This window comes from Curtobacterium sp. MCLR17_044, assembly GCF_003234435.1.
Classification (GTDB): domain Bacteria; phylum Actinomycetota; class Actinomycetes; order Actinomycetales; family Microbacteriaceae; genus Curtobacterium; species Curtobacterium flaccumfaciens.
Window position 1 is genome coordinate 56,787 of sequence record NZ_QKTC01000002.1, and the last position, 55,183, is coordinate 111,969.

General features: G+C 73.0%; 58 protein-coding genes and 5 tRNA genes (2 of these 63 only partly in view). 34 read left to right on the forward strand and 29 right to left on the reverse strand.

All coding sequences use genetic code 11. The features are described 5' to 3' along the window. Positions 1-483, reverse strand: the 5' portion of a protein-coding gene (gene ybaK / locus DEJ04_RS01895) for a Cys-tRNA(Pro) deacylase (protein ID WP_071244681.1). The gene continues 3 nt to the left of window position 1, outside the view; 483 of the gene's 486 nt are visible here — the first part of the coding sequence; it begins with the start codon at positions 481-483; the stop codon falls past the left edge of the window. A 66-nt stretch (positions 484-549) separates the two neighbouring features. Between ybaK and DEJ04_RS01900 the strand changes: the two genes are divergently transcribed. Continuing rightward, positions 550-843 carry a hypothetical protein gene (locus DEJ04_RS01900; protein WP_110863747.1) on the forward strand — a complete coding sequence of 98 codons (294 nt, stop codon included), beginning with the start codon at positions 550-552 and terminating at the stop codon, positions 841-843. Between the two features lie 61 nt (positions 844-904). After that, entirely contained in the window at positions 905-1,642 is a 738-nt protein-coding gene (locus DEJ04_RS01905) for a membrane protein insertase YidC (RefSeq protein ID WP_111046009.1), read from the forward strand. Here DEJ04_RS01905 and DEJ04_RS01910 read toward each other — a convergent pair. Beyond that, positions 1,639-1,854: a hypothetical protein gene (locus DEJ04_RS01910; RefSeq protein ID WP_027465592.1), complete on the reverse strand. Its 216-nt coding sequence runs from the start codon at positions 1,852-1,854 to the stop codon at positions 1,639-1,641. The genes DEJ04_RS01905 and DEJ04_RS01910 overlap by 4 nt on opposite strands. A 405-nt stretch (positions 1,855-2,259) precedes the next feature. On the opposite strand from DEJ04_RS01910, the gene DEJ04_RS01915 reads away from it, so the two are divergent. Together DEJ04_RS01915 and DEJ04_RS01920 are read left to right on the forward strand one after the other, a co-directional pair. Beyond that, entirely contained in the window at positions 2,260-2,865 is a 606-nt protein-coding gene (locus DEJ04_RS01915) for a hypothetical protein (RefSeq protein ID WP_146248620.1), read from the forward strand. A gap of 229 nt (positions 2,866-3,094) precedes the next feature. Beyond that, the gene (locus DEJ04_RS01920) at positions 3,095-4,456 is read left to right on the forward strand and encodes an MFS transporter (protein WP_071403853.1); all 1,362 of its coding nucleotides are present in this window, start codon (positions 3,095-3,097) and stop codon (positions 4,454-4,456) included. A 478-nt stretch (positions 4,457-4,934) separates the two neighbouring features. Here the strand turns inward: DEJ04_RS01920 and DEJ04_RS01925 are convergent, their stop codons facing one another. Next, positions 4,935-7,028, reverse strand: coding sequence for a collagen binding domain-containing protein (locus DEJ04_RS01925; protein ID WP_111046015.1), 2,094 nt, complete (start codon positions 7,026-7,028; stop codon positions 4,935-4,937). 207 nt (positions 7,029-7,235) lie between these two features. Beyond that, positions 7,236-7,700: an NUDIX domain-containing protein gene (locus DEJ04_RS01930; protein WP_111046018.1), complete on the reverse strand. Its 465-nt coding sequence runs from the start codon at positions 7,698-7,700 to the stop codon at positions 7,236-7,238. Between the two features lie 176 nt (positions 7,701-7,876). Here DEJ04_RS01930 and DEJ04_RS01935 point away from each other — a divergent pair, with 176 nt between their 5' ends. Further along, complete coding sequence (locus tag DEJ04_RS01935; RefSeq protein WP_111046021.1) at positions 7,877-8,746, forward strand: universal stress protein; 870 nt, start codon at positions 7,877-7,879, stop codon at positions 8,744-8,746. Here DEJ04_RS01935 and DEJ04_RS01940 read toward each other — a convergent pair. From DEJ04_RS01940 to DEJ04_RS01950, 3 genes are all read right to left on the reverse strand, one after another. Then, a complete protein-coding gene (locus tag DEJ04_RS01940) occupies positions 8,703-9,740 on the reverse strand; it encodes an SGNH/GDSL hydrolase family protein (protein WP_111046024.1) in 1,038 nt (345 codons plus the stop codon). The genes DEJ04_RS01935 and DEJ04_RS01940 overlap by 44 nt on opposite strands. Positions 9,741-9,845: 105 nt before the next feature. Then, positions 9,846-10,202, reverse strand: a complete 357-nt coding sequence (locus tag DEJ04_RS01945) for a PRC-barrel domain-containing protein (protein ID WP_027465587.1) — start codon at positions 10,200-10,202, stop codon at positions 9,846-9,848. A gap of 50 nt (positions 10,203-10,252) precedes the next feature. Then, on the reverse strand, positions 10,253-11,236 hold the full coding sequence (locus DEJ04_RS01950) for a glycosyltransferase family 9 protein (protein WP_111046026.1): 984 nt from the start codon (positions 11,234-11,236) through the stop codon (positions 10,253-10,255). A 100-nt stretch (positions 11,237-11,336) separates the two neighbouring features. Between DEJ04_RS01950 and DEJ04_RS01955 the strand changes: the two genes are divergently transcribed. From DEJ04_RS01955 to DEJ04_RS01985, 7 genes are all read left to right on the forward strand, one after another. Beyond that, positions 11,337-11,894, forward strand: a complete 558-nt coding sequence (locus DEJ04_RS01955; protein WP_111039325.1) for an HAD-IIIA family hydrolase — start codon at positions 11,337-11,339, stop codon at positions 11,892-11,894. Next, a complete protein-coding gene (locus DEJ04_RS01960) occupies positions 11,891-12,970 on the forward strand; it encodes a glycosyltransferase family 9 protein (protein WP_111046029.1) in 1,080 nt (359 codons plus the stop codon). Before DEJ04_RS01955 ends, DEJ04_RS01960 begins: the two co-directional genes overlap by 4 nt. Positions 12,971-13,056: 86 nt before the next feature. Further along, positions 13,057-14,058: a glycosyltransferase gene (locus DEJ04_RS01965; protein WP_111046032.1), complete on the forward strand. Its 1,002-nt coding sequence runs from the start codon at positions 13,057-13,059 to the stop codon at positions 14,056-14,058. Further along, entirely contained in the window at positions 14,055-15,383 is a 1,329-nt protein-coding gene (locus tag DEJ04_RS01970; protein ID WP_111046034.1) for a glycosyltransferase, read from the forward strand. Before DEJ04_RS01965 ends, DEJ04_RS01970 begins: the two co-directional genes overlap by 4 nt. Further along, the gene (locus tag DEJ04_RS01975) at positions 15,380-16,003 is read left to right on the forward strand and encodes an SIS domain-containing protein (RefSeq protein ID WP_111046036.1); all 624 of its coding nucleotides are present in this window, start codon (positions 15,380-15,382) and stop codon (positions 16,001-16,003) included. Before DEJ04_RS01970 ends, DEJ04_RS01975 begins: the two co-directional genes overlap by 4 nt. Then, positions 16,000-17,433 (forward strand): PfkB family carbohydrate kinase, encoded by a 1,434-nt coding sequence (locus DEJ04_RS01980; protein WP_258371281.1) that lies wholly within the window; start codon positions 16,000-16,002, stop codon positions 17,431-17,433. The genes DEJ04_RS01975 and DEJ04_RS01980 overlap by 4 nt, the downstream gene beginning before the upstream one ends. 62 nt (positions 17,434-17,495) lie before the next feature. After that, a complete protein-coding gene (locus DEJ04_RS01985; protein WP_027465581.1) occupies positions 17,496-18,200 on the forward strand; it encodes an SDR family oxidoreductase in 705 nt (234 codons plus the stop codon). 557 nt (positions 18,201-18,757) lie between these two features. Here DEJ04_RS01985 and DEJ04_RS01990 read toward each other — a convergent pair. Further along, the gene (locus DEJ04_RS01990; protein ID WP_111046038.1) at positions 18,758-19,846 is read right to left on the reverse strand and encodes a glycosyltransferase family 9 protein; all 1,089 of its coding nucleotides are present in this window, start codon (positions 19,844-19,846) and stop codon (positions 18,758-18,760) included. A gap of 134 nt (positions 19,847-19,980) precedes the next feature. Here DEJ04_RS01990 and DEJ04_RS01995 point away from each other — a divergent pair, with 134 nt between their 5' ends. From DEJ04_RS01995 to DEJ04_RS02020, 6 genes are all read left to right on the forward strand, one after another. After that, the gene (locus DEJ04_RS01995; protein WP_111046040.1) at positions 19,981-21,507 is read left to right on the forward strand and encodes an aldehyde dehydrogenase; all 1,527 of its coding nucleotides are present in this window, start codon (positions 19,981-19,983) and stop codon (positions 21,505-21,507) included. After that, entirely contained in the window at positions 21,504-22,997 is a 1,494-nt protein-coding gene (gene rfaE2 / locus DEJ04_RS02000) for a D-glycero-beta-D-manno-heptose 1-phosphate adenylyltransferase (RefSeq protein WP_111046042.1), read from the forward strand. Before DEJ04_RS01995 ends, rfaE2 begins: the two co-directional genes overlap by 4 nt. Next, on the forward strand, positions 22,994-23,878 hold the full coding sequence (locus DEJ04_RS02005; protein ID WP_111046044.1) for a glycosyltransferase family 2 protein: 885 nt from the start codon (positions 22,994-22,996) through the stop codon (positions 23,876-23,878). The genes rfaE2 and DEJ04_RS02005 overlap by 4 nt, the downstream gene beginning before the upstream one ends. A 93-nt stretch (positions 23,879-23,971) precedes the next feature. After that, the gene (locus DEJ04_RS02010; RefSeq protein ID WP_111046163.1) at positions 23,972-24,691 is read left to right on the forward strand and encodes a DedA family protein; all 720 of its coding nucleotides are present in this window, start codon (positions 23,972-23,974) and stop codon (positions 24,689-24,691) included. Then, positions 24,688-25,935: a sensor histidine kinase gene (locus DEJ04_RS02015; RefSeq protein WP_181437701.1), complete on the forward strand. Its 1,248-nt coding sequence runs from the start codon at positions 24,688-24,690 to the stop codon at positions 25,933-25,935. Before DEJ04_RS02010 ends, DEJ04_RS02015 begins: the two co-directional genes overlap by 4 nt. Continuing rightward, complete coding sequence (locus DEJ04_RS02020; RefSeq protein WP_111046050.1) at positions 25,932-26,594, forward strand: response regulator transcription factor; 663 nt, start codon at positions 25,932-25,934, stop codon at positions 26,592-26,594. The genes DEJ04_RS02015 and DEJ04_RS02020 overlap by 4 nt, the downstream gene beginning before the upstream one ends. An 86-nt stretch (positions 26,595-26,680) precedes the next feature. On the opposite strand, the gene DEJ04_RS02025 is transcribed toward DEJ04_RS02020, so the two are convergent. The 8 genes from DEJ04_RS02025 to DEJ04_RS02060 are packed head-to-tail and all read right to left on the reverse strand — an operon-like array spanning position 26,681 to position 35,753. After that, entirely contained in the window at positions 26,681-27,184 is a 504-nt protein-coding gene (locus tag DEJ04_RS02025) for a Dps family protein (protein WP_111046053.1), read from the reverse strand. A gap of 52 nt (positions 27,185-27,236) precedes the next feature. Next, positions 27,237-27,659, reverse strand: coding sequence for an SIP domain-containing protein (locus DEJ04_RS02030; RefSeq protein ID WP_071244660.1), 423 nt, complete (start codon positions 27,657-27,659; stop codon positions 27,237-27,239). A gap of 29 nt (positions 27,660-27,688) precedes the next feature. Next, entirely contained in the window at positions 27,689-28,369 is a 681-nt protein-coding gene (locus tag DEJ04_RS02035) for a TetR/AcrR family transcriptional regulator (RefSeq protein WP_111030070.1), read from the reverse strand. Beyond that, complete coding sequence (locus tag DEJ04_RS02040; RefSeq protein ID WP_111046056.1) at positions 28,366-30,462, reverse strand: CocE/NonD family hydrolase; 2,097 nt, start codon at positions 30,460-30,462, stop codon at positions 28,366-28,368. Before DEJ04_RS02040 ends, DEJ04_RS02035 begins: the two co-directional genes overlap by 4 nt. Continuing rightward, the gene (locus tag DEJ04_RS02045; protein WP_111046058.1) at positions 30,459-32,246 is read right to left on the reverse strand and encodes an ABC transporter ATP-binding protein; all 1,788 of its coding nucleotides are present in this window, start codon (positions 32,244-32,246) and stop codon (positions 30,459-30,461) included. The genes DEJ04_RS02040 and DEJ04_RS02045 overlap by 4 nt, the downstream gene beginning before the upstream one ends. After that, positions 32,243-33,130: an ABC transporter permease gene (locus DEJ04_RS02050; RefSeq protein ID WP_071244656.1), complete on the reverse strand. Its 888-nt coding sequence runs from the start codon at positions 33,128-33,130 to the stop codon at positions 32,243-32,245. The genes DEJ04_RS02045 and DEJ04_RS02050 overlap by 4 nt, the downstream gene beginning before the upstream one ends. Next, on the reverse strand, positions 33,127-34,155 hold the full coding sequence (locus DEJ04_RS02055) for an ABC transporter permease (RefSeq protein WP_111022881.1): 1,029 nt from the start codon (positions 34,153-34,155) through the stop codon (positions 33,127-33,129). Before DEJ04_RS02055 ends, DEJ04_RS02050 begins: the two co-directional genes overlap by 4 nt. Then, a complete protein-coding gene (locus DEJ04_RS02060) occupies positions 34,152-35,753 on the reverse strand; it encodes an ABC transporter substrate-binding protein (RefSeq protein ID WP_111046060.1) in 1,602 nt (533 codons plus the stop codon). Before DEJ04_RS02060 ends, DEJ04_RS02055 begins: the two co-directional genes overlap by 4 nt. A gap of 235 nt (positions 35,754-35,988) precedes the next feature. Here DEJ04_RS02060 and DEJ04_RS02065 point away from each other — a divergent pair, with 235 nt between their 5' ends. Genes DEJ04_RS02065 through DEJ04_RS02075 form a run of 3 tightly spaced genes read left to right on the forward strand, consistent with a single transcriptional unit; the run spans position 35,989 to position 37,639 of the window. Beyond that, complete coding sequence (locus DEJ04_RS02065; protein ID WP_111046062.1) at positions 35,989-36,582, forward strand: molybdopterin-dependent oxidoreductase; 594 nt, start codon at positions 35,989-35,991, stop codon at positions 36,580-36,582. Further along, positions 36,579-37,370, forward strand: coding sequence for a ferredoxin reductase (locus DEJ04_RS02070; RefSeq protein ID WP_111046064.1), 792 nt, complete (start codon positions 36,579-36,581; stop codon positions 37,368-37,370). Before DEJ04_RS02065 ends, DEJ04_RS02070 begins: the two co-directional genes overlap by 4 nt. Then, on the forward strand, positions 37,370-37,639 hold the full coding sequence (locus tag DEJ04_RS02075) for a DUF6510 family protein (RefSeq protein ID WP_111046066.1): 270 nt from the start codon (positions 37,370-37,372) through the stop codon (positions 37,637-37,639). Before DEJ04_RS02070 ends, DEJ04_RS02075 begins: the two co-directional genes overlap by 1 nt. Positions 37,640-37,923: 284 nt before the next feature. Here DEJ04_RS02075 and DEJ04_RS02080 read toward each other — a convergent pair. Continuing rightward, positions 37,924-37,995: transfer RNA gene (locus DEJ04_RS02080), tRNA-Gly, on the reverse strand. Between the two features lie 133 nt (positions 37,996-38,128). Here DEJ04_RS02080 and DEJ04_RS02085 point away from each other — a divergent pair. Then, entirely contained in the window at positions 38,129-38,335 is a 207-nt protein-coding gene (locus DEJ04_RS02085) for a hypothetical protein (protein ID WP_027465565.1), read from the forward strand. 20 nt (positions 38,336-38,355) lie between these two features. Here DEJ04_RS02085 and DEJ04_RS02090 read toward each other — a convergent pair whose 3' ends face one another. Together DEJ04_RS02090 and DEJ04_RS02095 are read right to left on the reverse strand one after the other, a co-directional pair. Then, complete coding sequence (locus DEJ04_RS02090; protein ID WP_111046068.1) at positions 38,356-39,738, reverse strand: hypothetical protein; 1,383 nt, start codon at positions 39,736-39,738, stop codon at positions 38,356-38,358. Beyond that, positions 39,735-40,148, reverse strand: a complete 414-nt coding sequence (locus DEJ04_RS02095; RefSeq protein ID WP_111046070.1) for a MerR family transcriptional regulator — start codon at positions 40,146-40,148, stop codon at positions 39,735-39,737. Before DEJ04_RS02095 ends, DEJ04_RS02090 begins: the two co-directional genes overlap by 4 nt. Before the next feature lie 56 nt (positions 40,149-40,204). Here DEJ04_RS02095 and DEJ04_RS02100 point away from each other — a divergent pair, with 56 nt between their 5' ends. Beyond that, positions 40,205-41,086, forward strand: a complete 882-nt coding sequence (locus tag DEJ04_RS02100) for an alpha/beta fold hydrolase (protein ID WP_111046072.1) — start codon at positions 40,205-40,207, stop codon at positions 41,084-41,086. 15 nt (positions 41,087-41,101) lie between these two features. On the opposite strand, the gene DEJ04_RS02105 is transcribed toward DEJ04_RS02100, so the two are convergent. Then, positions 41,102-41,392 carry a hypothetical protein gene (locus tag DEJ04_RS02105; protein ID WP_111022873.1) on the reverse strand — a complete coding sequence of 97 codons (291 nt, stop codon included), beginning with the start codon at positions 41,390-41,392 and terminating at the stop codon, positions 41,102-41,104. Beyond that, a complete protein-coding gene (locus DEJ04_RS18795; RefSeq protein WP_111046074.1) occupies positions 41,392-41,985 on the reverse strand; it encodes an HdeD family acid-resistance protein in 594 nt (197 codons plus the stop codon). Before DEJ04_RS18795 ends, DEJ04_RS02105 begins: the two co-directional genes overlap by 1 nt. A gap of 255 nt (positions 41,986-42,240) precedes the next feature. Here DEJ04_RS18795 and DEJ04_RS02115 point away from each other — a divergent pair, with 255 nt between their 5' ends. From DEJ04_RS02115 to DEJ04_RS02145, 7 genes are all read left to right on the forward strand, one after another. Next, entirely contained in the window at positions 42,241-42,993 is a 753-nt protein-coding gene (locus DEJ04_RS02115) for an HpcH/HpaI aldolase/citrate lyase family protein (RefSeq protein ID WP_181437702.1), read from the forward strand. A gap of 159 nt (positions 42,994-43,152) precedes the next feature. Continuing rightward, positions 43,153-44,808: a catalase gene (locus DEJ04_RS02120; RefSeq protein WP_111046078.1), complete on the forward strand. Its 1,656-nt coding sequence runs from the start codon at positions 43,153-43,155 to the stop codon at positions 44,806-44,808. Between the two features lie 303 nt (positions 44,809-45,111). Beyond that, a complete protein-coding gene (locus DEJ04_RS02125) occupies positions 45,112-45,564 on the forward strand; it encodes a hypothetical protein (RefSeq protein ID WP_146248621.1) in 453 nt (150 codons plus the stop codon). Next, complete coding sequence (locus DEJ04_RS02130; RefSeq protein WP_111031770.1) at positions 45,561-46,736, forward strand: zinc-dependent alcohol dehydrogenase; 1,176 nt, start codon at positions 45,561-45,563, stop codon at positions 46,734-46,736. Before DEJ04_RS02125 ends, DEJ04_RS02130 begins: the two co-directional genes overlap by 4 nt. A gap of 51 nt (positions 46,737-46,787) precedes the next feature. Next, a complete protein-coding gene (locus DEJ04_RS02135) occupies positions 46,788-47,426 on the forward strand; it encodes a DUF1345 domain-containing protein (protein ID WP_111039569.1) in 639 nt (212 codons plus the stop codon). A gap of 35 nt (positions 47,427-47,461) precedes the next feature. Further along, positions 47,462-47,764 (forward strand): DUF4190 domain-containing protein, encoded by a 303-nt coding sequence (locus tag DEJ04_RS02140; RefSeq protein ID WP_111039568.1) that lies wholly within the window; start codon positions 47,462-47,464, stop codon positions 47,762-47,764. Between the two features lie 30 nt (positions 47,765-47,794). Further along, positions 47,795-48,163 carry a GNAT family N-acetyltransferase gene (locus tag DEJ04_RS02145; RefSeq protein ID WP_111046082.1) on the forward strand — a complete coding sequence of 123 codons (369 nt, stop codon included), beginning with the start codon at positions 47,795-47,797 and terminating at the stop codon, positions 48,161-48,163. Positions 48,164-48,166: 3 nt separating this feature from the next. Here the strand turns inward: DEJ04_RS02145 and DEJ04_RS02150 are convergent, their stop codons facing one another. From DEJ04_RS02150 to DEJ04_RS18315, 3 genes are all read right to left on the reverse strand, one after another. Next, on the reverse strand, positions 48,167-49,219 hold the full coding sequence (locus DEJ04_RS02150; protein WP_111046084.1) for a BLUF domain-containing protein: 1,053 nt from the start codon (positions 49,217-49,219) through the stop codon (positions 48,167-48,169). Between the two features lie 246 nt (positions 49,220-49,465). After that, positions 49,466-49,960 carry a hypothetical protein gene (locus tag DEJ04_RS02155; RefSeq protein WP_111046086.1) on the reverse strand — a complete coding sequence of 165 codons (495 nt, stop codon included), beginning with the start codon at positions 49,958-49,960 and terminating at the stop codon, positions 49,466-49,468. Positions 49,961-50,036: 76 nt separating this feature from the next. Continuing rightward, positions 50,037-50,183: a hypothetical protein gene (locus tag DEJ04_RS18315; protein ID WP_181437703.1), complete on the reverse strand. Its 147-nt coding sequence runs from the start codon at positions 50,181-50,183 to the stop codon at positions 50,037-50,039. A gap of 224 nt (positions 50,184-50,407) precedes the next feature. Here DEJ04_RS18315 and DEJ04_RS02160 point away from each other — a divergent pair, with 224 nt between their 5' ends. After that, positions 50,408-50,803, forward strand: coding sequence for a hypothetical protein (locus tag DEJ04_RS02160; protein ID WP_146248622.1), 396 nt, complete (start codon positions 50,408-50,410; stop codon positions 50,801-50,803). A gap of 24 nt (positions 50,804-50,827) precedes the next feature. Here the strand turns inward: DEJ04_RS02160 and DEJ04_RS02165 are convergent, their stop codons facing one another. The 5 genes from DEJ04_RS02165 to DEJ04_RS02185 form a co-directional block, all read right to left on the reverse strand. Then, positions 50,828-52,012 (reverse strand): MFS transporter, encoded by a 1,185-nt coding sequence (locus DEJ04_RS02165; protein ID WP_181437704.1) that lies wholly within the window; start codon positions 52,010-52,012, stop codon positions 50,828-50,830. Positions 52,013-52,151: 139 nt separating this feature from the next. Continuing rightward, positions 52,152-52,532 (reverse strand): hypothetical protein, encoded by a 381-nt coding sequence (locus DEJ04_RS02170; RefSeq protein WP_146246884.1) that lies wholly within the window; start codon positions 52,530-52,532, stop codon positions 52,152-52,154. 123 nt (positions 52,533-52,655) lie between these two features. Further along, a tRNA-Val gene (locus DEJ04_RS02175) sits at positions 52,656-52,730 on the reverse strand. Positions 52,731-52,777: 47 nt separating this feature from the next. Continuing rightward, positions 52,778-52,851 (reverse strand) — tRNA-Cys (locus DEJ04_RS02180). 82 nt (positions 52,852-52,933) lie between these two features. After that, a tRNA-Gly gene (locus DEJ04_RS02185) sits at positions 52,934-53,005 on the reverse strand. A gap of 215 nt (positions 53,006-53,220) precedes the next feature. Between DEJ04_RS02185 and DEJ04_RS02190 the strand changes: the two genes are divergently transcribed. From DEJ04_RS02190 to DEJ04_RS02200, 3 genes are all read left to right on the forward strand, one after another. Then, a tRNA-Val gene (locus DEJ04_RS02190) sits at positions 53,221-53,293 on the forward strand. A 113-nt stretch (positions 53,294-53,406) separates the two neighbouring features. Beyond that, positions 53,407-54,972 (forward strand): DUF3375 family protein, encoded by a 1,566-nt coding sequence (locus DEJ04_RS02195; RefSeq protein WP_111046092.1) that lies wholly within the window; start codon positions 53,407-53,409, stop codon positions 54,970-54,972. Then, a protein-coding gene (locus DEJ04_RS02200; RefSeq protein ID WP_111046094.1) for a DUF4194 domain-containing protein crosses the window boundary here: on the forward strand, positions 54,969-55,183 show its beginning. 574 nt of this gene lie beyond the right edge of the window; 215 of the gene's 789 nt are visible here — the first part of the coding sequence; the start codon lies at positions 54,969-54,971; its stop codon lies beyond the right edge, outside the window. The genes DEJ04_RS02195 and DEJ04_RS02200 overlap by 4 nt, the downstream gene beginning before the upstream one ends.

Here is a 55,183-nt window from a genome sequence, read left to right on the forward strand (position 1 = left end):
GGTCCGCGCGATGGGTGCGGCGACCGCCTCGGTGATCCGCGCGAGGTCCGTCGGTGCCACCTCGACGTCGAAGCCGCGACGTCCGCCGGACACGAAGATGCTCGCGTACGACAGCGCCGACTCGTCGAGGACGGTGCGGAGCCGGGTCTTCTGGCCGACCGGGCTGATGCCGCCGACCACGTAGCCCGTGCGCTTCTCAGCGAGGGCGGGATCGGCCAGCGTCGCCTTCTTGCCCCCGACGGCTGCGGCGATCGCCTTGAGGTCGAGCCGGTTCGCCACCGGCACGATCGCGACGGCGAGGGTGCCGTCGACGGAGACGACGAGGGTCTTGAAGACCTGCTCCTCGCGCAGCCCGAGGGCGGCGGCGGCCTCTTCTCCGAAGTTGGTGGCGCTCTCGTGGTGCTCGTACACGTGCGGCGTGTACGGGACCCCGGCCGCCTCGAGCGCGACGGTCGCTGGGGTGCTCGGCGAACCTGCGGTCATGCCGTGATCCTCCCCCGCTGCACCTTCCGGTCCTCGACGGCACGCGGGCGTTACGCTGAACGGACCATGACCGCCGTCCTGCTGCTGCTCCGCGCCACCGCCGCGCTGGTGCTCGGCGACCCGGCCGCCGGGGTGCTGCCCCTGCTGGCCGTCGCGGCACTCGGACTGACCGCGGTCGCCGTGACCGTCGTCGTCGCCCGGCTGCTCGTCGCGGTGCTCGCGGCCGTCCTCGGGGTCGGATCGGCATCCGTGTCGGACCGGTCGGCGGTACCCGACCTGGTCACCCGGATCGGGTGGAGCCACCCCGACGCCGACGGCCACGTCCGCTCACGGGCACCGGGGGTCGCGACCCCGGCCTGACCACCGACCGGTGGCCGGGCCGCTCGCGCACCCCGCTGACCCACCACCGATCGGAACCGTCATGGACCTGTCCACCCTGCCCCTCGTCGGCCCGCTGCTGCACGGCGGCGCGGACCTCGTCACCGCCCTCACCGCGGCGCTCTCCCCCGTCGCCGGCTCGTTCGCCGCGGCGATCGCCGTCGTGCTCCTCACCCTGGCCGTCCGCCTGGTGCTCGTCCCGCTGTCCGTGCTGCAGGTGCGGGCCGAGCGGGACCGCCGGCGCCTCGCACCCCAGCTCGCGGCGCTGCGGAAGCGGTACGGCCGCGACACCCAGCGCCTGCAGCGGGCGATGCAGCAGCTGTACACCGACGAGAAGGTCTCGCCGCTGGCCGGCTGCCTGCCCGTCCTGGCGCAGGCACCCGTCGTGTCGCTCGTCTACGCCCTGTTCACGCACGCCTCGATCGGCGGCACCACGAACGCCCTGCTGGAGGCGACGCTCGTCGGGGTCCCGCTCGGCCAGTCGCTCGTCGTCACCCTGACGTCGCCGCTGTGGGTGCACGCCTGGGTGGTGCTGGTCCTGCTGGCGGTGCTCGCGGTCGTCGTCGAGCTCAGCCGCCGGTCGAACGCGCACTGGAACCCGGTGCCGGCACCGGAGCCGGGCGTCCCCGGCGCCGCCGCGACCGCCGCCGTGGGTCGGTACATGCCGTTCGTCACGGTCGTGTTCGCGGCGATCGCACCGCTCGCCGCCGCGCTCTACGTCGTGACGAGTGCGGCCTGGACCTACGGCGAACGCGCCGTGCTGCGACGGGTGGTCCGCTAGCCGCCCTGGCCCTCCTGCTGCGGTCCCTGGTCGACCGGGTCGTACTCGGTGCCGCGGCCCTGCTCCTCGTCGGCGGTCGGCACGTGGCGTTCCGTGCCGGCACCGCCGGGGCTGGTCGCGACGTAGTCGGCCTCGCCGGACTGGGTGTCGTGGCTCAGCGGCTCGAGGGTCTCGGCGTCGGCGTCGTGCTGCGGCATGGGGTCGGTGCTCATGCACCACGCCTACTCCCTCGTTCTGGGTGCGCGCGCACGGCTCGGCGGTGCCACGATGGACCTGTCCACGCGACCGGCAGAGCGGGAGTGCGCATGGCCCACGACGACGTGGCAGCGGAACGGGCACGGCTCGAGGCCGTCGCCTGGGGAGCAGGATCGAGCCCGGCGGACGCGGCGCGCGCCCGGATCGCACTGCAGGACCTGGAACGCGGACGACGACCCCGCGTGCGTGCGGTCGCGACGGCGCGGGATCTCCTGCCGGGAGGCCCGGGTCCGGTCCGGACGTCCGTCCCGTCCGTGACGCGGTCGGGTCCAGGGCCCGCGCCGGTGCCCGTGTCTTCGACCGCTGACGCGGCGGTCGTGTCCTCGCCCGCCAGTTCGTCGGCAGTGCCTGCCGGAGCCGACGTGTCGGAGGCGACCGACGGCGGTGGGGGCGACCACGTCGACGACGCGCGGGGCGAGGGCGGGGACGAGCCGGGCCTCCAGGCAGTGCCGACCGAGCGATCGCGGTGGGGGCGGTGGCTGTGGACGGAGCGACCACGCGCCTGGATCGCGGGCGGCGCGGCCGCGGCGGTGGGCGTCGCGTTCGCCGCCGGGACGCTCGTCGGGACCGCGCAGCCCGACGTCGCCGCGGCGCCGAGTGTCACGCCGACGGCGGGGACGGTGACGCTCGAACAGCTGCTCGACGTCCCGCAGACGTACGCCGACCAGCTGCCGGGGCCGGTCGCTGCGCCGGTGAGCCTGCACACGACGCGACTGGTCTTCACGAACCGGGCGCTCGACGGCGGGACCGCCGAGACCCCCTGGAACGTCTGGGCCGGCATCGGGACCGACCGGTCGACGATCTGTCTCGTGGCGACGGCGGACCGCATCGAGTCGTCGACGGCGTGCTTCCCGCGGCAGGCGGCGCTGCACGGATCGGTGTCCATGTCGGCGCAGTCCAGGAGCGGCACGTTGACGATCGAGCTGCGCGGCGGCGGGGTCCAGGGCCGGGTGACGAACGAGTACTGAGCGGTGACGATGTAGCTGAGTGTTTCGTTGGAGCGCTCCGATGTATTTGCTGGATGCCCTCGCGAGAGTCGTTCCATCGTGCAACACTGGATGAGCGCACTCGTCGTGGAGTCGTACCCACATCATCCACATCCGCCAGCGAGCGCGCCCCGCAGACCCTCCCGGTCACCGCCGTCAGAACGATCGGCATCGTCGCGCGCTCCACCGTGCCTCGGAGGAGGTCAGCAGCGTGTCCACCAACACCACCACCTCGGCCGTGTCGACCCACACGCGGCCGATCACCGTCACCAGCCAGTCGATCGTCGGCATCGCCGTGCTCGGACTGGCGACGTTCTTCGCCATCACCACCGAGCTCATGCCCGTCGGGCTGCTCGGCACGATGAGCGCCGACCTCGGCGTGACCGAGGCCACCATGGGCATCGTCATCACCGTGTACGCCGCGGCCGTCGCGCTCCTCGCGCTGCCGCTCACCGCGTTCACCGCGAAGCTGCCCCGCAAGACCGTGCTCGTCGCCACGCTCGTCGGCTACACCGTGTCGAACCTGATGGTCGCGCTCGCACCGTCGTTCGCCGTGGTCTGCGCCGGACGCGTCGTCGGCGGCATCGCGCACGCACTGTTCTTCTCGGTCGCCTCGGCGTACGCCACCCGGATCGTGCCACCGCGGCTGGCCGGGCGCGCGATCGCGTTCGTGTACTCGGGCAGCTCGCTCGGGTTCGTGCTCGGTGTGCCCGTCGCGACCTGGGTCGCGCAGCACATCGGCTGGCGCCAGGCCGTGTTCTCCGTCGGTGTCGCCGCAGCGGCACTCGCGGTCGTCGCCCTGCTGTTCCTGCCCGCCGTCCGCGGTGCCTCGTCGCCGCACATCGGGTCGCCGAAGGCCTGGGCGCGCACCGGACTGCTGTCCGTCGTGATCGCCGACATGCTCCTGTTCGGCGGGCACTACGTCGTCTACACCTACATCGGGCCGTACGCGATCGACGCCGGGCTCGACGCCGGCATGGTCAGCGGGGCGCTGCTCGTGCTCGGTGGCACCGGTGTGGTCGGGCTCTGGCTCGCCGGCATGTTCGTCGACCGTGCGCCCCGGCAGACGCTGATCGCCTCGGTCGCCGTGATGGTCGTGGCCTTCGCGACGATGCCGTTCGTGCACGGCTCCCTGATCGGGACGATGGTCGTCGCGGGCATCTGGATGGCCGCGAACGGCACGACCGGCACGCTCTTCATGGCCGCGGCGATCCGTGCCGGTGGCGTCTCCCCCGACATCGCCGGCGCGCTGGTCAACGGCGCGTCGAACATCGGCATCGCCGGTGGTGCGGCGTTCGGCGGGCAGGCCCTCGGGATCGTCGGGCTGCAGTACCTGCCGTTCGCCGGTGCCGCGGTGCTGGTCGGCGCGCTCGGGGTCGTCGTGCTGGCGCGCCGTGGGTTCCCGGTGCACTCGCACGCGCAGGAGCACCTGTCGACCTCGTCCATCGAGGCCATCACGTCGTCGCTCGCGGTCGTCACCACGTCCGTGCCGGTCGTCGGGCGGGCGATCCAGACGGTCACGGGGTCGATCGGCGTCGTCACGGGTTCGGTGCGGCGGCCGCGGACGCGCTAGGGGCGGGCGCGGGGCGGGGCCGCGGGGGCTTGGCCCCGAGTGGTCACGACATGCCGTTGGTGGGGCGTCGGGGTCGCTCGAACTGTCGTCTGGCGGGTCGGCGGGCGACGGTTTCTGACCCCTCGGCAGACGCGGGCGGCGTGTTGTGCGACCGCGGCGGGGACGTTCGGCCCGGGCCCCGAGTGGTCACGACATGCCGGTGGTGGGGCGTCGGTGTCGCACGAACTGTCGTCTGACGGGTCGGCGGGCGACGGTTCGTGGCCCCTCGGCGACGCGTGCGACGTGTCGTGCGGCTGCGGGGACGCGCGCGGTGCCCGGGCCCCGAGTGGTCACGACATGCCGGTGGTGGGGCGTCGAGGTCGCACGAACGGTCGTCTGGCGGGTCGGCGGGCGACGGTTCGTGGCCCCTCGGCGGACGCGGGCTGCGTGTTGTGCGACCGTGGCCGCCGCCGCCGCCGCCACCGCGGCCGCAGCGCGGTCAGTCCTGCAGGTGGTCCGTGCGGCGGCGGTTGCGCACCGCGCGGTAGGTCAGCAGCGCCGCACCGAGCAGCACGAGCACCCCGGCGGCGATGAGACCCGGGCCGAGGTCCGCGCCCGTGTACGCCAACGGTCCACCGTCCCCCGCGTCGCCCTGGCCCGAGACCGGCGCGGAGCCAGAACCCGAGCCAGAGCCCGAGCCGGCAGCGGGGCCGGTCGGAGCCGCCGAAGGAGAGCCACTCGGCGACGGTGACGGCGACGGCGCGGGAGCCGGACCCGCCGCAGCCCGCACCACGAACGCCAGCGGCGTCGCGGCCCCAGACTCCGGGGTGACGACGGTCGCAGTCTCGGCCCCCTCGACGTCGACCGAGACGACGTACTCGGTCGTGGGCTCCAAGCCGGTCAGGTCGAACGCACCGTCGTCGTCCGTGACGACCGACACGGGATCGCCGGACTGTGGGTCCGTCGGAGTCGCGACGACCTCGACGTCCGGAACGGGTTCGCCGTTCGTGTCGACGACCGTGCCGGGCTGGTCGGTCGTGACCTCGGCGGCTGCGGCGGCGGAGGCGAACGGCAGGTCGGACGCAGCACGCTCGCCGGCGACGGCTGTCACACCGGTGTTCGAGGTCGCCCCGGTCGCCCCCGGCTCCGGTCGTTCGGTCCGGACGGTGTACGTGCCCGCCGCAGTGGCGAAGACGTAGCGACCGTCGGCATCGGTCACCGTCGATGCGACCACGGCGCCGGTGCCGTCGACGAGCTCGACCACTGCGCCGGCGGGCACGGGTGCACCGTCGAGCGAGACCACACCCGCGACCGTCGCGACGACGGCGGCCGGGGCGTCGATCTCGTCGGGGACCGCGGGTGCCGCGTCGACGTCGCCGGTCGTGATGGTCACGGGCGGCTCGTCGGCGACGGACACGTCGAGGTCGGTGTCTGCTGGCAGGTCCGAGCCGGTGTAGACGCCGTCGCTGTTCGTCGTGGTGTCGACGAGGACGTCCCCGGAGTCCGGGTCGGTGATGACGACCTCGAGGTTCGAGACCGGTCGGCCGTCCTCGTCGACCACGGTGCCGATGACCGACACGGTGTCCTCCGGCGACGTGAACGCGAAGTCGGCCTGCTGGTCCACGCCGCCCGGTGAGCCTGCCTGGGCGAGGGAGACCCTCGTGGGCTGGTCAGGACCCTCGGCGCCGTCCGGCGGGGTGATCTCGACGCGGTAGTTCGCGATGACCGGCAGCTGCGGGAACGCGTAGGTGCCGTCGGGGTTGGTCGTCGTCGTGTAGACGGTGCCGCGCGGAGCGGTGACGCGGACGATCGCCCCGGGGATGGGTGCTCCGTCGAGGGTCGCTGTGCCGGTGATCGCGGCGGTGCGGTTGGCGAACCAGGTCTGGTACACCGGGAACCCGCTGCGCTGCTGGTACGTGATCGTCAGGCTGGTGAGCGACACGGTCGGCGTGAACCAGGCCGTGGCACCGGCGGTGTCGACCGCACCGGTGTTGCCCGTCAGGGTCCGGGTGGCCGGGTCCCAGGTGGGCTGGTCCTGCCCGGTCGTGCCGTCGGGGTCGGCGGTGCACGACGGCCCTCCGGCGACGGCGGCCGAGCACGAGTTGTAGGAGCTCACGTAGCCGAGCTGCTCCGCGGTCGCGGCGCCACCCCCGGAGACGGTGGCCGAGATGGTCGCCCGGTCCGCGTCGACGTCGCCGAGCACGAACGACCAGCTCTGGGCACCCGGCGTCGGCTCGGCGAACGTGTAGGTGGTCGTCGAGGCGCCGGTCGTGGGCGAGTCGACGTTCGGCCGCTGGTTCATGTAGGTCTTGCCGCGGCTCGTCCCGTAGACCGCGCCCGACGGGGTCGACGCCGACTGCCAGGTCGATGCCCCGCTGACGACGGTCGACTGCCGGGAGTCCGACGTGAAGGTCGTCTCGGGGAACCCGGCGAGCGTCATCGTGCCGGTGTAGGCCCGGCTCGCTCCGCTGAGGGTGAAGGTCCCCCAGTTGCCGACCGGCTCCGCCGACGCACTCGTCGCGCCGCCGATCGCGAGTCCTGCTCCGAGTGCCAGGGCCGTCAGCCCAGCCGTGACCGCGCGCCAGCGCCGCATGTGTACTCCCCTGCTGTGGCGCCGGTGAACCCGACACCCCCTCAGACTATCCAGCGGGCGCGGCTCGTGTCCGGGGCACGACACGAGCAAGAAGGTCCCGCCGAGTGGTCACGACCTGCCGCGTGCCGGTCGCCGGGTGGCCGAGAAGTGTCGGCTGGAGGGCCGCCGGACGACAGTTCGTGACCCCTCGCCAAACCGAGCGGCGCGTCAGGAACCGCGCGCCACCAGGGCGTCGAGCGCAGCGACCTGCCCGGCCACCACCAGCTCCCGCGCCTCGTCGAGGCCGACCCACCGTGCGTCGTCCACCTCGGGCACCTCCACGAACCGCCCCGACCCACGCGGGAGCTCGAGCCGCACGGTGTTGCTCCGCACGGTGTCGACCGAGAACTCCGACGCCCGTGCCGCGAAGACCCGCACGCGCTTGCCCGACGCCTGCCGGAACTCCCCCAGGTCGGTCAGGTCGGCCGCGGTCACCGGTGCGGGCGCGCCGATCTCCTCGGCGAACTCGCGCAGCGCGGTGCCGAGCGGCTCCTCGCCCGCCTCGACCAGCCCCTTCGGGATCGACCAGCCACGCGGCCGGTTCCGCCAGAACGGACCGCCCATGTGCGCGAGGAAGACCTCGGGCCCGGACGGACCGGTCCGGTGCAGCAACAGTCCGGCACTCACGACCACGCCCCGAGACTACGCAGACCCTGTCGGGAGGCCCGGATCACCACACACGCGCCGCGCACCAGCCGACGTGCCCGGTTCCACCGCCGGTTCCCCACGTCCGCGCCGGGAGTACCGTGTGGCGCACGGAGCGCCGTGTGACGCCCCCGGAGGACCTGCGATGGAGGAGGCCGATCGGGATGGACGAACGATGGACGACGGTGACGCTGGCCGCGGACGCCGCCATGCCGCACGACGAGGCGCTGCGGTGGATCGCCGCCCGCGCGGACAGCGGGATCGAGCGGATCCGGATCATCGGTGCCGACCCGGCGATCGAGGGCCCCGGACCGGTGGCCGACCGCCTGGCCGAGGCCGCGCGCGCCGCCCTGCCCGGAGCCACCGTCGAGGTGCACCGGCACGCGGGGCCGTTCGCCACCGCCCTGGTCGAGGAGTCCGACGGCGGCGATCTGCTGGTGATCGGGACCTTCCGGAGCAGACGGGGTTCGACCGCCGGCGGCGACCCGGCGCGGGTCGCGGTCCGTGCGGCCGTGCCGACCGTGATCGTCCCCGAGGGCCCGCACCCGATCGACGGCGACGTGGTGCTGGCCGTCGAGGAACCCATCGACGAACGGGCCGTCTCGATCGCCGTGGCCGAGGCCGTCCGGCTGCACCGACGACTGACGCTGCTCCGGGCGTGGGAGATGCCCGTGCTGACCCGGACCGGGCTCACCGACTTCGCCGAGGATCCCCTGCGGTGGCGCGCCCGGAACGCCGAACTGCTGCAGCGGGTCACCGAGGACCTGACCGCGCGGTTCCCGGCGGTGCGGATCCGGCCGCTGCTCGTGGAGAGACACCCGGGGCACGCCATCGCATCGCGCACCCGGCGGGCGTCGCTCGTGGTGCTCGGACGGGGGCACGTGCGGGTGCTGTCCGGCGCACTGCTCCACGACGTCGTCCGTGAGACGGCGGCTCCGGTGTGCGTCGTCCCTCCGGCGGCGCACACGGACAGCGCGGGGTCCGGAGGGGTCAGCCGGCGAGTTCCCGGATCGCGTCGGCCATCTGGTCGGTGAGGTACGCGACACCGCGGCCGTTCGGGTGCAGGGCGCCGGCCTTGAGGTCGATGCGTCGCAGGTCGCTCGAGCCGGTCAGGCTGACGCCGGCGACGTAGCGCTCGTCCGCCGGGGCGCAGGCCGAGTGGGCCTCGGTGCGTTCGAGGACGTCGACGAACCGCACCCCGGCGGCGTCGGCGGCGGATGCGGACACGGCGTCGAGCTCCTCCTGCACACCGTGGAGGTACGCCACGTCGTCGTCGGTGAACGGGAAGGTGTCCGAGGGGAACGACCCCGCGAGCGTGCCGAGGTCGAGCGCCGAGCGGAAGCAGCCCTTCGCCGGGGTGTGCTCGGCGTCCGGGAAGATCGCCGGGTACCCGAGGAACACGACGACGGCGTTCGGCGCGGCCCGTTGCACCGCTGCGAGGGTGTCGGCGATCCCGAGCGCGACCCGCGACTGGATCTTCACGCTGAGCTGGTCCTCACCGTCCTGCACGAGCGTGCTCTCGCACGACGGCGCGTCACGTCCGGAGAACACCGGGCCGTCGGCCGAGATCGCCAGGCACGACGCGGCGGTGCCGAACAGGTCCGCGTCGTTGCCACCGATGGTCAGGGTCACGAGCCGGGTGCGCGACGACAGCGACTCGATCTGCGGGGGGACGCCCGTGAACTGGTGTCCGGTCGTGACGTCCTCGCTGGTGGCGCCCGCACACGTGACGTCGGTCAGGTCGAGGCCGAACCGCGCCGCGAGCCGGTGCGGGTAGTCACGGGCCGACTGCACGCACGCGCTCGTGGGCAGCCGGGTCCGGTCGCCGAGGCCGTAGCCGGCGGAGTACGAGTCACCGAGGGCGACGTACTCGCTGCCGGGCGGGAGGTCGGCGAGCGATTCGGTGGGGTCGTCCGGCACCGGGTAGGGCTGCGGGACGGGCCACATCGGCGCGGCCGACGCGGGTTCCACCGGCCCCGGTGCCGCGACCCCGGCCACCACCAGCCCGACGACGGCGACCGCCGCCAAGGCGGCGAGCAGCGTCGTACGGGCGGTGCGGAGCAGTTGCGGCCTCCGGGCGGGTGCGGCGGATCGGTCGGTCGGGTGGGGTCGGTCGGGTGGGGCGGGACGGGCTCAGCGGCGTCCGAGTCGGCGTTCGCCACCGCTGCCGGTGCGGTACTCCAGCCCGTAGTGCTGGAACAGCTCGGGCTCGGTCGCTGCGTCGAGCTCGCCGTCGGTCGAGATCGACGGGGCGTCCTTGACGAGCTTCTTCGGGAACGTCACGCGCAGGTGCTTCGGGGCGACGGTGGCGCCGAACAGCGGGACGAAGACGAGCTTCTGGAACCCGACCATGCCGGTGGTCAGGGCACCGAACGCCGGCTCGGACGTGGCGGTGTCGTAGTAGATGCTCTCGAGCGTGCCGACCTTGTCGTCGGCCTCGTCGACGACGGGCAGACCGATCCAGTCACGGATGTTCGCGGCTTCGAACACGAAGGACTCCCTCCGAGCATCCGGCAGGTCCGGGTGGCTCTCGGTCGACGCTACCGCCCGGCCGCCTGAGCGGTCACCCGGAGCCGGTCCACCGCGCCGAGCACGTCGTCCGCGGTCACGGCCAGGATCGCCGGATCCGGGTTCTCGGCGAAGACGTCGCCGCGACGGACCGAGGCGTCGGTGAGCACGATGTGCGGACCGGTCGACGGCGGGCCCCACGCCTCGGGCGGGGCCGGGCCGAACAGCACGACCGACGGCACCCCGTACGCGGTCGCCAGGTGCGCAGCGCCGGTGTCCACCGTGACGACGAGCCGCGCCGCGGCGATCACCGCGGCGAAGGCCTGCAGGTCCAGGGTGCCGGCCAGGACCGCCTCCGGCGCCAGGCCGGCCGCGTCGGCGACGGCGCGGGCGCGCACGACGTCGTCCGAGCCTCCTGTCAGGACCACGTCGGCACCGCGCGCCCGGAGCCCGCGCACCACGTCGGCGAAGCGGTCCGTCGGCCAGTGCCGCGCACCGTGGAAGGCACCCACGTGCACGACGGCCGCGTCGGCGACCACCGGCGGCTCGGCGGGGCGGTCGATGTGCACCTCGGTGGCGTCCGCCTGGATGCCGTGCCACGTGAGCAGGTCCGCCCAGCGGTCGCGCTCGTGCACGTCGTCCGGCCACTCCGGGCCCTCGTAGTCGTGGGTCGGATCGGCGTGCCCGATGACCCGGCGCGGGGCGAGCGCGGCGACGAGGTCCGAGGACTCCGGGCCGGCGCCGTGCAGGTTGACGGCGATGTCGACGGCACCGTGCGGCACCGCGATCGGGTGGTCGAGACCGTGCTGGGCCAGGTGGACGTCCACCGCCGGCACGAGTTCGACGACCGGCGCCAGCCACGCCGTGGTGGCCAGGGTGATGCGGTGGTCGGGGAACGCGCGGCGGAGCGCGTGCAGTGCGGGGACGGCGACGAGCAGGTCGCCGAGCTTGATGGCACGGAGGACGAGCAGTTCCGGGCGTCCGTCGGGGTCGGGCAGCTTCTCGAGGGCGGTCACCGCCGCGACGGTAGACCCGACACGCTGACGGTCCTGCCGGGACCGCGCTCCGCGGCTCTTCCTGGGGCGGTCCCCGGCCGTGGACCGGTAGTCACAGAGCATGGCCCTCGCACCGGACCGCGTCATCCGCGGCCTGCTCCTCGACCGCGACGACACCCTGGTGGTGGACGTCCCGTACAACGCCGACCCGCACCTGGTCGTCCCCGTCCCCGGCGCCCGCCGCGCCGTCGACCGGGCTCGTGCCGCCGGGTTGCAGCTCGGCGTCGTCACGAACCAGTCGGTGATCGCGAAGGGCATGGCCACGCGCGAACAGGTCGACGCCACCAACGCCCGGGTCGACGAGCTCGTCGGCCCGTTCGACGTGTGGTGCGTCTGCCCGCACGACGCCGGCGACGACTGCGCCTGCCGGAAGCCCCGGCCCGGGATGGTCCTCGACGCCGCCGAGCGGCTCGGCATCCCGCCGGAGTCGATCGTCGTCGTCGGTGACATCGGCGCCGACGTCCAGGCCGCGCGGAACGCCGGCGCGCAGGGGATCCTCGTGCCCACCCCGCGCACCCGCCGTCAGGAGATCGACGAGGCCGACACCGTCGCCGCGGACCTGGACGAGGCCGTCACCCTGGTGCTCGAGCACGTCGGCAGCGTGGCGGACCGGGCGTGAACGCCGGTCGGCGCGTCCTCGTCGCCCGACTCGACTCCTTCGGCGACGTCCTGGTCGCCGGCCCCGCGGTCCGCGCGGTCGCCGCCGGTGCCGCGCACGTGACGATGCTGTGCGGACCGCAGGGGGCGCCGGCCGCCGACCTGCTGCCCGGCATCGACCGGGTGCGGGTGTGGGCCGCACCGTGGGTCACCGAGACCGCACGCCCGATCGACGACGCCCTGCTCGCCGAGTTCCGCGCGCTGGTCGCCGAGGAACAGCCCGACGAGGCCGTCGTCCTGACGTCCTTCCACCAGTCGCCCCTGCCCCTCGCCCTGCTCCTGCGCCTGGCCGGGGTCCCCCGGGTCTCCGGGGCCTCGGTCGACCACCCCGGGTCACTGCTCGACGTGCGGCTGCGCCCCGGCGAGGACCTGCCCGAGGACCTCCCCGAGCCCGAGCGCGCGCTGCGGATCGCCGAGGCGGCCGGGTTCCGGCTGCCGCCGGACGACGACGGGAGGCTCGCGGTGCGCCACGACGCCGTCCCGCCCCCGCCCGTGGCCGGCCTCGACCGCTACGTGGTCGTCCACCCCGGAGCCAGCGTCCCGGCACGGTCGTGGCCGGAGTCCCACCACCGTGCGCTCGTCGCCGCCTACGCCGAGCGCGGCGTCCCCGTCGTCGTCACCGGTTCCCCCGGCGAACGCGCACTGACCGCCGCCGTGGCGGGCGACACCGGCATCGACCTCGGCGGCCGCACCAGCCCCGCCGAACTCGCGGCCGTCCTCGCCGGCGCCGAGGTCGTCGTCGTCGGGAACACCGGTCCGGCCCACCTCGCCGCGGCCGTCGGGGCGCCCATCGTGAGTCTGTTCTCGCCGGTCGTCCCCGCCGTGAAGTGGGCGCCGTACGCCCCGCTCGTCGAACTGCTCGGCGACCAGGCCGCACCGTGCCGGCTCAGCCGCGCTCGCGAGTGCCCGGTCCCCGGCCACCCGTGCCTGTCCGGAGTGCGCATCGTGGACGTCCTGGAGGCCCACGAGCGGCTCCTCGACCGCGTTTCGCGGACTGATCGGAGAAGTCTGCGGGGCGGCCCAGAAGGCGCTGCGTAGCGTGCGCCACTGCTTCTCCTGCTCCTTCTCCTGCTGCTCCGGCGGCGGTGGGAGCGACCCCATCGACACCGACCGGAAGGCCCTGCATGCGGATCCTCGTGTGGCACGTGCACGGCGGCTGGATGGACGCCTTCGTCCGCGGCCAGCACGAGTACCTCATCCCGACCACCCCGGCGCACGACGCCTGGGGACTCGGCCGCGGCGGCCGCGCCTGGCCGGACTCCGCGATCGAGATCGACCCGGCCGACATCGCCGAGGCCGAGGTCGACGTGGTCGTCCTGCAGCGCACCGAGGAGCTCGAGGAAGCCCGTCGTCTGCTCGGTGGCCGTGACGTCCCGATCGTCTTCGTGGAGCACAACGCCCCCCGGGTCGACGTGCCGAACAGCCTGCACCCGATGCGTGACCGCGACGACCTGACGATCGCGCACGTGACGCACTGGAACGCCCTGATGTGGGACTGCGGCACCACCCGGACCACCGTCGTCGAGCACGGCGTCGTCGACCCCGGCCCGCTGTACACCGGTGCGCTCCAGCGCCTCGGTGTCGTCATCAACGAACCCGTCCGGCGCAACCGTGTCGTCGGCACCGACCTGCTCCCCCGCTTCGCCGAGGTCGCCCCGGTCGACGTCTGGGGCATCGGCACCGAACGGCTGCCGGAGCTCGGCTTCGGCGACCGCGTGGTCGCGCAGGGCGATGTCGAGGCCGACCCCATGCACGCGGCGCTGGCCGAACGGCGGGCCTACGTGCACCCGAACCGCTGGACCTCGCTCGGCCTGTCGCTCATCGAGTCGATGCACATGGCCATGCCGGTCCTGGTGCTCGCGACGACGGACGCGGCCCGCACGGTCCCGGGTGAGGCCGGGGCGATCGCGACCGACGTCGAGGAGCTGGTGCGGGCCTCCAGGCTGCTGCTGGAGGACCCGGACGAGGCGCGCCGACGGGGGCTCGTGGCGCGTGAGGCCGTGCTCGCACGGCACGCGCTCGGTCGGTTCCTGGCCGACTGGGACGACCTGCTCGACGACGCCGTCGCGCGCGGTGCGCGACGGAACCGTGCGGCGGGAGCCGCGCTCGAAGGGAGCCTGCGATGAAGATCGCCATGGTGTCCGAGCACGCGAGCCCGCTCGCCGTGCTCGGCGGGGTCGACGCCGGTGGGCAGAACGTCCACGTCGCCGAACTGTCCGGTGCACTGGCCGACCGCGGCCACCACGTGACCGTCTACACGCGGCGCGACGACGCGTCGCAGCCCGTCCGCGTGCCCCTGCGCCCCGGCGTGGACGTCGTGCACGTCGACGCCGGTCCCGCGCGTGCCGTGCCGAAGGACGAGCTGTTCCCGTTCATGGGGACGTTCGCGTCGGTGCTCGCCGCCGAGTGGTTCCTCGACCGTCCCGACGTGGTGCACGCGCACTTCTGGATGTCGGGCCACGCCGCCCTCGACGCGGTGACGCAGGTGCAGGCCCGGACCGGTGGGGTGCGGATCCCGGTGGTGCAGACCTTCCACGCCCTGGGTGTCGTGAAGCGCCGGCACCAGGGTGCCGCGGACACCAGCCCGGCCGAGCGCGAGTGGGTCGAACCCGCCGTCGGCCGGAGCGTCGACCAGGTCGTCGCGACGTGCTCGGACGAGGCGTTCGAGCTCAAGGCCCTCGGCGTCCCGCTGCACCGCATCTCCGTGGTGCCGTGCGGCGTCGACGTGTCGCTCTTCCGTCCGGACGGCCCCGTCGAGCAGCGCGACCGTCCGCTCCGGGTGCTCACCGCCTCACGACTCGTGCAGCGGAAGGGCGTCGGCACGACCATCGCCGCTCTCGCAGCACTGGTCGAACAGGGCCGTGACGTCGAGCTCGTCGTCGTCGGCGGTGCCGGTGTCGCCGGTGCCGACCTGGTGGACGACCCCGAGTACCAGCGCCTCGACGCACTCGCCCGGTCGCTCGGCGTGCGCGACCACGTGACGTTCCGCGGGCAGCTCGGGCAGCACGACATGCCCGCCGTCTACCGCAGCGCCGACGTCGTCGTCTGCGCTCCCTGGTACGAGCCGTTCGGCATCGTGCCGCTCGAGGCGATGGCCTGCGGCCGCCCGGTGGTCGCGTCGAGCGTCGGCGGGCTCATCGACACCGTCGTCGAGGACGCCACCGGCCTGCACGTGCCGCCGCGCGACGAGACCGCGGTGGCCGAGGCCGTCGGCGCACTGCTCGACGACCCGGAGCGCCGCGAGGCGTACGGCCGTGCCGGTCGACAGCGCGCCGAGTCCCGCTACACCTGGCAGAAGGTCGCGGCCGACAGCGAACGCGTCTACGAGCGCCTGCTCGCCGGCGCGACCTCGTCCGCCAGCACCACCGGGCCCGCCGCCGGCCGCTCGCGCACCACCCACGCCGGCCGGGTCACCCGCGCCGCGCAGTCGACGGAGAGGACCGCACGATGACCATCGACCAGCAGACCGGGATCGAGGACCGCGCCGTCACGGACAGCGCCCGCGTCGTCGTCGACCACGTCGCGGCGTCGGTCCCCGTGATCGCCTCCCTCGTCGACCACCGGGACCACATCGCCGAGTGGGCGGACGACATCGCCGGGCGGCTCGTCGCCGGACGTCGGCTGCTCGCCGCGGGCAACGGCGGCTCGGCCGCCGAGGCGCAGCACCTGACGTCCGAGCTCACCGGCCGCTTCGAGGGCGACCGACCGGCGTACTCGGCCATCTCGCTGCACGCCGAGACCTCCGCCGTGACCGCCATCGGGAACGACTACGGCTACGACCAGGTGTTCGCGCGGCAGGTGTCGGCGCACGCCCGGGCCGGCGACGTCCTCGTGCTGCTGTCGACGAGTGGCAAGAGCCCCAACCTGCTGCGTGCCGCCGAGGCCGCACGTGCCGTGGGTGCCCGCTCCCTCGCGCTGACCGGGTCCGGACCGAACCCGCTCGCCGACCTGGTCGACGACGCGATCTGCCTCGAGGGGCCGTCCGCCAACGTGCAGGAGGCGCAGCTCGTGCTGGTGCACGCGCTCTGCAAGGCGATGGAGCCGACGCTGCGTCGCGGGGGCCGTCGATGAGCGGCCCCGCTGCAGTCGCACCGCGTTCCGGCGCTGCCGGTGGCCGTGCCGCCGCTCCGCGCTTCCGCATCGCCGTCGTCGGGGACACCCTGCTCGACGTCGACGTGTCCGGCACGAGCGAGCGGCTGAGCCCGGACGCCCCCGTCCCCGTGGTGGACGTCGCCACCGACGACCGCCGTGCCGGTGGTGCCGGACTCGTCGCGACCATGCTCGCCCGCGACGGCCACGACGTCACCCTGGTCACCGTCCTGAGCGACGACGGCCGTGCCGAGGAGATCCGCGACCTGCTCCCCGACGTCACGATCGTCGCCGGACCATCCGGAGTCCCGACCCCGGTGAAGACCCGCGTGCGCGTCGTCGACCACGCCCTCGTCCGGATCGACGAGGGCTGCGCGACCCCGCCCGTGCCCGAGGCCACCGACGCGATGACCGCAGCCCTCGACGGCGTCGACGCGATCGTCGTCGCCGACTACGGCCGCGGGGTCGCCGCTGCCCCGGCACTCCGTGACGCCCTCACCCGTGCGGCCGAGCGCCTGCCGGTGGTCTGGGACCCGCACCCCAAGGGCGCCGCCCCCGTCCCCGGCACCACCGTCGCCACCCCGAACGCTGCCGAGGCGCGACGCTTCACCGACGTCGAGGGACACGGTGTGCCCTTCGCGACCGTCGCCGCCGCCCGGCTCGTCGAACAGTGGCAGGCCGGCGCCGTCGCGGTGACGATGGGTGACCGCGGTGCGCTGCTCGCGGACGCCCAGGGCGACAGCCGCTTCGTGCCGGCTCCGTCCGTCAGCGCCGGGGACCCCTGCGGTGCCGGCGACCGGCTCGCCGCGGGCGTCGCCGTCGCGCTGGCGTCCGGGGCGGACGTCCCCGACGCCGTCTCCGCCGGGGTGGTCGCCGCGTCCGAGTACCTGGCCGCCGGTGGCGTCACCGCGCTCTTCGCCGACGACGGCCCCGCGCCGCTCGCCGTGCCCGGGGCCGACCGGGACGCCATGCGCCTGGTGCACGACGTCCGGAGCGCCGGCGGAACCGTCGTCGCGACCGGAGGCTGCTTCGACCTGCTGCACGCCGGGCACGCCCGCACCCTGTCGGCCGCCCGTGCACTCGGCGACTGCCTGGTCGTCTGCCTCAACTCGGACTCGTCGGTCCGCGCACTGAAGGGCCCGGACCGGCCGATCATGACCCAGGACGACCGGGTCGAGCTGCTCCTGGCACTCGACTGCGTCGACGCCGTCGTGGTGTTCGACGAGTCCACCCCCGACGAGGCCCTGCGCCGCTTCCGACCGGACGTCTGGGCGAAGGGCGGCGACTACACCGCGAGCGAACTGCCCGAGACGGCGACCCTCGCCGAGTGGGGTGGCCGCGTCGTCACCGTGCCGTTCCACCCGGGCCGGTCGACCACCCGGCTCGCCGCCGCGATCGAACGCGTCGGCTGAGCGTCCGCCCGCCGTCCCACACCTGCTCGACCACTTCCCGCTCCACTACGCAAAGGACATCCATGCCCGTCCCCACCACCCCCATCGGCCGCGTCCTCGTCACCGGCGGCGCCTCCGGACTCGGCGCCGCCGTCGTGGCCGCCGTCACCGAGGCCGGCGGCACCCCGATCGTCCTCGACCTGCGGATCGACGCCGTCCCCGAGGGCGTCGACGCCGTCGCCGTGGACGTCTCGGACACCGACGCCGTCGAGCAGGCGGTCCGTGACGCCGCCGAGCGGCACGGCGGCCTCGACGCCGTCGTCACCGCCGCGGGCATCGACACCCCCGCCCCGATCGACGCGATCTCGTCCGGCAAGTGGGAGCAGATCGTCGGCGTCAACCTGATCGGCACCGCCTCGACCGTGCGCGCCGCCCTGCCCGCCCTCGAGGCCACGCACGGCCGCGTCGTCACGATCTCCTCGTCGCTCGCCCTGCGCGGCGTCGGCGACGGCACCGCGTACTCGGCGTCGAAGTTCGGCGTCCGCGGGTTCTCGCAGGCGCTGGCCGCCGAGACCGCCGGTCGCATCGGCGTGACCAACATCATCCCCGCCGGGATGCGCACGAACTTCTTCGCCGACCGGACCGAGCAGTACAAGCCGGGCCCGGACGCACAGCTCATCGAGCCGGAGTACGTCGCGAACTCGATCATCTTCGCGCTGTCGCAGCCGGCCGGCTGCGAGATCCGCGAGCTGTCGATCATGCCGGCGACGGAGCCGAGCTGGCCGTAGTCGCTCGCCGCTGACGGACGGGAGGCGCGGTGCTGGCTGGCACCGCGCCTCCCGTGTGTCCGCATGCCGGGTCCCGTGCACGGTGCGCGGTGCGCGGTGCGTCGCCTGGTGCAGCGTTGACGGCTGGGTGCGCGCTTCCAGCGCCGCACGCAGCGGTGAACCGTGCACGGGGTGACGGCGTGCGCACGGTGCGGCCGGGAGGCGCGTTGCGGGCTGGCAGCGGGCCTCCCGTCCGGCGTCGGGTCGCGTTCCGTGCACGGTGCGCGGTGCGTTGCCTGGTGCAGCGTTGACGGCTGGGTGTGCGCTTGCAGCGCCGCACGCAGCGGGCAACCGCGCACGGGGTGACGGCGTGCGCACGGTGCGGCCGGGAGGCGCGTTGCGGGCTGGCAGCGGGCCTCCCGTCCGGCGTCCGGTCGCGTTCCGTGCGCGGTGCGCGGTGCGTCGCCTGGTGCAGCGTTGACGGCTGGGTGTGCGCTTGCAGCGCCGCACGCAGCGGGCAACCGCGCACGGGGTGACGACGCGCGCACGAGACCGAAGCTCGCACGGTGCGAGGCTCGTCAGGTCGTGCGGAGCAGGTCCTCGACGTCGGCGAGGACGGCCTCCGGCTCGACCTGGTCCACGTAGGACGGGTCGTGCTCGCACCGCTCGGCGGTCCAGCCGACCTGGGTGACGTCGGTGCCGCACACCGGGCACTGCGTCACGAAGGACAGGTGCACGCGGTGCCGACCGCGGTCGAACGGCCCGGCGTTGATCACGTTGCCGAACCAGAACACCCCGACGGTCGGGGTGCCCACGGCGACGGCGAGGTGCCGCGGGCCGGAGTCGTCGCCGACCATGACGTCGGCGGCGGCCAGGACGTCGGGCAGTTCACGCAGCGGCAGTGACCCGGTGAGGTCGTGCACGCGCTCCCGCAACTCGGGCGGCAGCGACGCGACGATGGCGGACGACGCCGGGACGTCCGAGTCGTCACCCACGAGCACCACGTCGTCACCGGCGGCGAGCCGGGCACGGGCGACCTCGGCGAAGCGCGAGGGGCTCCAGCGGCGACGCGGGTCGGTGGCGCCGGGGTGGATCGCGACGAGCCGTCCCCGCACGCCGAGGCGCTGTCGGACCCCGGCCCGCGTGGCCTTGGGGACGTGCAGTCGCGGGTCGAGGGTGACCGGTTCGGCACCGGCCAGCGAGGCCACCTCGAGCGCCCGGACGACCTCGTGCTGGTAGTAGACGTAGCGGACCCAGCGCTCCAGGACCTCGGCGTCCTCGGTGGCGGTGCCCACGGTGTGACGGGCGCCGAGCCGGAGCAGGAACGGGTTCGAGTTCCGCCCGCCGCCGTGCACCTGCACCGCGAGGTCGAAGCGCCCGTGCAGCCGCTCGAAGAAGTCCTGCTCGGTCGGTGCGCCCTCGCCGGAGTCCCGGACCCCGGGCACGACGGGAAGCTCCTCGTAGGCGTGCACGGCCTCGCTCCGGCCCTCGAGCACCGGCCGCGCGGACGGCGCCCCGAGCAGCGTGATCCGGGCTCCGGGGTACGCGGCGGCCAGGGACTCGACCGCCGGCAGGGCGAACATCAGGTCGCCCAGTCCCCCGCCGCGGAGCACCGCGATCTCGCTGACACCGTCGAACCGTTCTCCGCCCACGCCGATCTGTTGCACAGCTCCACGTCTACCGGTCGGACCCGTCCGAACGTCCAGCAGCGGCCCCGGATGGACGAGAAGCGCGATGCCGTGACCGCACACAGCGGAGCACGAGCACCGTGTGAGGCCCCGCCCGCCTCCGGAAGGACCCCATGACGATCGCACCCCCCGCCGCCGACGACCTCGTGGTGACCGACCCCGTGAACGGATCGATCGCGTCCACCGTGCGACGCTCGACCGAGGACGACGTCCGCAACGCCGTCGCTCGCTCCCGTGCCGCTGCCGGTGCCTGGGCCCGGACCGCGCCGGCCGAGCGCGGTGCCCTGCTGCACGCCGCGGCCGAGCACCTCCGTGCGCATGCGCAGGAGCTGGCGGACCTGAACACCCGCGAGACCGGCAAGGTGCCCGGCGACGCCCTCGGTGGGGTCGAGGCCGGCATCGGCACGCTCGTGCAATACGCCGAGCTCGGGCCGGTGCACCGTGGTGAGGCCCTGCGCGGGCAGTTCGGTGCCGCCGACTGGTCGGTGCCGCACCCGCGCGGCGTGGTGCTCGCCCTGACGCCGTGGAACGACCCGGTCGCGGTGGCCTGCGGGATCCTCGGCGCAGCGATCGTCACCGGCAACACGGTCGTGCACAAGGGCAGCGAACGGTGCCCGGCGACCTTCGCCCGCCTCAACGCGCTCCTCGCCGAGGTCCTGCCGGACGGCGTGCTCATCGGCGTCGACGGCGACGCGACCACCGGCGAACTGCTCCTGGCGCAGGAGGGCATCGACGTCTACGCGCACGTCGGGTCGACCGCGACCGGTGACCGCCTGAGCGAGGTGGCCGCGACCACCCGCGCCCACGTCATCCGCGAGAACGGCGGCAACGACCCGGTCATCGTCGACGCCGACGTCGACCCGGAGTGGGCCGCCGCACAGGTCGCCCTCGGTTCGTTCGCGAACACCGGACAGATCTGCACCAGCGTCGAGCGGGTGTACGTGCACCAGGACGTCGCCGAGCCCTTCGTCGCCGCGCTCGTCGCCGAGGCGGAGCGCCGCACGGCCGCACCCGCCGCCGAGTTCGGGCCGCTCGTGGACGACCGGCTGCGCGAGCTCGTGCAGCACCACGTCGACGACGCGATCGCCCGCGGCGCCTCGGTCCGGACCGGTGGCGTCACGCCCGGCGGGCTCGGATCGTTCTACCCGGCGACCGTCCTGACCGACTGCACGGACGACATGCTCGTGCTGACCGAGGAGACCTTCGGCCCGATCGCCCCGGTGCGCGTCGTGTCGGACTTCGCGGAGGGTCTCCGGCTCGCCGCGGCCGACCGCTACGGCCTCGCAGCCACCGTGCTGACGAACGACACCGCGCACGCGCTCCGTGCCGCGGCCGAGCTGCCCGTCGGCACCGTCAAGGTGAACGCCGTGTTCGGTGGCGCTCCGGGCGGCAGCGCCCAGCCCCGCGGCGCCTCGGGCGCCGGGTTCGGGTATGGCCCGCACCTGCTCGACGAGATGACGACCACGACCGTGGTGCACCTCGAGGCAGCCCCGCCGCGCCGCACCGCCGAGCCGTCGACCGCAGCAGCCGGCGCCACCGCAGCCACCAGCAGCACCGGCGCCGCAGCAGGCACCGCCGGCCCCGCAGCCGCTGCCGGCGCCACCGCCGGCAGCGCCGACACCGTGGGAGGCACCCGATGACCGCGGACGTCCGGCTGGTCCGTGACCTCGTCGCCACGATCGACGACCGCGAACCCCTCGTCGTCGTCATCGGCGACTGCATCCTGGACCGCTGGACCGTCGGCGAGGCCGAGCGGGTCTCCCGCGAGGCCCCGGCCCCCGTCGTCCGCGTCACCGAGACCATCGCGGTGCCGGGCGGCGCGGCGAACACGGCCGTGAACGCCCGTGCCCTGGGCGCCCGGGTCCGCATGGTCGGGCTCATCGGCGACGACGAGGCCGGTGACGTCCTGCGCCAGCGGCTCGAGGCAGCCGGCGTCGACACGTCGTTCCTGGTCGAGATCCCCGGTGCCCGCACCACGACGAAGTCGCGCGTGGTCGGCGGTGACCGCGTGGTGGTCCGGGTCGACGAGCTGGCTGCGACCCCGACCGCCGAGCACGGCGAACGCCTCGCCCGCTCGGTGGCCCGTGCCGTCCGGTGCGCCGACGCCGCCGTGGTGTGCGACTACGGCCTGGGCGTCCGCGCCGAGGACGTCGTGCCGATGCTCGACCGTGACCGCCCCGGTGCTGTCGTCGTCGACGCGCACGACCTGACCCGCTGGGCCGCGCTGCACCCCGACCTCGTCACGCCGAACGCCGGTGAGACCGCCGCGCTGCTCGGCACCGAGCTCGGCACCGGCGCGGACCGCGTCGGCACCGTCGTCGCGGCCCGTGCCGACGTGCTCGCCCGCAGTGGGGCCCGGGCCGCGGTGGTCACGCTCGACCGCGACGGCACCGTGCTGCTCGAGCCCGGCTCCGACCAGGGGTTCCGCACGCGTGCGACGCCCGCCTCCGAGCAGCAGGCCTCCGGCGCCGGTGACACCTTCTGCGCCGCCGCGACCGTCGCCCTCGCCGTGCAGGCACCCCTGCGCGACGCCGTCGCCGTCGCCCAGGCCGCTGCCGACGTCGTCGTCCGCGAGGCCGGCACGTCCGTCTGCACCGCCGCCGCCCTGCTCGACTCGGTGACCGCTCCGGCGGCGACCGTGGTCGACCACGACGAGCTCGCCTCCGCCGTCGAGGCCGCACGGCAGGCCGGCCGACGCGTGGTCTTCACGAACGGCTGCTTCGACGTCGTGCACCGCGGGCACACCACCTACCTGCGCCAGGCCCGTGACCTGGGCGACCTGCTCGTCGTCGCCCTGAACGACGACGACTCGGTGCGCCGGCTGAAGGGCCCGGAGCGGCCGATCAACCCGGCCGAGGACCGCGCCGGCGTGCTCGCCGCGCTGGCCTGCGTCGACCTGGTCACGGTGTTCGCAACGGACACCCCCATCCCGCTCATCGAACGGTTGCGCCCCGAGGTCTACGTCAAGGGCGGGGACTACTCCCCCGAGATGCTGACCGAGACCGAGGTCGTGCGCGGCTACGGCGGCGAGGTCGTCATGGTCGACTACGTGCCCGAGCACTCCACCAGCGCCGTCGTGCGCCGGATCCGCGAAGCCGCTGCGCGGCCCGAACCGGACCCGGCACCGTGACCGCCCGCTGGTCCGGGTCCTGGGCGAAGGCCCCCGATCCAGCGGACACGAGCACGGTCGACGTCGACGTGCTCATCCCGACCGTCGGCAGGCCGGCCGAGCTCGCCACGACGCTCGCCGGCCTCGCCGCCCAGACCGAGGTCGACCTGCGCGTCGTGCTGAGCGACCAGTCCGCGGACGGAGACGCCGCCAGCGCGCCGGCGGTCGCCGCGATGCTCCGCGTCCTGGAGGCGCAGGGCCGGCCCGTCACGCTCCTCACCCACCCGGAACGGCGTGGCCTGGCAGAGCACCGGCAGTTCCTGCTCGACCACGCCCAGGCACCTGCGGTGCTGTTCCTCGACGACGACGTCTGGCTCGAGCCGGGGTCGATCGCGCGGATGCTCGACGCGCTGCGCACCCTGGGCTGCGGGTTCGTCGGCAGCGCCGTGCAGGGCCTGTCGTACCTGCAGGACCGCCGTCCGCACGAGACCTCAGTGTTCGAACGGTGGGACGGCCCCGTCGTGCCCGAGGTGGTGCGCCGCGGCACCCCCGGCTTCGACCGCTGGTCACTGCACAACGCCGCGAACCCGACGCACGTCGCCGCCGACCTCGACCTGCACCCCGGCGAGTGGGTGCCCTACCGCGTCGCGTGGGTCGGTGCCTGCGCGCTGTACGACCGCCGTGCGCTCGAGGAGGTCGGCGGCTTCCGGTTCTGGGACACCCTGCCGCCCGAGCACGCCGGCGAGGACGTCGTGGCACAGTGGCGGGTGATGGAACGCTTCGGTGGTGCGGGCATCATGCCCTCGGGGGCCGTGCACCTGGAGGCCCCGACCACCGTCGTCGACCGCCGTGTGGACGCACCCGACGTGGTCTTCGCGGACGGGAACGTCATACCGCGGTAGGGGGTGGTCGAGACCGCCGCGGGATGGCCGCGGCGCGTCGGCTCCGTAGCGTCGTCCTCGTCGGCGAGTTCCGTCGGCGGGAGGGAGCACCCCGTGTTCGACCAGATCACCCCGCTCGTCGTCGAGCTGGCCGCGAGCCCGCTCGTCTACGTCGTCCTCTTCGTACTGTGCCTGGTGGACGGCTTCTTCCCGCCGGTGCCGAGCGAGTCCGCCCTGGTCGCGATCGCCGCGATCGCCGCGACGTCCGGACAGCCCGTCCTCGCCGTGGTGCTCGTCGCCGCCGCCCTCGGAGCGATCGCCGGCGACTCGATCGCGTACTGGATCGGACGCCGGATCGGGTTCGCCCGGCTGGCCCGGTCGAAGCGACCACGGATCGCGGCGGCCTTCGCGTTCGCCGAGCGGCAGATGCAGCGCCGCTCCGCCAGCCTCATCCTGACCGGGCGCTTCATCCCGGTCGGCCGGGTCGCGGTCAACATGACCGCCGGCGCGACCCGGCTGTCCTACCGCCGGTTCCTGGCGATCAGCGCGATCGCGGGGCTGGCGTGGTCGGCGGTGTCGATCGGGATCGCCCTGGCCGCGTCGAGCGTGCTGCACGAACCGATCGTCGCGGCCCTGGTGTCGATGGTGGTCGCCGCCGGGCTCGGGATCGCGGTCGACCGGGTGCTCGGTACCATCAGCCGCAGGCGCGAAGCCCGCGAAGCCCGCGCCGCAGCCGCAGCCACAGCCACCACAGCCACACCCGCCACAGCCACCGCCATCGCCATCGCCCCCGAACCCTGCCTCGCCCGAACCGGAGAGACCGCCCGCCCGTGACCGTCGTCCCGAAGCCCCGACCCACCTGGGTCCGGCCAGCCGTGCAGATCGGCTTCGTCGTCGTCGCGGTGTCCCTGTTCGCCGTCGCCGCACCCGTGACCGCCGTGTTCTACGGCGTCCCCGTGCCGCTCGCGTTGCTCGTGACCGCCGTCCTTTCGGCGAGCATCGGCCTCGCACCGCTCTTCCCCCGCACGGCGTCGGGCGCGCACCTCGTCGCCCTCGCCGGCCTCGGGGTCCTGACTGCACCCGGCACCATCGGGCCCTGGCCGGTCTCGGTCACGAGCATCGTCGGCCTCAGCGTGCTGCTCGTCGTGCTGGGTGTCCGCACCACCTGGCGGCTCACCGCGGTGGTCTGGGTCGCGGCGACGCTGCTCACCCTGCTGCTCATCGGCGTGACGCCCGACCGGTGGGGGCAGGTCGACGTCTGGGCGACGAGCTTCGTGGTGAGCGCCGGCGACACCCTCGTCGTGGCCGCCGCTGCGGTCGTCATCGGGCAGCGCCGGACCGTGCGCGAGGAACTCGCCGCCGCCCGCCGCGACACCGAGCTCGAGCAGGCCCGACGCCGGACGGTCGAGGAGCGCTCCCGGATCGCCCGTGAGCTCCACGACGTCGTCGCCCACAGCATGTCCGTCGTGCACATGCAGGCCGAGTCCGCCCCGTACCGCGTCGCGGACCTGCCGCCGGACGCCCGCACCGAGTTCGCCGCGATCGCCGAGACCTCGCGCACGGCCCTGCGGGAGATGCGGCAGCTGCTCGGCACCCTGCGTGGCGACGCCGACGCCGAGCGTGCGCCGCAGCCGCGGCTCGCCGACCTGCCCGCACTGGTGCAGGCCACCCGCGCGGCCGGCATCCCCGTCGAGCTCCGACTCGACGAGGGGCTCGACCCGGACCTCGAGGACGTCGACCGGCTCGCACAGCTCACCGTGTACCGGGTCGTGCAGGAGGCGCTCGGCAACGTCGCCCGGCACGCGCCCGGTGCGACCACAGTCGTGACGGTCGGGAGGCACGGGTCGGCCCTCACGGTCGAGGTCGCCAACGCCGCGCCACCGGCCGGCAGCGTGCCCGGTGCGCCGCCGGACGACGGCGGCTTCGGTCTGGCGGGCATGCGCGAGCGGGTCGCCGCGCTCCGCGGCACCATCGACCACGGACCGGACCCGGACGGCGGCTTCCGCGTCGCCGTCAGTCTGCCCACCCGGCCCACCGCGACCACGTCGCAGCCGACGGCCGACGGGGCAAGCCGATGACGCGGGTGATGGTGGTCGACGACCAGCAGATGTTCCGTGTCGGACTGCGGGCGATCCTCCAGGCCCAGGACGACGTCGAGGTCGTCGGCGAGGCCGCGAGCGGTGCCGAGGCGGTCGTGATGGCGATCCGGCTCCGGCCGGACGTGATCCTGATGGACGTCCGGATGCCGGAGCTCGACGGGATCGAGGCGACCCGGCGGATCACCGCGGCGCCCGCGGAGTCGCCCGTCCGCGTGGTGATGCTCACGACGTTCGACATCGACGACTACGTGTTCGACGCGCTCCGTGCCGGGGCGAGCGGGTTCCTGCTCAAGGACGCGAGCGCCGAGGAGCTCGTGCAGGCCGTGCGGACGGTCGCAGCCGGCGACTCCCTGCTCGCACCGCGGGTGACCCGGCACCTCGTCGAGGCCTTCGTCGCCGGTCCGCAGCCGGCGGCCCCGCGGACCGAGGTGCTCGACGTGCTGACCGACCGGGAGCGTGACGTGTTCCTGCTGATGGCGCGGGGGCGGTCGAACGGCGAGATCGCGGCGGAGCTGTTCATCGCCGAGCAGACCGTCAAGACCCACGTCGGCCGGGTCCTGGCGAAGCTGCAGCTGCGGGACCGGGTGCACGCCGTCGTGCTGGCGTACGAGAGCGGGCTGGTCACGCCGTCCGCGTGAGGTGCGGGCCCGGAGCGCGACCCGAGACGGACGGGAGGCCCGGTGCCAGCTGGCACCGGGCCTCCCGTCAGCGGTGTGGTCGCGACTCAGGCGGCGAGGTGCGCCTGCAGGAACCAGCGGTCCTTGGTCAGCGCGCGCTCGATCTCGATCGCGACGTCCTGGCTGTTGAGGTCGACCTCGTCGAGGCCGTCGACCGCACGGCGGACCTGCAGCAGCGCGGCGTCGATCTGGGCGATCACCTCGGTGACGGTGACGTCGGAGTTCTGGAAGCCCTGCGACAGCGGCGGCAGGGTGGTGTTCGCGGCGACGGTCGCGATGCGCGAGTCGACCGGCAGGCCGAGGGCGACGATGCGCTCCGCAGCCTTGTCCGCGTAGTCCTGCGCGTGCTCGACGACCTCGTCGAGGAGCTCGTGCACGCCGACGAAGTTGCGGCCACGGACGTGCCAGTGGGCCTGCTTGCCGTTGACGACGAGTGCCTCGAGGTCGATGACGACGGGCGCGAGGAACTGGGCGACCCCGGCTGCGAGCTCCGGCGTGGTCGAGAACGGGGACGTGGTGCTCGGGGTGGTGGTGCTGCTCTGCGTGGTCATGGCACAACCATGCCCCCGTCTTTTGCACATTGCAAGGAAGAGCAGGCTGCCCTTACCCGCCGTACTCGACCTGGACCTGCTGGCCGGCGTCGGTGAGCTCGAGCTGCACCATGGACCGAGCGCGCTCGATCCACGGGCTGTCCGCGCACCCGATCCACACCGAGGTGCGGGGCTCGCAGCCCGTCACGCACCACTCGGCGGCCCAGCCGGTCAGGGCGTGTGCGAGGGCTTCGCCGTGGTCCGCGAAGACCAGCGGAGCGACGGCCGAGCTGCGGGCGCTCCGGACCAGCCAGGTCACGGTGACGCGCGGCGGAGCCGGCAGGATGCGGATCTGCTCGTCGAGGGCGACCTCGACGAAGACCTGCCCGTACGCGTTCTCGGGGAGTTCCTCGAGCTGGCGGTGGATCTCGACGAGGTCCTCGGCACCGCCCGCGATGAGGATGCGTTCGCTGGGCTGTCGCCGGGTCCGTGCCATGTGGCAACGGTAAGGGAAGCCTTACCTCATCACAAGGGGGAACGACCGGTTCCGGCGATGTCCACAGCGGGCACACCGAGTTCGTGCGACAGGAACCGCCACATCCACGACAGGGCGACCGTGTTCGTCAGGCCGGGCACGCCCTGGGCGATCTGGGTCGCGACGCCGTCGCTGTACGCGGCGAGCTGCAGCGCGACGGTGTCGGCGTCGACGGGGTCGCCGCCGTCGCTGGAGGTGCCCTGGCGCGTGCCACCGAACACCCCGGCGTCCACCCCGCGCCGGATGACCCGCACCAGGCAGGCCTCCCAGACGCGGATGCGTTCGGCGTACTCGGCAGCGACCTCGGGCCGTCGCACCACCGCGGTCCAGTAGTCGGACCAGATCCGCCAGTGCTGCCGGACCTGCTCGGTGTCGCCGAACAGCGGGGCGACGAGCATCCGCAGCCCCACCAGCACGTCGGGTTCGGCGTCGACCGCCGCGACGATGGCGCCGTAGAAGCGCTCCGTCTCGAGCACCACGACCTCGTTGAGGATCTCCGCGACACTGCCGAAGTGGTACGTCACGGTGCCGACGGAGACGCCGGCCTCGGCCGCGATGTCGCGCAGTCCGGTGGCACCGACACCGTTCCGGACGATCACCGCGCGGGCGGCCTCGACGATCATCGCGCGTCGGACCTCCGGCCGCTGCCGGACGCGTGCCGCCGCGGTCACGCCGAGGTCCGTGGGACGTCGTCGACGAAGGTCCGCTCGGTGACGAGCACCTCGGGTTCGTCGGGTCCGCCGTCGCGGGCCCAGGCGCGCACGGTGTTGACGACGTGGAAGGTGTCGGCGTCGGCGGTGACCTCGGACGTCGTCTCGAGGCGCGCGGCCCACTCCGGCTTCGTCAGCCCGATTGCCCAGCGGGAACTCGCCCGTGCGCTGGTCGGGTCGTCGGAGCGGATCCGGTACGTCTCGCGGGCGTCCTCGGTGAACACCAGGCCGTCCGGGTAGACGCGCCCGCCGCCGTACCCGGGGTCGACGTCGAGCGTCCACTCCCCCGTCTCGACGTCGTGCGTCACCGTGCGCTGCGGCAGCGGGTCGGCCGGCGCGACGCGCTCGATCACGAGGGGCTCGGACCGTTCGGGCTCGGCGAAGGCCACCCCGTCGTCGGTCTCCCGGGTCCAGGTGGGCAGGGTGACGCTCGAGGCGGTCGGGTCGATCGTCACGGTGGCCTCGACGCCGTGCGGCCACACCCACGGCCAGTACGACGACGAGACCGCGATGCGCAGCCGGTGGCCGGCGGCGAACCGGTGTCCGGTCGAGACCAGGCGCACGGGCAGGTCGGCGGGCGTCCCGGGCACGAGCACGTCGTCGCGGTCCATCCCGTCGCGCTTCGCGGCGTTCAGCACCCCGCGCGTGACGAGCGTCGACGAGCCGTCCGGTGCGACGTCGCAGAGCCGCACGGTCAGGGTGGCCCGGGGCTGGTCGCTCGTGACGGACAGCCGCACGAGCACGTTGCCGAGCAGGTCGAACGCCTTGCCGACGGGCAGGTCGAAGGTGACCGACCGGCCGTCCTCGGCGCGCTGGTCCGTCGGCAGGTCGGTGGCGTTGCCGAACGGGAAGAACCGACCGGCGTCCACCCCGGTGTGCTGCGGCGACCGCACGACGACCGGCCCGAGGTCACCGCCGCGCAGGGCGGCCAGGGGCAGGACACGCTCGTGGGTCGCGGCGGAGGGCCACGCCTCGGCACCGATCCAGCGACCGCGGCGGCCGGCGTAGTAGGGCGCGGGGGCTTCGCCCTCGTTGATCCAGGCCCGCAGTGCGGGGTCGTCCTCGACGCCGGTGTCGACCCCGCGCAGCCAGCGGTCCCACCACCGCAGGGTCTCCTGCAGGAACCCGATCGACGGCCCCGGCGCGAGCCCACGGTCCGGGTACTGGTGCGACCACGGGCCGACGATGCCCTTCACGGGGGCGCTGACGTGGTCGACGAGCCGGAGCACGGCGTCCCGGTACGGGTCCGCCCACCCGCCGACCGCGAGCACCGCGGCGCGGATGCCGTCGTAGTCCTCGGCCGCGCTGCCGTGCCGCCAGTAGTCGTCGCGCTCCTGGTGCGCCAGCCACACCGGCGTCATCGGGCGGTTCGCCTCGAGGCGTTCCCGCCAGCGGTCCATCCACCCGGCGCCGACGACCTCGGGCCGGGGCGGCCGGGAGTTGAAGGCGAACATGGTCGCGCCCCAGGCCGCCATGTCGATGCCGAGCACGGCGCCGCCGACGTAGTGCACATCGTTGTCGTACCGGTCGTCCGTCGAGCAGACCGTCACGATGGCCTTGAGCGCGGCGGGTGCCCGGGCCGCGAGCTGCAGCGCGTTGAAGCCGCCCCACGAGATGCCGAACATGCCGACGGCGCCGGTCGACCACGGTTGCTCGGCGAGCCAGGCGATCACGGCCTCGCCGTCGAGCAGCTCCTGCTCGCTGTACTCGTCGTCGAAGAACCCGTCGGACGACCCGGTGCCGCGGATGTCGACCCGCACCGAGGCGTACCCGTGCCGGGCGTACCAGGGGTGCCGCTCCGAGTCGCGCGGTGCGGTCCAGTCGTCGAGCCGGTACGGCAGGTACTCGAGCAGCACCGGCGTCGGGTCGCTGGGCGCACCCGACTGCGTCGGCGACTGCGACGGCGCCCAGATCCGGGCGTGCAGCCGCACACCGTCGGGCATCGGGATCCACTCGTCGCGGACCGTCACGCCCGCGGGCAGCGAGCCGGGGTCGCCGATGGCGGTGAAGGTCGTGGCGGCGGTGCCGTGGTCGGTGCCGTCGTCGGTCGTCATGCGTCCTCCCAGTTGCGGGTGCGGTGTCCGTCGCCGTGGTCGGTCCAGCCGTCGGCGTGCCGCCAGTGCGGCACCCCGTCACCGACGTCGGGCAGGGTCGTGCTGCCGGGTTCGAGCGTCGCCGCGAGCAGCGTCGACGTGTACGGGTGGTTCGGGCCGGTGAACACCCGCTCGGTCGGTCCGATCTCGACGATCCGCCCACCGGTCATCACCGCGACCCGGTCCGCGACACCCCGCACCACCGCGAGGTCGTGGCTGATGAACAGGCAGGCGAGGCCGCGCTCGCGCTGCAGGTCGGCCAGCAGCGCGAGGATCCCCGCCTGCACCTGCACGTCGAGCGCGGTGGTGATCTCGTCGGCGATCACGAGCGACGGCTCGGCCGCGAGTGCGCGCGCGATCCCGACGCGCTGCCGCTGCCCACCGGACAGCTGCGCGGGCAGCCGGTCGGCGAACTCCGGCCCGAGCCCGACCTGGCTGAGCAGGGCGCCCACGCGCTCGCGCGAGGACGAGCCGCTGAACAACCGGAGCGGCCTCGCGACGGCTGCGCCCACGGTGCGCCGCGGGTTGAGCGACGTGTCCGCGTTCTGGAACACGAGCTGCACCGCGCGCCGCAGGGCGGGCGCGCGGCCGGCGATCGGCTCGCGCAGGTCGCCGCTCGTCGTGCCGTCGTCGTACGTGAACGTCCCCGACTCGGCCGGCACCAGGCCGGCCAGCGCCGTCGCGAGCGTCGACTTGCCGCTGCCGGACTCGCCGACGACGGCAAGCGTCTCGTGCGCGGCGATCGTGAACGAGACGCCGTCGACGGCGGCCGGCAGGCCGCGGCCGTAGCGGATCACCAGGTCATCCGCGGTCACCACGGGGCGGGCTGCGCGCTCGGGAGGCGCGGTGCCGGTGGCCGTGGAGCCGACCGTCACGGGGACGGTCGCGTCCAGGGCGTCGCGATCCGCTCCTCCAGGCCGTCGCCCGTCCGGCACCGCGGCCAGCAGGGCGCGCGTGTACTCGTGCTGCGGCGCGGCGAAGAGCGCCGCGGTGGCGGCGTGCTCGACGACCTCGCCGTCGCGCATCACGGCGATCTCGTCCGCCATGGCGGACACCACCCCGAGGTCGTGGCTGACGAGCAGGACGGCCATGCCGAGCTGCCGACCGAGGTCGGCGACCAGGTCGAGGACCGCGGCCTGCGTGACGACGTCGAGGGCGGTGGTCGGCTCGTCGAGGACGAGCACGCGCGGCCGGGCGGCGACGGCCATCGCGATGGCGATGCGCTGCTGCTGCCCGCCGGACAACTGGTGCGGGTACCGGCGGACGATCCCGTCGGGGTCCGGCAGCCGGACCAGCCGGACCAGCTCGGCGACGCGTTCGGGGCCGTCGGGCTCGCCGTGGGCGCGGAGGGCCTCGCGGATCTGTTCGCCGACGCGCATCGACGGGGTGAGCGCCTGTCCGGCGTTCTGGGCGACGACCGAGGCGGTGCCGCCGCGGAGCGCCCGGCGGCCGGCCGGCGACAGGGCGAACACGTCGGCACCGTCGACGCGGACCGTCCCGCCGTCGATCGCCGACCCGGCGCGCAGGTGTGCGAGGAGCGTCCGCGCGACGGTCGACTTGCCGCTGCCGGACTCGCCGACCAGGCCGAGGGTGCGACCGGCCTCGATCGCGAACGAGACACTCCGGACGACGGGGACCCGTCGCTTGCCGGCGGCGTACGAGATGGACAGGTCGTCGACGCGGACGACCGCGTCGGGCACGGTCGTCGTCGCGGCGGACGTCGTGCCGGTGTCGGTGCGGGTCATGCGCTGACTCCCTGCTTGGCGCGGTCGACGCCGAGCGACTTGCTCAGGCCGTCGGCCGCGAGGTTCAGTCCGATCACCAGCGTGGCGAGCGCCACGATCGGGGCGAGGGTGCCGAGCGGCACCACGGTGAGCGCGGTGCGGTTCTCCTGCACCATCAGGCCCCAGTCCGGGGTCGGCGGGTTCGCGCCGAAGCCCAGGAAGGACAGCGACGCGACGAGCAGCACGATCCACGAGGCCCGCATCGCGTACTCGACGAGCACGACGTCGAGCACGTTCGGCAGGATCTCGCGGAACACGATCGACAGCGGCCGCTCGCCCCGGGCGCGGGCAGCGGTGACGTAGTCCTGGGTGATCACGGTGCGGGCGGCGCCGCGGACGACCCGGGTCACCGCGGGGGCGTAGACGACCGTGACGGCGAGGACGATGACCCAGAGGCCGGCGTCGAAGACCGTCACGACGACCAGGAGCGCGAGGATCGACGGCACGCTGAGCAGGGCGTCGACGACGCGCATGACGACCTCGTCGAACCAGTTGTCGGCGTAGGCCGTGACGCAGCCGAGCACCGTGCCGACCGCGACGGCGATCGTGGTGGCCAGGAAGGTCACGGACAGCGCGTACCGGCCGCCGTTCAGGGTGCGGGAGAGGACGTCACGCCCGTACTGGTCGGTGCCGAGCCAGTGCGTCCACGTCGGACCGGCGAGCACGTCGCCGGCGTTCGTGGCGACCGGGTCGTGCCCGGCGATGACCGGCGCGAGCAGGGCGAGGACGACGTGCAGGGCGATGAGGCCGAGGCCGATGCTCAGCGCCGTCGACCCGCGCAGGGGTGCGAGCGCGCCGGCGAGCACGTCGCGTCCGACGCGGCGGCGGGGTGCGGTGGCGGTCATGCGGCGGCCTTCCTGGTGCTGCGGGCGCTGCGGGTGCGCGTGCGCGGTCGTCGCTGGCGGGTCCGCAGCTTCGGGTCGAGTGCGAGCGCGACGAGGTCGGCGGCCAGGTTGCACACGACGTAGATCAGGGCGCTCAGCAGGGCGATCGCCTCGATGGTGGGCAGGTCGCGGTTGAACACCGACTCGAGCATGAGCTTGCCCATCCCCGGGTAGTTGAAGACGTTCTCGACCACCACGACACCGCCGAGCAGCCACGCGACGTTGAGCGCGACGACGTTGAGCGTCGGGAGCAGGGCGCTCGGGACCGCGTGCTTCCAGACCACCCGGCGCATCGTCAGGCCCTTGAGCTCGGCCGTCGTGACGAACTCCGACGCCATCACGTCGATGGTCGACGAGCGGGCCGTCCGCACGATGTAGGCGGCCATCGCGAGCGTCAGCACGATGATCGGCAGCCAGATGGTGGGCAGCAGCTCGGCGACGGTGGCGTCGCTCCCCCGCAGCACGACGGCGGGGAAGACCGGCAGGCCGATCGCGAACAGCAGCACCAGGACGGTGGCGACCATGAACTCCGGCACGCTCATCACGACCAGGCTGACGATCGAGATCACCTTGTCGCTCGGACGGCCGCGGCGGACACCGGCGACGACACCGAGCGTCAGGGACACCGTGACGCCGACGAGCATCGCGGGCACGGCGATGAGCATGCTGTTCCGGAAGGCCGTGAACAGCGTCGGGGCGACCGGTTCGCCGCTGACGAGCGAGGTGCCGAAGTCGCCGTGCACGGCGCCGCCGAGCCACTGCAGGTAGCGGAGCCAGACGTTCTGGTCGAGGCCGAGGGTCTCGCGCAGTTGCTTGACGGCGTCGGGGGTGGCGTTCTGCCCGAGCAGTTGCTGGGCGACGTCACCGGGGAGCGCCTGCACCGCGAGGAACACGAAGAGCGAGGCGAGCACCACCGTCAGCACGGCGATGCCGACGCGGCGGAGGACGGGGACGAGGACGTCCGACGGCGTGTTCGTGGTCGTCATCGGCGCAGTCCGATCCGCAGGTAGTCGAACTCGAAGCCGTACTCCGAGTAGTTCACGACGTCGCGGGACAACCCCACGAGCCGGTCGCCGAACATCGGCGTCATGTCGGCACCGTCCTCGACGACGAGCCGCTGGGCGTCCTGGTACAGGGTGAGCCGCTTGGCGTCGTCCATCTCGGCACGGGCGTCGTCGAGCAGCCCGTCGAAGGTCTCGTTCGACCAGGCGCTCTCGTTGTACGACGACCCCGAGCGGAAGATCTGGTTGAGCAGCTGGTCGATCGGCCGCCCCGTGAACCAGTAGCTCACCATGAGCGGCTTCTGCATCCAGATCTGCGTGTAGTACGAGTCCGAACTCGCGTTGCGGACGGTCAGACGGATGCCCGCGTCGGCGACGGCGTCGCGGTAGGCGACGGCCATCGGGGTGAACACCGACTCGTAGCTCGACGTGTAGATCGCGGCGCGGAAGTCCTCGCGCCCGGCCTGCTTGAGCAGCGCCCGGGCCTTGTCCGGGTCGTACTCGCGGTGGTCGTCGACGAACGCGGCGAGCTGCGGCGGCACGGGGTTGTCCCAACCCGCCGAACCGGTCCCCTGCAGCGCGGTGTCGACGATCTTCCGGGGGTCGTAGGCGAGCTTCATCGCCTGGCGCACCCGCGGGTCGCTGAACTCGTCGCTCGTGGCGAGCATCGGGATCGTGTACCACTGGGCGTTCTTCGACCGGGCGACGGTGGCGCGGTCGGACGCCGACACGACCCGGGCGGTCGCGAAGTCCAGGTTGGTCTGCGAGATGAGGTCGATCTGCCCGGCGAGCAGGGCGTTCACCCGCGCGGTGGTGTCCTGGATCGAGTAGAAGTCGATGCCGTCGAGCGCCGGGCGGCCGGCGAAGTGGTCCGCGAACGCCTCGACGCTGCCGGCACCCGCGGGGGTGAACGACGACAGCCGGAACGGCCCCGTCCCGATCCCGGTGCGGCCGATGTCGGCGATGGCGTCTGCCGGCACGATGTAGCACTGGTACGCGGTGAGCAGCGAGGGGAACTCGGCGTTCGGCTTCGTCAGCGAGAAGCGCAGCGTGTACGGGTCGACGGCGCGCATCGAGTCGGCGTCCATGACCTCGCCGAGCACGCCGGCCTGCGGGCTGCCGGTCTTCTCGTCGAGGATGTGCCGGATGCTCGCGATGGCGTCGTCGGCGGTGAAGCGGGAGCCGTCGTGGAAGGTCACGCCCCGGCGGAGCGCGAAGGTCCACTCGGTGCCGTCGGCGTTCGCGGACCACTCCTCGGCCAGGTCCGGCACCGGGGTGCCCTGCTGGTCGAGCTTGACGAGCCGGTTGTACAGCGCGCCGAGGTACTCGTAGGCCGACAGCGAGCTCGCGGAGTCGAGGGTCTCGGCGGCGGACGCGGCGGGCCGCGCGATGCGCAGGCGTCCGCCGCGACGGGCGACGCCGGTGGCCGCGGCCTCGGGGATCGTGGGGGTGCCGGCGGACGCGCCGGAGCTGCACCCGGCGAGCGTGAGCAGGCCGAGGCCGGCCAGACCGGCGGCGCCGGTGATGAGCGCCCGACGGCTCGGACCGTGGGCATTGCGGGGTTCGGGGACGATGGGCTGCATTCGGGGTGACCCCTCCTGTAATCGTTCCGGTGAACGATAGAGGTCCTCGGCCGATCCCCCAAGCTCGCTCCTGACGCGCGGATCACCACCGCGTCCGACCCGATCGGCGAGCCCGCGCGGATCCGCCGCCGCGCACGACCGTTCCGTCCACGGGTGGAACGTTTACCAACCCGTTACACGGCACCGCCCGGCACACGGCATGATCGGGAACGCACCGACGTCCCCGAGGAGGACCATGGCCACGTTCACCCGCGGGTTCGGCGGTCGCCGCGACGACCGCGACGACACCCGCATCCCGCCCGGTCAGACCCTGGTCCGCGACTGGCCCGTCCTGTCCGCCGGGGCGACGCCCGACATCGAGCCGACCGACTGGGCCTTCTCGATCCGCACCGAGTCCGGCCTGCACCAGTGGACCTGGGACGAGGTGCACGCACTCGGCGTCGAGGACGTCACCGTCGACATCCACTGCGTCACGCACTGGACCAAGCTCGACATGCCGTGGCGGGGTGTCCCGCTCGACCGCCTGTTCGAGGACGTCGAGACCGAACTCGACTACTGCATGGTGCACAGCCACGGCGGCTACACGACCAACGTCCCGCTCGACGAGCTGCTCGACGGCAAGTCCTGGATCGCGTTCGAGGCCGACGGCGAGCCCCTGACGCCCGAGCACGGTGGGCCCGCCCGCCTGCTGGTCCCCCACCTGTACTTCTGGAAGAGCGCCAAGTGGGTGCGCGGCATCGTCATGCAGTCCGACGACGAGCCCGGCTTCTGGGAGAACGCGGGCTACAACCTGCACGGCGACCCGTGGAAGGAAGAGCGGTACTGGTGACGCTCCCCGACACCGGCCTGGAGGCACGGATCACCCCCTCCGCTCGTCCCGCAACCCGCAGGCGGCCGGCCTGGCACGCCGCCATCGTCGCGTCGGTCGGCCGCGAGACGACGAACGCGCGCCGGATCGTCCTCGACGTCCCCACCTGGCCGGGCAACGACCCCGGGCAGCACCTGGACCTGCGACTGACAGCCGAGGACGGCTACCAGGCACAGCGCTCGTACTCCATCGCGTCGGCCGGCCCCGCGACCGACGTCGTGCTCGCGGTCGACCGGGTGGACGGCGGCGAGGTCTCGCCGTTCCTCGTCGACGCCGTCGAGGTCGGCGACGCGCTCGAGGTCCACGGGCCCCTTGGTGGCTGGTTCGTCTGGCGGCCGGGCGAGTCCACCCGTCCGGTGCAGCTCATCGCCGGCGGCTCCGGCATCGTGCCGCTCGTCGCGATGGTGACCGCGCACGCCGAGGCGGACGACCCGGCGCCCTTCCGGCTCCTCGCGGCCGTCCGCACACCGGACGACGTGTTCTTCCGTGCGGAACTCGACCAGGCGCTCGCGAGCCGGGCACCGCTCGAGGTGACCCACGTGTACAGCCGCACCGCGCCTCCAGGCTCGACCGTGCCGGCCGGTCGGCTGACGCGGGACGCGCTCGCTGCCGCGGTGTTCCCGCCGGACGCGGGCGCCCTGGTCTACGTGTGCGGGTCGACGCCGTTCGTCGAGCAGGTGCTGCGCTGGCTCACCGAGCTCGGGCACGACACCAGCGACGTTCGCGCCGAACGGTTCGGGGGCAACTGATGGTCGTCGTGGACGGCAACGCGCTGGCGGGGACGCTGGCCGACAGCCTGGGGCCCGAGCCGACCGTGGTCGCCCTGCGCTGCGCCGGGTGCGGGTCGCTCGGGGTGCTCGGGCAGACCACCGTCCACCGCACCGCCATGGGGTCGGTGGCGCGCTGCCGCGGGTGCGACACGGTGCTCGTCACGGTCGTGGAATCCGGGGCCCGGCGGTGGGTCGGGTTGCCCGGCGCCCGCACGATGTCGGCGCCAATACCAGACGGCATCGAGTAGCACAAGGCTTGCGCGGCGGGTCGTGCGGGTTCCTTGCGGGTTCCCGCAACCGTGGATCCGGTGCCCACCCGAACGGGGGACGGCTCCGGATACATCCTCGGAACTGCGCCGGGCCACCCACTCGGCGCGTGCCAGTGGGGGCAGGGTCGCCTCCGCGCCCGGTGGGCGCGGGTACCCGAAGCCTGCGCCCGCTGGGCCCCCATGCCTCCGGTGCTGCGACGCCCCCGAACGACGGAACCCCCGCCGCTCTTCCGAGCGACGGGGGTTCCGGTCTTCCTGTTCTGAGCGGATGACGAGATTCGAACTCGCGACCCTCACCTTGGCAAGGTGATGCGCTACCACTGCGCCACATCCGCATTCACACGCCGTCCTGGCCGTGCGGAGATGACTCTACCCGAAGAAGGGCGGCATCACCGGTTCCGGTGAAGGTTCCGGGCGTGTCCGGCGCGGCGCGGGCGGTCCGTCAGGTCGACGGAGTTCGATCGGACCATGAGCTACGTGCACGACAATCCCGGCGGGACCGAGGCCCACGGCGTCGACCTGGTCGACGGCGACGCCCCCGCGATCCGGATCCTGGTGCACGGCGACCTGCCGACCACGATCGAGCACGAGGGTCGCACCTGGCTCGCGACGGGCGACGCCCACGACGCCGGCGACGACGACACCCCGCCGATCGCGATCTACCGCCCGGTCTGAGCCGACCCAGGGCGGCCCGGTCAGTGACCGCGGACGTCACCCGTCAGGATCGCGTGCTCGACACCCGCTGACAGCTCGTCGTGCAGGGCGTCCGCGAAGAACTCGCCAGCACCGAGGCTGATGAGGTGCGCGACCGCGGCCTCGGCGGCCGGGAACCCGGGCTCCCACTCGTCGTGCAGGAACGCGCGGACGTGTCCGGACTCGTGCACGACGACCACGCCGATGTGCTCGTGCCGGGTGCCGTCCTCGAGCACGGCGTCGAAGACGATCGGCTCGGTGTCCTCACCGAGTTCCTCGAGCAGGACGGTGCCGGTGCCCGGCCACTCCGTCCGGTACGGCGGCAGGTCGGGTGCGTGCAGGTGCCCGGCGAGCTCGTCCGACGCCGACTCGATGTGTCCGGTGGACAGGTACTCGTCGACGACGTCGTGGATGCGGGCGTGCAGGTCCGGCTCGTACTGCCACCAGCGCTGGTGCACGGTGCGCAGCCACTCCTGGGTCGCGGCGTCGGCCGAGGCCGAGATCCCCACGAGCTGCGGTGCGGTGCCGGGCGAACCGACGACCTCGAGCTGTTCGTCGTGCGTCTCCACCGTGATCGACCCGGTGGTCTCGTCCGGGTGCACGCCGTGGACGTCCTCGGGCGCGGCGGCCCAGATGCTGGCGGGGAGCTTCGGCGGCAGGTCGAACGGCACCGCGATCGCGGGTTGCGTCATCGCGTGGTCGATCGCGTCGCCGAGGTGCACCTCGTCCGCCCGGGACCCCATCACGATGCCACCGGCCGGCGGCGCGAGCGACAGGTGTTCCAGGTCGTCCGGCGCGGCGTTCATGGAGGTGAGCACCGCGGTGTCGGCCCACTGCACGAACCCGCCGGCGGAACGGTCGTCCTCGCCGAACGGCACGTCCCACACCGTCGGGTCCGTGAGCACCCACGATGCGGTGCGACCGGCCGGACCGTGGCGGACCGCGTCGACGATCGCCGGCACCAGTCCGGGCAGCGCTCGGTAGGCGGGACGGACCGTGAGCCGGTCGACGGCGAGCAGGTCGGGCTTGCCGAGCATCTCGGCGGCGTGGGTCTGCAGCGAGAAGAACGTCTCCCCCGTCGCGTCCTGCGCGGCGACGGCGGACGCGAAGGACCCCGCGACGTCGGAGACCTGGTAGCCGAGCACCAGGGCCTCGAGCGACTCCGGTGCACGGCTCGTGAAGGCGGTGACCTCGGCGACGGAGACCGCCTCGGTCTCGTCGTCGTCGGTGATCGGGACGCGGACGTCGATCACCCACCGGTCGACGTCCTGCCCGGGGTAGGCGTCACCGTCCTCGTCCGAGATCGTGATGTGCACCAGGCGCAGGGAACCGTCCCAGGCGTCGTGGACGTGCTGGGCGATGGCGGCATCGGGGTCGTCGTTCACGGACGCAACGGTACCGGTGCGGAGGGCCCCGACCGGAGCCGCGTGCCCGAGGAAGCGTAGGCGGAGCACGACGGGCACCGCGTCAGCAGGTCGTGGGTGCAGTCGATCACGTGCTCGAGGAACCGCTCGGCATCGGCCAGCTGGTCACGCTGCGCCCGGATCTGGCGGAGACGCTCGGTGATCACGCCGGACCGGTCGGGTGCACTCCGTCGGAGCACCAGCCGGATCTCCGCCAGGCTCATGCCGACGCCCTGGCAGGCCCGGACGACCTGCAGGCGACGGACGTCTTCCTCGGAGTACTCCCGGTGACCCGACGGCGCTCGATCGGGGACGACGACCCCCGTGTCGTGCCAGTGCCGCAGCACGTGGACCTCGACGCCGACCCGCCGAGCTGCTGCACCGATCCGCACCGTGCCCCGTTCGTTCCTCTTGACCTCAGGTCGACCTGAGGTCCTAGCGTGCGACCATGCTGCCACGCCGAGCGCCCCTCCCCGTACCCGTCCACCTCCCCGCCCCGGTCCCGGTCGTCGTGGAAGGCACCACCATCGCCACGAGGGTCCTCGAGCCGGCAGGACCGGCACGCGGCGACGTCGTCCTGTGCCACGGCACCCCCTGGTCGTCGGCGGTCTGGGCCGAGGTCGGCCGGGCGCTCGCGCAGGACCACCGGGTGTTCCTCTGGGACATGCCCGGGTACGGCGACTCGGACCGCGGGCCGACCGTGGACGCCACGCTCCGAGCGCAGGCGATCCGTCTCGGCGCGCTCCTCGACCGGTGGGGCCTCGACCGACCCCACCTGGTCGCACACGACGTGGGCGGCGCCGTGGCGCTCCGGGCGCACCTGCTGCACGGTGCCGAGTACGCGAGCCTGTTCCTCTGGGACGCCGTCGTGCTCGACCCCTGGGGGTCTCCGTTCTTCCGGCTGGTGGCGGAGCACCGTGACGTCTTCGACCGACTCCCCGGCGACCTGCACGCCGCCCTGGTGCGGCAGTACATCGACGGTGCCTCGGCGCGGGGCTTCTCGCCGGTGGACCTCGAGGCCCTGGCGCGGCCGTGGGCCGGCCCCGAGGGGCAGGTCGCGTTCTCACTCCAGATCGCCGCGCTGACCCCCGACGACACCCGCGCGGTCGCCGAGCTGTTGGGCTCCGTGCGGTGCCGGACCCGGATCGGGTGGGGGCGGCAGGACCCCTGGATCCCCCTGCACCAGGCCTTCGACCTGCAGACGGCGCTGCCCGGGCACCCCGAGGTCGTCGTGCTCGACGACGTCGGGCACCTCGCCCCGTGGGAGGACCCCGTCGCGGTCACGGCCGCGCTCCGGCAGTGGGTACACCGTCCGGTGGGCTCGGAGTGACCCGCACGGCGCCGTTCAGATCAGGGCGCGGGCGGCGAGCACGACGGCCGCTCCCCCGACGGTCAGCGCCGCGAGCACCGACAGCACCACCGCGACGGTGTCCCGCCGGGCCGGGGCACTCGCGCGGACGGCACCGGCGACGAGCTGCTGGGCCGCCGCCAGGGACGCCGCGCTCCCGAGCGGGCGGTCGTCCTGGTCGAACGCCAGGAACCGCTCACGCACGTGCAGCACGAGCCCCAGGCTGGTCCCGTGGTCGCGCGCCACCCAGGACTTCGGTCCCTGTTGCTCCCAGCGGACGGCGAGCATCAGGGGCCGGGGACCGGCAGGCCGGCCCGCTCCCCGTCCGGATGCGGCCAGCTGAACGCGACGACGAGCTGGACGACACCGAACACGATGAGCACGCTCCCCACCGCGGCCACCGTCACCAGCGCGCCGAGGCCCGGCAGGTTCATCACCAGGATGCCGCTCAGCACACTGAGCACGGCGAGCACCACGGTCAGCGCACGGCGGCCCACCCACGGTGCGTAGATGAGTGCGATGCCCTCGAGGATCCAGGCGAACCCGAGCAGCAGCGCCACCCACCGCGCCCCGATCGGCGGGAACACGATCGCGACGACACCGCCGGCGACCACCAGTGCCCCGAGGACCACCAGCCCGACCTGACGCCACCAGACCCGAGGGTGCACCTGGAGTCCCCGGACGACCAGCGCCGCCCCCGACACGACCAGGTAGATCCCGAAGACCCACGACACCGCGAACAGCGTCGCGTGGGGCAGGACGATCGCAGCCAGCCCGGCGAGCACGCCCACCGCGCCGACGATCCCGAACGCCCACCGGATCCGGTCGCCGCCCGGCGGAAGCGAGCCAGTCCGCTGGCCGACGTCACGTTCGTCACGCATGTCCGTCCGACCTCCCTGCAGGTCCTGACTGGTGCTGTGGTGCTGGTGGGTGCTGGCGACCTGTGATCGCCCGTGCGGTGCGTCCTGCGCACAGGACTACACCCGAAGGTGAGCACTTGTCCATGTCCCATGCGTGCGCATGAGGCACGCCTCCAGTCCCGGCGGACGAGCGCCGAGCGCTCCGTGGACGGTAGCCTGACGCGCCGGCCGACGAACCACCGGCGATCGCGACGGCAGACCAGACGGAGGACCACGGTGGCAGCACTCGGAGACGGCCGCGCCGACGGCGTGTGGTGCACGCTCGGCGAACCCCGGACCACCGCGCAGATCGCCCAGAACGGGTTCGCCTGGCTCGGCCTCGACGCCCAGCACGGCGCCTTCGACGACGCCACACTCCTGGCGACGATGCCGGCGCTCGCCGCGGTCGCTCCGCAGGTCCCCGTCGGGATTCGTGTCGCCGAGGGCTCGGACGCCGCGATCGGCCGTGCGCTCGACCTCGGTGCCGACATCGTGATCGTCCCGATGATCGAGACCGTCGAGCAGGCCGAGCACGCCGTGCGCGCCGCGCACTACCCACCGCGGGGCCGACGGAGCTGGGGGCCGATGGCAGGACTCTGGGGCGGTGCGGCACCATCCGCCGCAGCTGCCGACCCCGAGGTGTGGGTGATGCTCGAGACACCCGAGGGCCTCCGTGCCGCCGAGCAGATCCTGGCGGTCCCGGGCGTCTCGGCGGTGTTCGTCGGCCCCTTCGACCTGTCGATCGGGCTCGGCGTGGATCTGCGCGAGCTGCTCGACGCCGACAGCGCCACGGACCCCCTCCCCGCGATCGTCGCCGCAGCCCGCCGCGCCGGCAAGCACACCGGCGCCTTCGCCGGTGACCTGGCCCGCGCCGAACGGCTCCGCGCGCTCGGGTTCGACCGCGTCGCCGTCGTCACCGACGGGACCCTGCTGGCCCACGGCGCGGCCGCGGTGCTCGGCGCAGCAGCCACCGGTCGCACCTCGTACTGACGGGCCGTCAGCGGCGAAGTACTGACGGGTCGTCAGCGGCGAACGCACCGGCGACCGGTCCTCGTCGGCGTCCTCGACGCCGCTGAGAGGGCGTGCCCGCGCCCCGGTCCACACTCGGTCGGGAACCCGAGCCGACCGCGACCGCAGAGAGGACGAGACATGACCGACGTCTCCAGCCAACCGCCCGCCGAGGGCGACGACCGCCGCATCCTGACGAACCGCCAGGGCCACCCCGTCTCCGACAACCAGAACCAGCGCACCGTCGGGGCCCGTGGCCCGGCGACGCTCGAGAACTACCAGTTCCTCGAGAAGATCAGCCACTTCGACCGCGAACGGATCCCGGAGCGGGTCGTGCACGCGCGCGGTGCCGTCGCCTTCGGGTACTTCGAGGCCACCGGCACGTGGGGTGACGAACCCATCGCGCAGTACACCCGCGCGAAGCTGTTCCAGGAGCCCGGCAAGCGCACCGACCTGGCGATCCGGTTCTCCACCGTGATCGGCGGCCGTGACTCCTCGGAAGCTGCCCGCGACCCGCGCGGCTTCGCCGTGAAGTTCTACACCGAGGACGGCAACTGGGACCTCGTCGGCAACAACCTCGGCGTCTTCTTCATCCGCGACGCCATCAAGTTCCCCGACGTCATCCACTCCCTCAAGCCCGACCCCGTGACCTTCCGCCAGGAGCCGGCGCGCATCTTCGACTTCATGTCGCAGACCCCCGAGTCGATGCACATGCTCGTCAACCTGTTCAGCCCGCGCGGCATCCCCGCGAACTACCGCACCCAGCAGGGCTTCGGCGTGAACACCTACAAGTGGGTGAACGCGGACGGTGACACCAAGCTCGTCAAGTACCACTGGATCCCGTCGGTGGGCGTGTCCTCGATGACCGAGGCCGACGCCGCCGCCGTGCAGGCCGGCGACCTCGGGCACGCGTCGAAGGACCTGTACGAGGCGATCGAGCGTGGTGAGTACCCCGAGTGGGAGCTCCGTGTGCAGCTCATGGACGACCACGAGCACCCGGAGCTCGACTTCGACCCGCTCGACGACACGAAGGTGTGGCCGGAGAACGAGTTCCCGCCGAAGCCCGTCGGCAAGATGGTCCTGGACCGCAACGTCACGAACCACTTCGCCGAGAACGAGCAGCTGTCCTTCGGCACCGGCGTGCTCGTCGACGGCCTGGACTTCTCCGACGACAAGATGCTCGTCGGCCGCACGTTCTCGTACTCGGACACGCAGCGCTACCGCGTCGGCCCGAACTACCTGCAGCTGCCGGTGAACGCCCCGAAGAACGGCGCCGTCGCGACCAACCAGCGCGACGGACAGATGGCCTACCACCAGGACCACGGCGGCGAGAACCCGCACGTCAACTACGAGCCGTCGATCACCGGCGGTCTGCGCGAGGCGGAGTACCCGACCCACGACGACCAGGGACCGGAGATCGTCGGGCGTCTCACCCGCAAGCGGATCCCCCGGACGAACGACTACACCCAGGCCGGCCAGCGGTACCTGCTCCTGCAGGACTGGGAGCGCGACGACCTGGTCGCGAACTTCGTCGACCTCATCTCGCAGGCGGCCCGTCCGGTGCAGGAGCGCATGCTCTGGCACTTCTACATGGTCGAGGACGACCTGGGTCGTCGTGTCGGCGAGGGGCTCGGCATCACCCTCGACGAGGTCAAGGACCTGCCCCCGCTGCAGTCACAGACGCTCAGCGACGACGAGCTCGCCCGCCTGGCGAACCTCGGCCACAACGGCTCCCGCGACGTCGAGGGCCTGATGATGACGCACTGCGTCCCCGACGAACGCGCCGTGCGCGTCTGAGACGCGACCCCAGGACGGACGGGAGGCCCGGTGCCAGCTGGCACCGGGCCTCCCGTCCGTCTCGCTGCCGTCACCTGCCGCAGCGCATCACGGACAACCCGGGACGACGCCAGGGAGGCCACGCTCACCGTGGATCGACAGGAGCGACTCCGCGACCCCGACCGGCACGATCGCGCGGTCGTCGCTCCCGTCCCGTTGATCCGCACCGATGCGACTCAAGGAGGCCGCGATGGAACACACGAATCCCCGGCGGTGTGGCGCGAACGCGTCCGCTGCCCACCGACTCCTCGCCAGGACACCACGATGAGGGCCCGGAACCTCGCCGCCGCTGCGATGGTCACGGCTGCCGTCGGCATCGTCGTCTCGCGCCGCCGACGCGGCGCACCCGGGCCCGTACGGAAGGTGCTGGCCGAACCGCGTTCCGGCTGGCACGCGGTCACGGTGAACCGCGGGCAGGACGCGGTGCTGCCAGGCGGGCGGATCCCCGCGCCGCTCACGGCGTTCGGGCAGGACGTCGAGGTGGAGGCCCGTCCCGCGCCCGGCGATCGTGGCACCGAGCTCCGTGCCCGGTTCCGTGGCGGCGGCCCGGATTCACGGGGTCGGCTGCGGGCCGCTCTGCGTGAGGCGAAGCAACTCATCGAGGTCGGCGAGGTGCTCCGGGTGGATCCGGTCCCCCACGGCCGACGGAAGGCCACACCCACCGGCGCGTTGGTGGACGTGGCGACGAAACGGAGCACCGAGGAGGGTGTGCTGTGAAGGCGCTCTGTTGGACCGGGGTCAACGAGACCGCGGTGGAGACGGTGGAGGACCCGAAGATCCTCAACGATCACGACGTGATCCTGAAGGTGCGTCTGAGCACCACCTGCGGGTCGGACCTGCACCTGCTCGGCGGGTACATCCCGACCATGCGATCCGGAGACGTCCTGGGGCACGAGTTCATGGGAGAAGTCGTCGAGACGGGATCGGCCGTCACGAAGCACAAGGTGGGCGACCGGGTCGTCGTCTGCTCGTTCATCGCCTGCGGGCAGTGCTGGTACTGCACCCACGGGCAGTTCTCGCTCTGCGACAACGGCAACCCGAACCCGGGCTTGACCGAGGCGATGTGGGGGTCGTCGATCGGCGGCTGCTTCGCCTACAGCCACGCGCTCGGCGGGTTCGCAGGCAGCCACGCCGAGTACGTCCGCGTGCCCTACGCCGATCAGGGGGCGTTCACGGTCCCCGACGGCGTGTCCGACACGGCCGCCCTGTTCGCCTCCGATGCCGCACCCACCGGGTGGACCGGAGCCGACCTGGCCGGGATCACACCGGGTGACACCGTCGCAGTGTGGGGCGCCGGTGGTGTGGGCCAGATGGCCGCTCGTGCAGCGATGCTCCTCGGCGCCGAGCAGGTGATCGTGATCGACCGTCTGCCCGAACGGCTGCGACAGGTGCGCGAGCACATCGGTGCCGAGACGCTCGACTACACGAGCGACGCCGTGCTGCCGGAACTCAAGGAACGCACCGGCGGTCGGGGTCCCGACGTGTGCATCGAGGCCGTCGGCATGGAAGCGCACGGCACCGGACCGCTGTACCTGTACGACCAGGCCAAGCAGCAGCTGCGGTTGCAGACCGACAGGCCGACCGCCCTGCGCGAGGCGATCTACGCCTGCCGGAAGGGCGGCAGCCTGTTCTCGCTCGGGGTCTTCGGTGGGCTCGTCGACAAGTTCCCGTTCGGCGCGATCATGAACAAGGGCATGACGGTCCGCGGCGCTCAGCAGCACGGGCACCGCTACATCCCGATGATCCTCGACCGCATCGCCGCGGGAGAGATCAGCACCGAGCACCTCGCCACGCACGTGATGCCACTGTCGCAAGGGCCGCGCGGGTACGAGATGTTCAAGAACAAGGACGACGGCTGCGTCCGCGCCGTCTTCACCCCCGGCGTGTGACGACCGACCACGCAGCGGACAGGGGGAAGGAACGATCGTGAAGGCACGACGATGAACGATCGGATTCTCTCCACGCGTCGGGCGCTCGTCATCGTGGGGATCGGGGTCCTGGTCGGGGTCGCGTTGACCTTCACCGGGGCTCCGTCCCTCGGGCCGCTCGCGGCCTGGTGCACGGCCGGCCTGATCGCGCTGGTCCAGGTCTGGCACAAGTGCTGGCGCCAGGACGCCGACGGCACCGAGCGTCTCGCCCGCGAGGAGTCCGAGACACGGGTCAGTGACAACGCGCTCATCGTGGCTTGTTTCGCGAGTCTCGCCGCCGTCGTCCTGGCGCTGAGCGAAGCCAGCCAGGCGCGAGATCCGGCCTCGGTCGCGGCGGTCATGCTGGGTGTGCTCGGCACGATGGTGGCGTGGGCGTTGGTCAACACGGTCTACGCCTTGAAGTACGCCCGGATGTTCTTCCTCGACCACCGGGGCGGTGGGTTCGACGTCAAGCAGGACGGGCGGCCGACCTACAGCGACTTCGCCTACTTCGCCTTCACGATCGGCATGTCGTACGCGGCACCAGAGATCGAGCCGGATGACAGTGAGACCCGGCGGAAGGCGTTGCCGCACGCGCTGCTGTCGTACTTCTTCGGGACGGTGCTGATCGCGGTCGCCATCAACCTGGTGACGAACCTCGGTCAGGGGTGAGCGGAGGAATCCTCGTCGACCCTAGGCTGGCCGACGTGACCGACCTCGCTCCTGACCAGACCGCGCCGAGCGCCGCCGGGTCCCCCGCATCGGCAGCCGTGCCGCTCCCGCCCCTCAGCCTGCTCGCGGTGGTGGCGATCGCCCTCGCGTTCGTGGCACCGATCGGCGGTCTCGTCGTCGGGTTCATCGCGCGCCGGGACGTGCGACTGACCGGTGAGCGGGGTGACGGCATCGCGTTCGCGGCGATCCTGATCGGGGCGACGCTGACGTTGTTCGGGGTTATCGTGCCGCTGTTCCTCGGCGGTGCCGGGTTCTTCGACCTGGACCTCCAGCTCTGAGCACCGGACGCCGGTCGCTACCCTGACCGAGTGGGGAACGATCCTGATGTCTCGACGCTGATCCGGCCGGCGACGCTCGCTGATGCGGATGCGATCGCCCATGTGCACATGGTGTCGTGGCGAGAGACCTACGGCCGGTTCGTCGACGACCCGGACACGAGCCCGTGGTTCGAGGTGGGTCGCCGGGTCGACATGTGGCGGTCGACGCTCGAGAGTCCCGACGTCCGAGAAGCAGTCCAGGCACTCCTCGACACCGTGCTCGCCGATCGTCCGGCGTCGCTGTGGGTGGCCGCGGACAACCTGCGGGCGCACGCCTTCTACCGGCGGAACGGCTTCACGCCCGACGGTGCCGAGTCGGCGTTCGGACCCATCCCCCGGACCGTGCGTCTGGTGCGCTGAACGTCAGTCCCCCGCCGGCGCGGAGATGTCCCACACGGTGGTCTCCTCGTACTGCTCGGACCAGCCGCGGCGCATCCGGGCGGCGGCACGGTCGAACGCGTCGACGACGTCGGTGTCCGGCGTCAGCAGCGCCTGCAGGCGGATGCCGTCGTAGAGGGCGAGCAGCTGCTGTGCCCCGCGGATCGGGTCCATCGTCGCCGGTTCGCGGCCGGTGCGGACGTCTTCCTGCAGCGCGGTGCGGACGGTCTCGCGGAACTGCAGGTACGCAGACCGGTAGTAGTCGGCGCCGTCCGTCGACGGGTCGGTCGAGATGGCCAGCGTCGCGGCGATCAGACGCATGAGGGACGGGTCCTCAGCGTGGGCGGAGAGCAGCGCGTGCAGGAACGCGACCGTGCCCTTCTCACCGGCGAGCGGCAGCAGCGGTGCCGACACCGCACGGGTCCACCGCATCACCGCGGCGGCCAGCAGTGCGTGCTCGGAGGGGAAGAGCTCGAGGAGCTCGGCCTGCCGCATCCCCGACCGGGACGCGACGCCCTCGAGCGAGAAGCGTGACAGTCCCCCGTCGTGGATGAGCGCGATCGCACCGTTGATCGCCCGGGTGCGCGGGACTTCCTCGTCGGCGGCGTTCTGGTTCGTCAGTGGTGCCAGCGGGTGCTTCCGGAACCAGTCCAGGAGGGCGCGAGCGCGGGAGGCCCCGAACGCCGGATCAGTCGGGCGACCCGGGCTGAACAGGTCGCTGAACCCCGGTACGTCGTGCATCAGCGGGTCGAGGGACTGGAACGCCATCGACCAGTCCGGGAACGAGCGCTGGGCGATCGGCTCGTCGAGCAGCACCCGGACGTTCGTGTGCCGCGGGTCGGCCCGGACCTGGTCGAAGCGCTCCCGGACGACGTCGTCCTCGCCCTCGATGATCCCGATGCAGTTGTCGTCGCGGTGCGCGAGCATGCCGGTGACGCCGAGCCGGGTGTTCTTCTCGCGACCGACCGCCAGGATCTGGGCGAGTTCGGAATCCGTGATCGGACGGGTCTGGGTGCTGGTGTAGACGAGCGATCGCATGGTGCTGCTTCCTGGTCGGACGGTCCCCCGGTGTGTGGGAGGCGCCGCCGTGTCGAACCCGAATCGACTCGACGGCACCTCGTGGTCACCGTAACCAGCGGCGACCACCTTCACTGCGACGCAAGACGGTCCGTGGCTGTTCGGCACCCGGAGGATGCCGACCTCTGAATGGAACCATCTGCCCGAGTCCGGCGGTACCCCCACAACGGGGAACGCACGTTCTCCGGCCGCATTCCGGGGCGAGCGTCAGTGCGCGCGGTCGCCCGACGGTGGCGTCTCGAAGATGCGCTCACCCGTCGTCGGGTCCCACCCGATGGTGCGGGGTTCCGCTGCTCGCGGGCGTCGTGCGTCCCGCGGGAAGAACGGACGGGCACTGGGCAGGTAGCTGAGCACCGCGGCGACGACGACGCAGACGGCGTCGACGAGGCTCCAGTCCACGCCGTCGGTGGCGATGGTGAGCACTTCGCTGCAGGCAGTCAGCCCGGCGATGATGGCGAGCCAGAGACGCGCGTTGCCGGAGCCTCGTCCCATCCGCGTCGCCAGCCACACGAACAGGGCCGACCAGGCGAGGACGAGGACGAGCCCGAGCGACGCCCCGATGATCGCGCCGCCGGCTTCGCGCATGGAGACGACCATGCCGGGCGCGGCGACCACGAGACTGATGACGACGGACGCCCACCAGAGCGCCACGGCGATCGTGACGACCCGCGGTCGCGTGCGCTGTTCGGCGTGCTGTTCCATCAGGTGCTCCCCCGTCGTTCCGCTGGATGCGGCTCGACGATCCTACGGTGACGGAGCGGAACCACGGCCGCGCTGCCTAAGGGCGGTAGTCCTCGCGACGCGGCGGGACCTGCGCCGCGTGGGAATCGGTGTACGGCTTCGCGCCACGCATCCCGCCCAGCGTCTTCGCAGCCGTCGTCAGCAACCAGCCCAGCCCTCGTGCCACGATGCTCAAGATCTTCATGGCGCCCCCTCGTCGGACCGACCCTCGGTGTCGGCCTCGTCCCGTCACACCGTACGCGGAGGGCCGGATTCCCGCCAGGGACGGCAGACTCTCGGTCCCGTCGTCGATCGACGTCGCGCATAGGCTGGACGCCCGACCGGGGAGGAGTCGCGATGCCGGTGGTCCGTGAGCGAGTGCCGTTGTGGCGCACACCCTGGTGGCACCCTCGCCGCTGGGAGGCGCGGATGTGGGGGCTGCTCGTTGCGGCTGCTGCTGGCGGCGTCCTCCGCGAAGTGGCGCATCCGTTCTACGACGACGGGGTGCGGGCGGTCGCGAACTGGCTCGCCCTCTGCATCCCAGGATGTGTGATCGCGTACGTCGTGGTCGGTCGGTGGAAGAAGGGCCTCACCACGCTCTGGAAGCCGTCGTGGCGCGAGCTCCGACGGATCCTGGTGGCAGCACCGCTCGGAGTGCTGGCCCTGCGCCTGCTCGTCGAGGACGACGACGGGTGGTTGTGGCTGCTCGCCGGGGTGTCCGCCGCGCTGCTCGCGCTCGCGGTGGCTCGCTGGGTCGCTGCGCGCCGCGATCGTCGACGTCGGACGAATGCCTACGGGACGGTGTCCGCTGACCCGTACGCGTAGCGCCCGATGGGGTTCGTCTGTGCCCTACGCGTCCCGTGCGGCGGCCGTCTTCGACGGTAACCGCGATGCCACGAGCGTCCCGACGAGCGCCACCACCGCGAAGGCCGCGAACCCGAACGGCAGCCCGATCGCGCTGCCGACACCACCGACGACAAGTGGTCCGACGGCGTCCCCGGTCTCACGCCCGAGCTCCGCTGAACCCATGGTGCGACCGAGCCGATCCGGCGGAGTCGTCCCGGCGAGGTGCGCGAACGCGACGGGTGTCAGCGTGGCGACACCGGCCCCGGCGAGCAGGGCCGCGATGAAGACGGCCACCGCCGAGGGTGCGACGGCGACCACCAGGAACGCAGCGGCCACCGCGGCCGTCCCGGCCACCCCCGCGACCCCGGTACCGAGACGCCCGGCGTCGTGCAGTCGGCCGGCGACGGGCTGCACGAGCGACGACGTCACCGCGAGGACGGCGACCGCGAGCGTCGACACCAGGAGCGGGATGCCGAGCTCGGTACCGAGCGCGGGGAGCATCCCGGTCAGCGCGCCGATCGCAGCGCTGCCGACGGCCAGGACGACGACCGGGATCAGGAACTGGCGGTCCATGGCCGCTCGGACCATCACGGCGAGCGTGGCCCGCTGCCGGGGCAGGGGCACGATCGGCTCGACGGCGACGAGCACCGCCACCGCCGTCACGAGGGCCATCACGACGAGGATCCCGAAGAGCCACTGCGTGCTGCCGAACTGCACCACGAGTGCACCGATGACCGGTCCCCCGGCGTAGCCGAGACCCTTCCACGAGCCGTACCGACCGAAGTACGTCCCGCGGCGGTGCGCCGGCACGAGGCGGGCAACTGCGGCGGACGATGCGGGCGAGAACGCGGAGGCGCCGGCACCCTGCAGCAGACGGGCGAGCCCGAGCCAGAACGGACCGGTCCCGAAGACGCCGATGAGTGAAGCTGCCGCGAAGACAACGAGTCCGCCGACGATCACCGGTCGCGGGCCGATGCGGTCGGACAGTGCGCCGAAGACCGGCTTGAGGACGAGTTCGGCGACGTCGTAGAGCGCCAGGAAGAGCCCCAGCCACGCGAGCGTCAGGCCCAGTTCGAGGTGCTCGCCGCCGACCGCCGCGGCGATGCCGTTCGCCCCGAAGGCGGTCACGAACCCCGCGGCGTACAGCGGAGCGAGCCGAGGGGCAGTGGTCGTCGACGAGGCGGTCACGTGCTCACCTTGGCCGACCGCGCTCTGGTCCACCAGCCCCTCGTGGTCGACACGCGGGTCGGCAAACTCCGCGCGCCCTGCGACGAGGCCGGCTGACTCGATCTGGGCCATTCCAGTCGCCGTCGAGGGAACTCCGTCGCTACAGCCGGATCGCCCACTCGATGGTCGGCGGTGCTCCGCCGCCGTGTCGGAGGGCGTAGTCGTCCAACACCGCCCGGCGGACGTCCACACCGCTCGCGAATCGTTCCAGGTGTGTCAGGAGCCATTCTGCCGGCGCCTCGTCGATCATCTCCTGCCACGTCGGACCGAGCACTTCGTCCAGTTCGAGTACGGCAGCGTGGGTGTCACGGCCGTCGAACTCGTAGACCGCGACTCGGCGCGCGGTGAACGCCAGCCAGACTCCTCGTTCGACGACGACGTCACCGGGGTCCCGATCGTCCCGCTGCCACTCGCAGACCTTGTGGAACAGCACCGGCGTGGTGCCGCGTCGGGCACGCTTCCGCCTCCGGCCGATCTGCATGACCACCACCGTACCGGGCGGGGTCCACGGAACATCGCGGTCCTGGCGGACTGGGAACGACGAGCAGACCGGAACGAAGAAAGCCCCCGGCCGGACCTGGTGGTCCTGCCGGGGGCTTCGTGGTGGTGGGCGATACTGGGATCGAACCAGTGACCTCTTCCGTGTCAGGGAAGCGCGCTACCGCTGCGCCAATCGCCCAAGTCCCTGCGTGGACCGGAGTCCATCAAGGTCTTGGAGGGTGGATCTGGAGGTGGGGACGGGATTCGAACCCGCGTGGACGGCTTTGCAGGCCGCTGCCTAGCCTCTCGGCCACCCCACCATCGAGGTTCACGTCTCCGTGAGTACCCGAACGGTGGGATACCCTCTGGTGAGTCGCGGGCCTTCGAGAAGACCCACACTCGAGCGGATGACGAGATTCGAACTCGCGACCCTCACCTTGGCAAGGTGATGCGCTACCACTGCGCCACATCCGCACTTGTCGTTCCGCTGTCGCGGCGACGACGTAAACTCTATACGCACCGGGGCACTTCCACCAAAATCCTCCCCGTTCACCGGGCGTGTCCCCCGAGTTCATGCGGATCGGGGCGGTTCGACACCCCCTGCGGACAGCGCGCCACACCCGGGCCGCGCGACGTGTTCGATGCACCGCCGGACTTCCGCTAGTATCAATCCGCACGAACAGTGCAGGGGGCGATTGGCGCAGTTGGTAGCGCGCTTCGTTCACACCGAAGAGGTCATCAGTTCGAGTCTGGTATCGCCCACACAGCAACACACACCACCGACAAGAGCCCGACGCAGCAGCGTCGGGCTCTTGTCATCTCATCAGGCCGCAGCACGCGGGCCAGACCACCAGCACGATCGGACGAAGGGGCGCATGACCGACGTCGACCTCGAGTTCGCCCGGGTCCGAGCGGTCCTCGACCGTCCGACCCTGCGGCTCATGTCCCGGCCGACCAGCGCCACGGTCCTCGCCGTGTTCCGCACGGTCTTCGACCGCGACGTGCAGTACGTCCCCGCCGACCGCATGCACCTGCAGGTCGAGGAACACGTCGCGCGCCTGCAGGCCGCGGGTGCCCGTGTGCCCGCGAGCGACCAGCCGGTGCCGGCGGCCAGCGCGCAGGCCGAAAGCGAGCAGACCGAGGGCGAGCAGGAGGCCCGCCCGAACGGCCGCGCCCTGTGCCGCGAGTGGGTCGGCGCCCAGTGGCTCGTCCGCTCGAACTCCCCCGACGGCGACGAGCAGTACTCCCTGACGAGCCACGCCCTCGAGGCGCTGAGCCTCGTCGACGCCCTGTCGGCCGACCGTGCCCTGATCAGCGAGAGCCGCCTGGCGATGATCGTCGACGCCGTGCACCGGTGGGCCGCCCGCGCCGAACCCGACCCCGACGTGCAGATCCGCCGGATCGACGCCCAGATCGCCGAGCTGCAGGCGGAGCGGGAGCGCCTGGAGCACGGCGACGACGTCGTGGCCGTCGACGACGACCGGATGCGCGACGGGTACACGAACATCTCCGACCTGATCCGGCAGCTGCCGAGCGACTTCAAGCGCGTGGAAGAGGCGGTCGCGACGATGCACCGCTCGATCGTCGAGGACTTCCGGCAAGAGGTCCGCCCCATCGGCGAGATCCTCGACGACTACCTGGCGCGCACGGACAACCTGATGGAAGCGACGCCCGAGGGCCGTGCCTTCGAGGGCGCCTTCGAACTGCTGCGCGACGACGCCCTGCTCCTGCGGCTCCGCGACGACATCGCGACGATCCTGGCGCACCCGTTCGCGCAGGGCCTCGGAGCCGGCGAGCGTCGGGCCTTCCGCAACACCGTGACGATCCTGCGCCAGGGCATCGAGGACGTCCTCGCCCAGCGCCGTCAGCTCACCGCCACGCTCCGCGACCAGATCGTCGCCCACGACGTGGTGCGCGACCGCGAGCTCGACGCGGTGCTCCGCTCGATCAACCGCGGCTTCGCCACCCTGATGGACCAGGGCGGCGCACGCGACCGGATCCCGCTGCCGCTCCTACCGGCGGCCGCCGAGGTCGGCACGCTGCGCGAGCGCTTCTACGACCCGGACGCCGAGTCCGTGCCGCCGCCCATCGAGGAACCCGACGACGACGTCTTCGAGGACCTCGACGTCGAGATGCTCCGCATGCACGGCGGGCCGCTCCTGACCGAGCTGCGCGCGGCACTCCGCTTCGCCGAGGCCGACTCCAGCGTCGACGCGTTCCACGGGCTGCCGCCCGAGCAGCGCCGACCGGTCGAGCTCTTCGGCCTCGCGCACCTGCTGACGGGGCGCGACGACTTCGAGTCCGCCGCGCACGTCGCCGAGCACCGCACGATCCGCCCCGACGGCACCGCGATCACCTTCCACATGCCCACCGCTGCGCTCGACGACGAGCACCGTCCGGTCGGCGACGCACACGACGAGAACGCACAGGAGGCACGGTGAGCGACACGACGCCGGCACCGGTCGACGACACGGTCCCCTACGACGACCCCGCATCCGTGATGCAGGACGACGAGCGTGACGAGTCCAGCTTCGCCCTCTTCGAGGGCGACGAGGGCCGGCTCGACGAGCACCAGCGACGCGCCCTGGTGGCACTGCTGCGGCACTCGTACGTCAGCTCCCGCACGCACCCCGACGAGTGGCGTGCGGTCCT

What these genes read in the sequence shown, in the direction of transcription:
- DEJ04_RS01900 (WP_110863747.1), top strand. Translation starts at nt 550, where the DNA reads ATGACCGCCGTCCTGCTGCTGCTCCGCGCCACCGCCGCGCTGGTGCTC.
- DEJ04_RS01905 (WP_111046009.1), top strand. Translation starts at nt 905, where the DNA reads ATGGACCTGTCCACCCTGCCCCTCGTCGGCCCGCTGCTGCACGGCGGC.
- DEJ04_RS01910 (WP_027465592.1), bottom strand. Translation starts at nt 1,854, where the DNA reads ATGAGCACCGACCCCATGCCGCAGCACGACGCCGACGCCGAGACCCTC.
- DEJ04_RS01925 (WP_111046015.1), bottom strand. Translation starts at nt 7,028, where the DNA reads ATGCGGCGCTGGCGCGCGGTCACGGCTGGGCTGACGGCCCTGGCACTC.
- DEJ04_RS01935 (WP_111046021.1), top strand. Translation starts at nt 7,877, where the DNA reads ATGGACGAACGATGGACGACGGTGACGCTGGCCGCGGACGCCGCCATG.
- DEJ04_RS01955 (WP_111039325.1), top strand. Translation starts at nt 11,337, where the DNA reads ATGGCCCTCGCACCGGACCGCGTCATCCGCGGCCTGCTCCTCGACCGC.
- DEJ04_RS01965 (WP_111046032.1), top strand. Translation starts at nt 13,057, where the DNA reads ATGCGGATCCTCGTGTGGCACGTGCACGGCGGCTGGATGGACGCCTTC.
- DEJ04_RS01970 (WP_111046034.1), top strand. Translation starts at nt 14,055, where the DNA reads ATGAAGATCGCCATGGTGTCCGAGCACGCGAGCCCGCTCGCCGTGCTC.
- DEJ04_RS01975 (WP_111046036.1), top strand. Translation starts at nt 15,380, where the DNA reads ATGACCATCGACCAGCAGACCGGGATCGAGGACCGCGCCGTCACGGAC.
- DEJ04_RS01980 (WP_258371281.1), top strand. Translation starts at nt 16,000, where the DNA reads ATGAGCGGCCCCGCTGCAGTCGCACCGCGTTCCGGCGCTGCCGGTGGC.
- DEJ04_RS01985 (WP_027465581.1), top strand. Translation starts at nt 17,496, where the DNA reads ATGCCCGTCCCCACCACCCCCATCGGCCGCGTCCTCGTCACCGGCGGC.
- DEJ04_RS01995 (WP_111046040.1), top strand. Translation starts at nt 19,981, where the DNA reads ATGACGATCGCACCCCCCGCCGCCGACGACCTCGTGGTGACCGACCCC.
- rfaE2 (WP_111046042.1), top strand. Translation starts at nt 21,504, where the DNA reads ATGACCGCGGACGTCCGGCTGGTCCGTGACCTCGTCGCCACGATCGAC.
- DEJ04_RS02020 (WP_111046050.1), top strand. Translation starts at nt 25,932, where the DNA reads ATGACGCGGGTGATGGTGGTCGACGACCAGCAGATGTTCCGTGTCGGA.
- DEJ04_RS02025 (WP_111046053.1), bottom strand. Translation starts at nt 27,184, where the DNA reads ATGACCACGCAGAGCAGCACCACCACCCCGAGCACCACGTCCCCGTTC.
- DEJ04_RS02030 (WP_071244660.1), bottom strand. Translation starts at nt 27,659, where the DNA reads ATGGCACGGACCCGGCGACAGCCCAGCGAACGCATCCTCATCGCGGGC.
- DEJ04_RS02040 (WP_111046056.1), bottom strand. Translation starts at nt 30,462, where the DNA reads ATGACGACCGACGACGGCACCGACCACGGCACCGCCGCCACGACCTTC.
- DEJ04_RS02045 (WP_111046058.1), bottom strand. Translation starts at nt 32,246, where the DNA reads ATGACCCGCACCGACACCGGCACGACGTCCGCCGCGACGACGACCGTG.
- DEJ04_RS02050 (WP_071244656.1), bottom strand. Translation starts at nt 33,130, where the DNA reads ATGACCGCCACCGCACCCCGCCGCCGCGTCGGACGCGACGTGCTCGCC.
- DEJ04_RS02055 (WP_111022881.1), bottom strand. Translation starts at nt 34,155, where the DNA reads ATGACGACCACGAACACGCCGTCGGACGTCCTCGTCCCCGTCCTCCGC.
- DEJ04_RS02060 (WP_111046060.1), bottom strand. Translation starts at nt 35,753, where the DNA reads ATGCAGCCCATCGTCCCCGAACCCCGCAATGCCCACGGTCCGAGCCGT.
- DEJ04_RS02065 (WP_111046062.1), top strand. Translation starts at nt 35,989, where the DNA reads ATGGCCACGTTCACCCGCGGGTTCGGCGGTCGCCGCGACGACCGCGAC.
- DEJ04_RS02075 (WP_111046066.1), top strand. Translation starts at nt 37,370, where the DNA reads ATGGTCGTCGTGGACGGCAACGCGCTGGCGGGGACGCTGGCCGACAGC.
- DEJ04_RS02085 (WP_027465565.1), top strand. Translation starts at nt 38,129, where the DNA reads ATGAGCTACGTGCACGACAATCCCGGCGGGACCGAGGCCCACGGCGTC.
- DEJ04_RS02100 (WP_111046072.1), top strand. Translation starts at nt 40,205, where the DNA reads ATGCTGCCACGCCGAGCGCCCCTCCCCGTACCCGTCCACCTCCCCGCC.
- DEJ04_RS02105 (WP_111022873.1), bottom strand. Translation starts at nt 41,392, where the DNA reads ATGCTCGCCGTCCGCTGGGAGCAACAGGGACCGAAGTCCTGGGTGGCG.
- DEJ04_RS18795 (WP_111046074.1), bottom strand. Translation starts at nt 41,985, where the DNA reads ATGCGTGACGAACGTGACGTCGGCCAGCGGACTGGCTCGCTTCCGCCG.
- DEJ04_RS02120 (WP_111046078.1), top strand. Translation starts at nt 43,153, where the DNA reads ATGACCGACGTCTCCAGCCAACCGCCCGCCGAGGGCGACGACCGCCGC.
- DEJ04_RS02125 (WP_146248621.1), top strand. Translation starts at nt 45,112, where the DNA reads ATGAGGGCCCGGAACCTCGCCGCCGCTGCGATGGTCACGGCTGCCGTC.
- DEJ04_RS02135 (WP_111039569.1), top strand. Translation starts at nt 46,788, where the DNA reads ATGAACGATCGGATTCTCTCCACGCGTCGGGCGCTCGTCATCGTGGGG.
- DEJ04_RS02150 (WP_111046084.1), bottom strand. Translation starts at nt 49,219, where the DNA reads ATGCGATCGCTCGTCTACACCAGCACCCAGACCCGTCCGATCACGGAT.
- DEJ04_RS02155 (WP_111046086.1), bottom strand. Translation starts at nt 49,960, where the DNA reads ATGGAACAGCACGCCGAACAGCGCACGCGACCGCGGGTCGTCACGATC.
- DEJ04_RS18315 (WP_181437703.1), bottom strand. Translation starts at nt 50,183, where the DNA reads ATGAAGATCTTGAGCATCGTGGCACGAGGGCTGGGCTGGTTGCTGACG.
- DEJ04_RS02160 (WP_146248622.1), top strand. Translation starts at nt 50,408, where the DNA reads ATGTGGGGGCTGCTCGTTGCGGCTGCTGCTGGCGGCGTCCTCCGCGAA.
- DEJ04_RS02170 (WP_146246884.1), bottom strand. Translation starts at nt 52,532, where the DNA reads ATGCAGATCGGCCGGAGGCGGAAGCGTGCCCGACGCGGCACCACGCCG.
- DEJ04_RS02195 (WP_111046092.1), top strand. Translation starts at nt 53,407, where the DNA reads ATGACCGACGTCGACCTCGAGTTCGCCCGGGTCCGAGCGGTCCTCGAC.